Origin of the sequence: Neisseria lactamica (assembly GCF_901482445.1) — a bacterium.
GTDB lineage: Bacteria > Pseudomonadota > Gammaproteobacteria > Burkholderiales > Neisseriaceae > Neisseria > Neisseria lactamica.
Genome location: NZ_LR590477.1, coordinates 1,890,280 through 1,947,950, shown reverse-complemented (window position 1 = coordinate 1,947,950; position 57,671 = coordinate 1,890,280). Strand labels below are relative to the sequence as shown.

The following is a 57,671-nucleotide window of genomic DNA, read 5'->3' as shown; positions in this document are numbered from 1 at the left end:
GAATATGCTCAACCTGACCGAACAGTCGGTCAGTAACGCCAGCGACATCTTTACCGTCCTCACGCGCGACACGATGATTGTTACCGGCCTGACCATCGTCCTGCTTTACCTCAACTGGCAGCTCAGCCTCATCGTCGTCCTGATGTTCCCCCTGCTCTCCCTGCTCTCGCGCTACTACCGCGACCGTCTGAAACACGTCATTTCCGACTCGCAAAAAAGCATAGGCACGATGAACAACGTGATTGCCGAAACCCATCAGGGACACCGCGTCGTCAAGCTGTTCAACGGGCAGGCGCAGGCGGCAAACCGGTTCGACGCGGTCAACCGCACCATCGTCCGCCTCAGCAAAAAAATCACGCAGGCAACGGCGGCACATTCCCCGTTCAGCGAACTGATTGCCTCGATCGCCCTCGCCGTCGTCATCTTCATCGCCCTGTGGCAAAGCCAAAACGGCTACACCACCATCGGCGAATTTATGGCATTCATCGTCGCGATGCTGCAAATGTACGCACCCATCAAAAGCCTTGCCAACATCAGCATCCCGATGCAGACGATGTTCCTCGCCGCCGACGGCGTATGTGCATTTCTCGACACCCCGCCCGAACAGGACAAAGGCACGCTCGCGCCGCAGCGTGTCGAAGGGCGCATCAGCTTCCGCAACGTCGATGTCGAATACCGTTCAGACGGCATCAAAGCCCTCGACGGCTTCAACCTCGACATCAGACAAGGCGAACGCGTCGCCCTGGTCGGACGTTCCGGCAGCGGCAAATCCACCGTCGTCAACCTGCTGCCCCGCTTTGTCGAACCGTCTGCCGGCAACATCTGCATAGACGGTATCGACATCGCCGACATCAAACTCGACTGCCTGCGCGCCCAATTCGCCCTCGTCTCCCAAGACGTATTCCTGTTTGACGACACCCTGTTTGAAAACGTCCGCTACAGCCGTCCCGACGCGGGCGAATCCGAAGTCCTGTCCGCCCTCCAAGCCGCCAACCTGCAAAGCCTGATTGACAGTTCCCCGCTCGGACTGCACCAGCCCATCGGATCAAACGGCAGCAACTTATCCGGCGGACAGCGGCAACGCGTCGCCATCGCCCGCGCCATTTTGAAAGACGCGCCGATATTATTATTGGATGAAGCCACCAGCGCGTTGGACAACGAATCCGAACGCCTCGTCCAACAAGCGCTCGAACGCCTGATGGAAAACCGCACCGGCATCATCGTCGCCCACCGCCTGACCACCATCGAAGGAGCCGACCGCATCATCGTGATGGACGACGGCAAAATCATCGAACAAGGCACACACGAACAACTGATGTCCCAAAACGGCTACTACACGATGCTGCGCAACATTTCCAAAAAAGACGCAGCCGCCGTTCAGACGGCATAAACGCCCCCAATCTCCGCGAGGTTGGCTAAAATTGAAACCACCGAAAAAGGAACAATAATGAAACATACCCTATTGGCTGTTACAGGTGCGATTTTCCTGCTTGGCGCCTGCTCAAGCCGCACCTACATCAAAACCGGCAAGCCTGAAGACATTGCCCAAATCAAACATATCTGCATCATTCCAAACAGCAAAAGCACCCCACCCGCCTATCATCAAGAATTGGCAGCGTCCCTTAGTGCAAGAGGCATCAGCAGCGAAACCGTTACCTTGGGCGATCGCCGCCTATACTCGCCCGAATGCAAATACAATCTGCGCTACCACTCAACCGGCAACACCAAACAGATAAAGAAAATCTCCGTACTGATACGCACGCCCCAATACGAAGTCAAACGTATCAAATACACCGCCAAAAATTCCGACGACACCATCGGTCAACAGACCGATGCCGTCGTCAGCCTCCTCTTAGCCCACTGATTTTGTTCAGACGGCTTTTTTCAAACACCACCCGTTGAAAACACAATGATGACCCAAGACAAAATTCTCATCCTCGACTTCGGTTCGCAAGTTACCCAACTGATCGCCCGCCGCGTGCGCGAAGCCCACGTTTACTGCGAACTGCATTCCTTCGATATGCCTTTGGACGAAATCAAAGCCTTCAACCCCAAAGGCATCATCCTTTCCGGCGGCCCTAATTCCGTTTACGAATCCGACTACCAAGCCGATACCGGTATTTTTGATTTGGGCATTCCGGTTTTGGGCATCTGCTACGGAATGCAGTTTATGGCGCACCACTTGGGCGGCGAAGTGCAGCCCGGCAACCAGCGCGAATTCGGTTACGCGCAAGTCAAAACCATCGACAGTGAGCTGACACGCGGCATTCAAGACGACACGCCCAACACGCTCGACGTATGGATGAGCCACGGCGACAAAGTGTCCAAACTGCCCGACGGTTTCGCCGTCATCGGCGACACCCCGTCCTGCCCGATTGCCATGATGGAAAACGCCGAAAAACAATTCTACGGCATCCAGTTCCACCCCGAAGTTACCCACACCAAACAAGGCCGCGCCCTGTTGAACCGCTTTGTCTTGGACATCTGCGGCGCGCAACCGGGCTGGACGATGCCGAACTACATCGAAGAAGCCGTTGCCAAAATCCGCGAACAGGTCGGCAGCGACGAAGTGATTTTGGGTCTGTCCGGCGGCGTGGACTCTTCCGTAGCCGCCGCACTGATTCACCGTGCCATCGGCGACCAACTGACCTGCGTGTTCGTCGATCACGGTTTGTTGCGCCTGAACGAAGGCAAAATGGTGATGGATATGTTTGCCCGCAACTTGGGCGTGAAAGTGATTCACGTCGATGCCGAAGGGCAGTTTATGGCGAAACTCGCCGGCGTGACCGACCCTGAGAAAAAACGCAAAATCATCGGCGCGGAATTTATCGAAGTATTTGATGCCGAAGAGAAAAAACTTACCAACGCCAAATGGCTGGCGCAAGGTACGATTTACCCTGACGTAATCGAATCCGCAGGCGCGAAAACCAAAAAAGCCCACGCCATCAAATCGCACCACAACGTCGGCGGCCTGCCTGAAAACATGAAGCTCAAGCTGCTTGAGCCGTTGCGCGATTTGTTCAAAGACGAAGTGCGCGAACTGGGCGTTGCTTTGGGCTTGCCGCGCGAAATGGTGTACCGTCATCCGTTCCCGGGTCCAGGTTTGGGCGTGCGCATCTTGGGCGAAGTGAAAAAAGAATACGCCGACTTGCTCCGTCAAGCAGACGACATTTTCATTCAAGAATTACGCAACACTACCGACGAAAACGGCACGCCTTGGTATGACCTGACCAGCCAAGCCTTCGCCGTCTTCCTGCCCGTCAAATCCGTCGGCGTAATGGGCGACGGACGCACTTACGACTACGTCGTCGCGCTGCGTGCCGTCATCACCAGCGACTTTATGACCGCACACTGGGCAGAACTGCCATACTCACTGCTCGGCCGCGTGTCCAACCGCATCATCAACGAAGTCAAAGGCATCAACCGCGTGGTTTACGATGTGAGCGGCAAACCGCCTGCCACCATCGAGTGGGAATAAACAGCAAACAGGGCTGCACCGTCCGGCGCAGTCCTTCGATTATCGGAAAAAAGGAAAAAATATGAGCACACAAGATTTAAGCGGCAAAATCGCTTTGGTAACAGGCGCATCGCGCGGTATCGGCGCGGCGATTGCCGACACGCTGGCGGCAGCCGGTGCCAAAGTCATCGGTACGGCGACCAGTGAGAGCGGTGCGGCGGCGATTAGCGGGCGGTTGGCGCAATGGGGCGGCGAAGGTCGCGTATTAAATTCCGCCGAACCCGAAACCGTCGAAAGCCTGATTGCCGACATCGAAAAAGCATTCGGCAAACTCGACATTCTGGTCAACAACGCCGGCATCACCCGCGACAACCTCCTGATGCGTATGAAAGAAGAAGAGTGGGACGACATCATGCAGGTCAACCTAAAATCCGTGTTCCGCGCTTCTAAAGCCGTCTTGCGGGGTATGATGAAACAACGTTCCGGCCGCATCATCAACATCACATCCGTCGTCGGCGTGATGGGCAATGCCGGTCAAACCAACTATGCCGCCGCAAAAGCGGGCTTGATTGGTTTTGCCAAATCTATGGCGCGCGAAGTCGGCAGCCGGGGCATTACCGTCAACTGCGTCGCCCCCGGCTTTATCGATACCGACATGACCCGCGCCCTGCCAGAAGAAACCCGCCAAGCCTTTACCGCCCAAACCGCCTTGGGCAGATTCGGCGACGCGCAAGACATTGCCGATGCGGTTTTGTTCCTCGCTTCCGATCAGGCGAAATACATTACCGGTCAGACGCTGCACGTCAACGGCGGTATGCTGATGCCCTGACGGGCTGCCGTGCCGGCAATGCCGTCTGAAGCCTTCAGACGGCATTTGCATTCCCAAACAAAATGTTTCAACACACAGGGCGACACATAAAGCGTCGCCCTACGTGTTGCCCTGAATTGGAAGAGGTTACATCTCTCCCAATTTGATTATCCTCCCTAAAGGGAGGGGTTTCAACCGGTGAGGAAATTTTGATGAACACACACCACACCCCGCCCTGCCCCTGCGGTTCAGGCACAAGCTATGCCGGCTGCTGCCGACTGCTTCATCTGCGCCATATCCTGCCGGCGACAGCCGAAATGCTGATGCGCGCCCGATACAGCGCATACGTCCTGCATCTGATAGATTACATTGTCGCCACCACCGTTCCGGCGCAACAAACATTCCTCGATGCCGCCGAACTGATGCAGTGGAGCAGAGAAACCGAATGGCTGGGCTTGAATGTCATCGCACACCGCAACTTCGGCAAACAGCACGCCCAAGTCGAATTTGAAGCCTACTTCCGAGACGGACAACACCGATCCGCGCATCACGAACTGTCCGGCTTCGTCAACATCGGCGGACAATGGTATTTTATCGATCCCACCGTTCCGCATCCTGCGATGAAACAACCCTGCATTTGCGGATCGGGCAAAAAATTCAAAGCCTGCTGCGGCAAATATCTGCAACCTGTCGCATAAAAATGCCGTCTGAACGTTCAGACGGCATTTTCAACGTGCAAAAAAAACCATTCATACCAAGGGTAAGTATGAATGGTCAATACATTGCGGGAAAACGTCTTACTTGCTGCACTGCCGAAAAGGGAGAAACGGCAGCGGTAATCAGCGGAAAGGATTGTACCCGAATTAATGTTAAGGAACGTTAATCGTGAAAATATATTAACAAACCTGTTGAACCTATTGGTTTTCCCGTATCCACCCGACCCAGCGTTCAAACAGCTTCGGTTCGAGCGCGGCAACAACCGAGCGTTTGAACACGTGTTCACCACTCCAAAACCTGTCGCCTTCCAAAGTCGTCAGCCTGCCGCCCGCCTCCTCGAAAATCAACGCACCCGCAGCATAGTCCCACAGCTTCTGCCCGCCGTGGACATAAACATCATAGCGTCCGCAGGCCAGATAACACCAGTCCAGCGTACTGCTGCCCATACTCCGCACCGTCCCGAAAGGCGCGAGCGTACTCATACGGCTGGAAAGTTTGCCGGAACGCAGATATTTGATTTCCACGCCCGCGATTGCCTCATTGAGTTTTTTATCCACGAGGCGCAGGGGCAGGCGCGTCCCGTTTAAAAACGCCCCCTGCCCGCGTTCGGCATAAAAACATTCGCCGCTGACCGGGTTGTAGATTACGCCCAACTCGGCGCGCCCGTTGCGGACAAACGCCACCGATACCGCAAAATGCGGCAGCCCGTTGACAAAATTATTTGTCCCGTCTATCGGATCGACAATCCACAGCCCCTTTTCCCCCGAATATTGTTCCCACAAAGCCGACTGTTCCTGCCGCGACATTTCCTCGCCCAACATCGGGCAATCGATCAGAAGCGGCAACGCGGCGGCAAAAGCCGTCTGCGCGGCAATGTCCGCCTCGCTCAACATCGAACCGTCTTCCTTGCGGCAAGACGGCGTATTCAAAAAACGCGGCATAATTTCGGTTTGCGCGATATGGCGCACGACTTTCTGCAAACGGTGCAACACTTCCCACTGTCCTCATATTTTGAACTTGCGGCGCGCAAACGTATAATGTCCGTTTCCATCACGCCGCTGCGACGGATTATAACCGTCCGAACCGCCAAAAACTATGCCCCGATTCTACCTGCCCGAAAACCTTTCCGTCGGACAAACCGTCGCCCTGCCCGACAACATCGTCCGCCACCTCAACGTCCTGCGCGTCCGCCCCAACGAAAACATCACCCTCTTCGACGGCAAAGGCAAGGCACACGCCGCACGGCTGACCGTTTTGGAAAAACGCCGCGCCGAAGCCGAAATCCTGCACGAAGAAACCGCCGATACGGAATCCCCGCTGAACATCACACTGATACAATCCATCTCCTCCGGCGATCGCATGGATTTCACCCTGCAAAAAAGTGTCGAATTGGGTGTAACCGCCATACAGCCCGTCATCAGCGAACGCTGCATCGTCCGCCTCGACGGGGAACGCGCCGCCAAACGCCTCGCACGCTGGCAGGAAATCGTCATCTCCGCGTGCGAACAGAGCGGCAGAAACACCGTTCCCCCCGTACTGCCCATCATCGGCTACCGTGAAGCACTCGACAAAATGCCGTCTGAAAGCACCAGGCTGATTATGAGCATCAACCGCGCCCGCAAACTCGGCGACATCCGCCACCCGTCCGGCGCAATCGTCTTTATGGTCGGGCCCGAAGGCGGCTGGACGGAACAGGAAGAACAACAGGCATTTGATGCCGGCTTCCAAGCCGTAACATTGGGCAAACGCATCCTGCGCACCGAAACCGCCGCCCTCGCCGCCCTCGCCGCGATGCAGACGCTTTGGGGCGATTTTGTATAAACAGAAATGCCGTCTGAAACCCGTTCAGACGGCATTTTGCAGCCGATTAAGATAGTAGGTTCAAATAAGATTTCCCCCGCCGTCATTCCCGCAAAAGCGGGAATCTAGAAATTTAACGTTGCGGTGATTTATCGGAAATGACTGAAACTCAACGGACTGGATTCCCGCCTGCGCGGGAATGACGAATTTTAGGTTGCTGTTTTCAGGTTTCTGTTTTTGGTTTTCTGTCTTCGCAGAAATGATGAAATTTTAAGTTTTAGGAATTTGTCGGAAAAACAGAAATCCCCCCCACCGTCATTCCCGCGAAAGCGGGAATCTAGAAATGAAAAACTACAGGGATTTATCCGAAACAACAAACTCTCTCCGCCGTCATTCCCGCGAAGGCGGGAATCTAGAATTTTAATGCGGCAAGAATTTATCGGAAAAAACCGAAGTTTAAAGACCTAGATTCCCGCCTGCGCGGGAATGACGAGATTTCAGGTTTCTGTTTTTGGCTTTCTGTTTTCGTGGGAATCACGAATTAGGGCTTACCCGAAAACAAGTGAAACCGAACAAACCGGATTCCCCGACATAAATTTAGGGACAGCGCACACCCGCCAAATAAGGAAAGGCCAAAACCTATTCAAACGGGACGACGTGCCGCCCGAGGTGTTTTTCTAATTTTTTCTGACGCTTCCGTTCCCTCGCCCTTTCGATTTCCCGACCGATTTTTCCCAAAGCGCGTTTCAACAAAACCTTCGGGGAGCGGCGGTTGCGGTACGATTCCTGCCTGCCGTTTTTCAGTTGGCTGGGCAGGGTTTCGCTTTGGATGCACAAGGCGGGGGTCAGTTGGCAAACCGTCATCCCCCCTTTGTCGAGAAAACTGCTGAACAGCATCCAATCCACCGCCTTCAGGCGTTCGGACGGCAAAACGGCAAACCTGTCCAGGAAAAACCGCATCGCTTTTCGGGAAATGATATAGCCCGCCATACCAAAATGTTCGCTTTCCAACAGCGGGAAGGCGCGCCCGCAGTAGTCCGCCACGCCGGAGGGCGAGGTCAGGACGTGCATAAACATCGTTTCCAAACGGACGATAAAGGCGGAATCGGGGTCAAAGCGTTCTTGCAGCCAAGCGTCTTCGGCAAGGAACTGCTCCGCGCCTTCGCCGAGTAAAACGTCGTCCTCAAATACGGCGATATACGGCAGACCTTCGTCCAATGCCTGCTTCCACAATACGGCGTGGCTCATAAAGCAGGCTTTTTCCACTCCGCTCAAATAAGGGTGCGCCGACAAACCGGGGACGAGTTCCGCCATTGCCTGTTCCAGCCTTTCAGACGGCATCAGTGCGTCGAAAAACTGAAACGGGATGCCGTGCCTGCCGAAGGTATCGGCAATGTGCGCCCTGCGTTCTGCGGCGGTGCTTAGGCTGATAACGTGGTTTTGCATGATTTATCCTGTTCGGTTTCAATAGCTGCGGTATTTCCAAGGGCGTAACATTTTTTTCAGGATTTTCCTATATTGCGGTGCGGCAAACAGCTTCCTCATCACGCGGTCTGTCAAAAAATCCAGTAAATCGGTCAAAGAATACTTTTCCAACGACAAGAAATTTTCGTACAGGAACAGGCGGAGGTATCCGATATCTTGTCCGGACAAGGCTTTTTCGTGCAAGGCATATGCCGTTGATTTCAAAAGCCTGTAATTCGGGCAGTCCGACCCGACGGTTATGCCTGCCGCCTTCCAATACCCCGCCCTGATTTCTTCTTTGATTTTCCACGCCGTCTGACGCTGTTGCAGGTTGTGCTTGGAGGAAGTTTGGTCTTGATGGAACCGGTATTTGACCAAGGCTTCGGGATAATTCGCCAGCCTGCCCAATTTGCCGACTTCGTACCAAAATTTATAGTCTTCGGCGTGAATATAGGCGGGGTCGAACCGCAAACCGCCGTCAATGACGCTGCGCCGCATAATCATCGTGTTGTTGTGTATGGGATTGCGGAGGGGAAAGGCAGACGTAATTTCCTGATGGGTCAGGGGGTTCTTCCAAATTTCGCCGTTTCGGGCAATGGAGGCAAGCACGCTTTTATTGTTTTCTTCCGCCAAAATCTCCAAATAGGAACCCATTGCGACAATATCCGCGTCTTTTTCCATCTCGCCCACGATTTTTTCAATCCAGTCGGGGGCGGCAATATCGTCGGCATCGGTGCGCGCAATATATTCCCCCATTCCCGACTTTGCCAATGCGTCCAGCCCGATGTTTAAAGAGGCGATAAAGCCCAAATTGCGGGGATTGGAAATTATCCTGATCCTGCCGTCCTGTTCTTGGAAACGCCGGGCAATGGCGGGCGTGCCGTCTGTCGAGCCGTCATCGACAATCAAAATCTCCAGGTTGCGCCAAGTTTGATTCACGACGGCGGCTAATGATTGGGCGAAATATTTTTCTGCGTTGTAGGCGCAAATCAATACGCTGACTAAAGGTTGCAATCCGTTTCTCCTTTCCGATACATCCAATGCCGTCTGAAGGCTTCTTCCCCGTCAATAAATCTTGCGTAAGAATCTGGCAGACAGTTTTCTGCGCCATCTTTGAAACATACGCTTTGCAGGCGGGACGGCAAGTTTGCCGCGCCATTCTTCGGGAACGGCCGTCAGGCTGCCCGCCAACTCTGTGAAACGTTCCGCACCCCACGCTGTGCAGTCCCTGTGCCACGGCTTTGCCGGGCCGCAATAATGGCTGACGGCGACGGGCATTACCGTATAAGTCCGGTCGCGGTAAAGCGGGTCGGTATGGCGGGACGCAAACCTGTTCGCCATAAAGGCATAATTAGTCGGCATAAAGTTGAAACGGCTGTTCGCATAACACACCCCGCCTTTAAACAGCCCGTTCAAAATATCCTGATCCTGATATTGCATCACGTCCTTGTATTGTTCCACCCATTCGCAGGCCGTTTTGAAAATATCGTGCTGCCGCCATTTTTTCAGGTTGATCAGCAATACGCCGGCATTGAAATAATATTCGCCGTCCGCCATACCGATTTTTTGTTTGTAAGCATTCTGCCTTTCGACAAACAAATCGATGCACGCGCCAAGCCAGTTATCGCCCAAATCGGTATCCCATAAAGGCTTCAGGCTGTCCCTGACCAATACGTCTATATCCAGATACAGGACTTTATCGCAATCGGCAATGTATTCGCCCAATTTCAGGCGGGCATAAGTCGTAATGGAAATGTGCCTGATGTTTAAGGGGAAGCCGGCGAAATCTTCGGGGTTTACGTCTATAAAGCGGATATTACCCCCCCCCGCAAATTGGCGGCAACCGCCGCCCGGTTTGCCTCACTGATGCCTGCATCGAGGACGTGAAACCTGATTTCCGTATCGGGATGGGCCGCTTCCACGCTTTTTGCCGCAACGCACAGGTAGGCGGCATAGTTGTCGTCTGCCGCAAATACGATGTCCATCTTTTCTCCTTTTATTGGAAAGGCACAATAATCTTGCCGATTAACTGTTCGCGCCTTTGCCGGCGTTTTTCCCTTTCCCTGCTGATTTTGGTCAGGGCGCGGATCAGGCGGTGTTTGAATGTGTTGGCGGGGGAATCGCGCCTTTGCTGTTTGCGGTTCAGGCAGCGGTCGTGTTCGATCAGGCTGCCCAATGCGCTGTTTTGGTCGTGAAACTTGGCATAATGCAGCTCTTGGGCGCACAAGGCGGGATTGAGCTGGCAAACCGGCATCCTTTCCCTGTCGTCAGGGTTGCCGAACATCATCCAATCGACGGGGTGCAGCCCTTCGGGCGGCAGGGCGGCAAACCTGTCCAAGAAAAACCACATCGCCTTTCGGGAAATGATATAGCCCGCCGTCCCCCAGTGTTCGCTTTCCAACAGCGGAAAGGCACGCCCGCAGTAGTCCGCCACACCGGAGGGCGAGGTCAGGACGTGCATAAACATCGTTTCCAAGCGGACGATAAAGGCGGAATCGGGGTCAAAGCGTTCTTTTAGCCAAGCGTCTTCGGCAAGGAATTTCTCCGCGTCTTTGCCAAGCAGGACATCATCCTCAAATACGGCGATATACGGCAGACCTTCGTCCAATGCCTGTTTCCACAATACGACGTGGCTCATAAAGCAGGCTTTTTCCACTTCGCTCAACAGGTGCTGTTTTGCCAATCCCGGCACCAATTCCGCCATCACCCGATTCAGTTCTTCAGACGGCATCAGTGCGTCGAAAAACTGAAACGGAATGTCGTGCCTGCCGAAGGTATCGGCAATGTGCGCCCTGCGTTCTGCGGCGGAAGCTAAGCTGATAACGTGGTTTTGCATAATTTATCCTGTTTTTTGTCTGTTGGATAAAGCGGCGTTTTTCAACGGTTTTTCAGCAATCGGCGCAAAATGCCGAAGTATTGCCTCAAGGTAAACAGCCGCCGCATCCTGCCGTCTGCCGCAAAATCCAGCCACGCGCCGGCGGGCGGCGTGTCCGTCCGTTTGAAACATTGGTACAAAAACCGGCGAGCGCGTTCAAAATCTTCTTCCGGCAAATGTTTCTCCAGCAATTCATACGCTACTGCTTTTATTTGGCGGTATTCAAGGCTGTCGAACCGGGTTTTAAAACCCATAGACTGCAAAAAATCGTTTCTGGCGGTTTTTTGGATGCCTTGCGCGATTTCGTGTTGGCGGATGCTGTATTTGGATGAAACCTGATTGGCGTGAAGGCGGTATTTGACCAAGGCTTCGGGATAATAAGCCAGCCTGCCCAATTTGCTGACATCGTACCAAAATTGGTAATCTTCCGCCCAATCCCGCTCGGTGTTGTAACGCAATCCGCCGTCAATGACGCTGCGCCGCATAATCATCGTGTTGTTGTGTATGGGGTTGCCGAAAGGAAAAACGGCGGCAATGTCTTCGTGCCGGGTCGGTTTTTTCCAAATTTTGCCGTGTTCGTGGTGCCGCGCCAGCCGGTTGCCGTCCTTTTCTTCCGACAAAACTTCCAGCCACGCGCCCATCGCAATGATGCTGCGGTCTTTTTCCATCTCACCCACGATTTTCTCAATCCAGTCGGGGGCGGCAATATCGTCTGCATCGGTGCGCGCAATATATTCCCCCCCCCCGACTTTGCCAATTCATCCAGCCCGATGTTTAAAGAGGGAATCAGGCCGGAATTTTGAGCTTGTGCAAGGATTTTGATACGGCTGTCCCGCTTTTGAAAATCCTTAGCAATGGCAAGCGTACCGTCTGTCGAGCCGTCATCGACAATCAAAATATCCAAGTTGCGCCAAGTCTGATTCACGACGGCGGCTAATGATTGGGCGAAATATTTTTCTACGTTGTAGGCGCAAATCAATACGCTGACTAAAGGCTGCAATTTATTCTCCCGATAGGCACGATGCCGTCTGAAGGCTTCAGACGGCATTTGGACTGTACAACGGTTACTCGCCCAAAAGCGCGATGTCGGCTACCGCGTTCATTTGTTCTGCCAAACGGTTCAACAGGTTCAAACGGTTTTGTTTTACGGCGGCATCTTCCGCCATCACCATCACGCCGTCAAAGAAGGCATCGACTTGCGGCTTGACGGAAGCCAGTTCGGACAAGGCGGTTTGGAAATTGCCTTCGGCGACGGCGGCGGCGATTTTCGGCTGCAAGCCTTGCGCAGCGGCAAAGAGGGCTTTTTCTTCGTCCTGTTGCAGCAGGCTTTCATTGACTTCGCCCAGCGCGGCATCAGCTTTTTTCAGCAGGTTTTGCACGCGTTTGTTGGCGGCGGCGAGCGCGGCGGCTTCGGGCAGTTGTTTGAACGCGGCAACGGCCTGCAGTTTGGCGGTCAAATCGTCCAAACGGCGCGGCTGTTTGGCGAGTACGGCGGCAACGATGTCTTGCGGATAATCGTTTTGCAGCAACACGGCAAGGCGCGCCTGCATAAAATCGGCGGTTTCAGACGGCGTTTTCTCGTTGAGCAAACCTTTGGGAAAGCTGTCGAATGCCGTCTGAATCAGTTCGTTCACGTCCAAACCGTACTGCATCAGCATCCGCAAAATACCCAAGGCGGCGCGGCGCAGGGCGTAGGGGTCTTTGTCACCGGTCGGAATCAGACCGATGCCCCAAATTCCGACCAAGGTTTCCAGTTTGTCCGCCAGTGCCACGGCGGCGGCAATTTTGCTTTCGGGCAGCTTGTCGCCGGCAAAACGCGGCTGGTAGTGCTGCTCGACGGCTTCGGCGATTTCTTCGGTTTCGCCGTCCAAGCGGGCATAGTATTTACCCATCGTACCTTGCAGTTCGGGGAATTCGCCGACCATTTCGGTCACTAAGTCGGCTTTGGCCAACCGTGCGGCACGCTCGGCTGCGGCGGCATCCGCGCCCAATGCTTTAGCGATGTGGGCGGCGATGCTTTGCAGGCGTTCGATGCGCTCGGCTTGCGAACCGATTTTGTTGTGGTACACCACGTTCGCCAACTTGGGCAGGCGGCTTTCCAGAGTCGCTTTTTGGTCTTGTTTGTAGAAGAACTCGGCATCAGACAGGCGCGCGCGCAAGACGCGTTCGTTGCCTCGGATGATGTGCGACGGATCTTCGGTTTGCAGGTTGGAAACCAGCAGGAAGCGGTTCATCAGCTTGCCGTTTTGGTCGAGCAGCGGGAAGTATTTTTGGTTTTGCTGCATCGTCAGAATCAGGCATTCTTGCGGCACGGCGAGGAAGTGTTCCTCAAAACCGGCTTCCAAAACAACAGGCCATTCGACCAGCGCGGTTACTTCGTCCAACAATGCTTCATCGGCGGCAACAGTCGCGTTCAGACGGCGTGCCTGCCCTTCCAATGCCGTCTGAATCGCAGCTTTGCGCTCGGCAAACGAAGCGACGACTTTGCCTTGCTCGCGCATTTGTTCGGCGTAGCTGTCGGCGTTTTCAATGGTGATTTCGCCGCTGGAAAGGAAGCGGTGTCCCAAGGTTTGATTGCCGCTTTGCAAACCCAAAACGCTGACGTTTACGATGTCGCCGCCGTGCAGCACAATCAGCCCGTGGACGGGGCGCACGAAGGTAAACGTGCTGCTGCCCCAACGCATCACTTTCGGAATCGGCAGTTTTTTCACTGCGGCATTGATAATGTCTTCCAAAAGCTCGCCCAGCGGTTTGCCGGTTTGGACGTATTCGTAGGCGTACACGTCCTGCTTGCCGTCGTTGATGATGGTCAGGTCTTCGATTTTCGCCCCCGCACCGCGTGCGAAACCTTCCAAAGCCTTGGTCGGCACACCGTCTTTTACGGCATTCGCTACGGCAGGGCCTTTTTTCACGATTTTTTGATCTGCCTGAACGGCTTTGACGTTTTTGACTTGAACCGCCAAACGGCGAGGAGAAGCGTAGGCGGTAAATTCGACTGCACCGTCAACCAGTTGCGCTTTTTCCAAGCCTTCGGCAACGGCGGCGGCAAAATGGTTGCCCAGATTATTCAGGGCTTTTGGCGGGAGTTCTTCGGTAAGGAGTTCGATTAAAAGGGTTTGGGTTGTCATATGAGACTTTCTGTTTGTCCGTAGGCCCTGCTTATAAAGCCTGCATATGCCGTACGGCCTGTATTAATGGATACGCAATAAAGGCCGTCTGAAAGCCTGTTTCAGACGACGTATCGTTATTTTTTAATCAACGGGAATCCCAGTTTTTCGCGGCTTTCGACATATTTTTGCGCCACAGCGCGGCTCAATGCACGAATACGTCCAATATAAGTTGCCCGCTCGGTTACGGAAATCGCGCCGCGTGCGTCTAAAAGGTTGAACGTATGCCCCGCTTTGAGGACCAGCTCGTAGGCAGGCAGGGCGAGGCTTGCTCCTTCAACGGCGAGCAGGCGTTTGGCTTGCGCTTCGTAGTCGTTGAACTGGCGCAAGAGCCAGTCGGCATCGCTGTATTCGAAGTTGTAGGTGGATTGTTCGACTTCGTTTTGGTGGTACACGTCGCCGTAGCTTACGGTGTTGCCGTCCGGCGTTTTTGCCCAAACGAGGTCATAGACGTTTTCCACGCCTTGCAGGTACATCGCCAAGCGTTCGATGCCGTAGGTGATTTCGCCGAGTACGGGCGTGCAGTCGATGCCGCCGACTTGTTGGAAATAGGTAAACTGGGTTACTTCCATGCCGTTGAGCCAGACTTCCCAGCCTAAACCCCACGCGCCGAGGGTGGGGTTTTCCCAGTCGTCTTCGACAAAGCGGATATCGTGCACTTTGGGGTCGATGCCCAATTCGCGCAGAGAATCAAGATAGAGGTCTTGGATATTGGCGGGGGCGGGTTTGAGGGCGACTTGGAATTGATAATAGTGTTGCAGGCGGTTGGGGTTGTCGCCGTAGCGGCCGTCTTTAGGGCGTCGGCTGGGTTGGACGTAGGCGGCAAACCAAGGCTCGGGACCGAGCGCGCGCAAGCAGGTGGCGGGGTGGGAAGTGCCGGCGCCGACTTCCATATCGAAAGGTTGGATGACGGTGCAGCCTTTGTCTGCCCAGAATGTTTGCAGCTTGAAGATGATTTGTTGGAAGGTAAGCATGGCTTATTGTTCGATAAAATAAAGGTTTTATTTTACTGTTTCCATAGCCGCTTGAATAGATTTATCTCGAAGGCGGCTGATTTGAAACCCGGTCGGACGGATAATATAGTGGATTAACTTTAAACCGGTACGGCGTTGCCTCGCCTTGCCGTACTATTTGTACTGTCTGCGGCTTCGCCGCCTTGTCCTGATTTTTGTTAATCCACTATATGTTTCGGTTAGGCGGCAGACTGCCCTATTGAATACCTTGAAGCGGGCTATGCCTGCCAACGCCCTATTCAAACACAGTCTTTGATTTAAACCCGGAAAATAAAAAGCACGGTCAAAGAGCCGTGCTTTTCCAAACCACATAAGTTTTATTTTTTATGCGAACGGATATAGTCCAAAGTCTTAAGCTGTGCGATTGCGGCAGCCAATGCCTTGTGCGCCTCCGCCAAATCCTTGTTGTCTTTGGCTTGAGAGATGCCCGCTTCAGCAGCTTTTTTCGCCTCTTCCGCACGCGCCCAATCCATTTCCGCACTACGGACGGCAACGTCCGCCAAAACGGTAACTTTATCGGGCTGAACCTCCAAGACACCGCCGGAAACGGCAACCAAAACCTCTTTATCCTCACCGGGGACGGTCAAACGCAAAGCCCCCGGCCGCACCAAACTCATAATCGGCTCGTGTCGCGGGTAAATACCAAGCTCACCTTGAACGGTCGGAACCACCACAAAGCCGGCTTCGCCCGAATAGATGTTTTGCTCGCTACTGACCACCTCAACTTGCATGATGCTCATGCCGACCTCCTTAGTTTAAGGTTTTCGCTTTCTCAACCGCTTCTTCGATGCTGCCGACCATATAGAATGCCTGTTCGGGCAGATGGTCGTATTCGCCGTTCAAGATGGCTTTGAAGCCGGCAATGGTATCGCGCAGGGCGACATATTTGCCCGGAGAACCTGTAAACACTTCGGCAACGTGGAACGGTTGGGACAGGAAGCGTTGGATTTTACGGGCACGCATTACAGTCAGTTTGTCTTCGTCAGACAATTCGTCCATACCCAGAATGGCGATAATGTCGCGCAATTCTTTGTATTTTTGCAGGGTGGACTGCACACCGCGCGCCACGTCGTAGTGCTCTTGACCCAACACCATCGGATCCAATTGGCGTGAAGTAGAATCGAGCGGATCGACTGCCGGGTAAATACCCAAAGAGGCAATATCGCGGCTCAATACGACGGTTGCGTCCAAGTGGGCGAAGGTTGTCGCCGGAGACGGGTCGGTCAAGTCGTCCGCAGGTACATAAACGGCTTGGATGGAAGTAATGGAACCGGTTTGGGTAGAGGTAATACGCTCTTGCAAACGACCCATTTCTTCAGCCAATGTCGGTTGGTAACCCACTGCGGAAGGCATACGGCCCAACAGTGCGGATACTTCGGTACCGGCCAGGGTGTAACGGTAGATGTTGTCCACGAAGAACAATACGTCGCGGCCTTTGCCGTTTTCGTCTTTTTCGTCGCGGAAGTATTCGGCCATCGTCAAACCGGTCAAAGCAACGCGCAGACGGTTGCCCGGAGGTTCGTTCATCTGACCATACACCATGGCTACTTTATCCAATACGTTGGAATCTTTCATCTCGTGGTAGAAGTCGTTACCTTCGCGGGTACGCTCGCCCACGCCTGCAAACACGGACAGACCGCTGTGCGCTTTGGCGATGTTGTTGATCAATTCCATCATGTTCACGGTTTTGCCCACACCGGCACCACCGAACAGACCTACTTTACCGCCCTTAGCAAACGGACACAGCAAATCGATCACTTTAATGCCGGTTTCCAACAATTCGGTAGTTGAAGACAACTCGTCGAATTTCGGGGCGGTTTGGTGGATGGCGCGGCTCTTGTCGGTATCGATCGGACCTGCTTCGTCAACAGGTGTACCCAATACGTCGACAATACGGCCCAACGTACCTTTACCTACCGGCACAGTGATTGGCGCACCGGTATTGCTGACAGACATGCCGCGTTTCAGGCCGTCTGAACTACCCATTGCAATAGTACGGACAACGCCGTCACCCAAAAGCTGTTGGACTTCCAGGGTCAGACCGTTCTCGTCCAATTTCAGGGCATCGTAAACATGCGGAATCGCATCGCGTGGAAATTCCACGTCAACCACCGCACCAATAACTTGCACGATTTTGCCTTGGCTCATTATCGTATCCTAATTTCCTGTTCAGGCTTCAGACGGCATCAAACTGCCGCCGCACCTGCTACAATTTCTGACAATTCCGTGGTAATCGCGGCTTGGCGCGATTTGTTGTACACCAGGCGCAATTCTTTGATGGCATTGCCTGCGTTGTCGGTTGCGGCTTTCATCGCTACCATACGCGCGGCTTGTTCGGATGCCATGTTGTCGCTCAATGCCTGATAAACCACAGACTCCAAATAGCGGCGAACCAAATATTCCAATACGGCGACAGGGCTCGGCTCGTAGAGGTATTCCCAAGTAAATGAAGAATGGACTGCTTCGTCGTCAATAACGTTTTCGCCGATGGGCAGCAAAACCTCCATACGCGGCTCTTGGCGCATCGTATTGATGAAACACGAATAAACCATATGGATACGGTCTAATTCATGTTTCTCATAACGCCGGAAGATTTCGGTCAAAGGGCCGAGCAACGCTTCCATTTTCGGGGTATCGCCCAAATTGGCCGCACTGGCAATAACGTTCAAACCGATGCTTTGGCAAGCGGCCAAACCTTTACTGCCCAAGCACACGACTTCGACTTCGATGCCTTGTTCCTGATACTCTTGAACTTGCGCCAAAAACTTTTTCAGTACGTTTGCGTTCAAGCCGCCGCACAAACCTTTGTCCGATGTAATCAAGATGAAACCGGCACGGCGCACTTCGCTGCGCGGCTCCAACAGTTTGATACCGTGATCGGCATTGGTTTGTGCGAGATGGCTCATCACCGTACGCACTTTTTCGGCGTACGGACGCGCCAGGCGCATCCGGTCTTGAGTCTTCCGCATTTTAGAGGTCGACACCATTTGCATCGCTTTAGTGATCTTTTGGGTATTTTGAACACTGCGGATTTTGGTGAGAATCTCTTTTCCGACTGCCATTTCAGACTCCTTTCATCTCAATGCTTACGCTTGGTAAGCGTAAGAAGATTTGAAAGATTTCATGGCTTCGGCCAATGCTTTTTCGCTTTCGTCAGACATTGCGCCCGATGCATTAACCGCTTCCAGAACCTCAGGGTGCTGCGTACGGACGAAACTCAGGAATTCTGCTTCGAAAGCCAAGGCTTTGGATACAGGGACATCTGCGTAAGAACCGTTGTTGATCGCCCACAAAGTCAATGCCATTTCGGCAGTGTTCAATGTGCTGAATTGTTTTTGCTTCATCAATTCGGTAACCACTTCGCCGTGTTGCAGCTGTTTGCGTGTTGCTTCGTCCAAATCGGAAGCAAATTGCGAGAACGCCGCCAATTCACGGTACTGCGCCAACGCCAAACGGATACCGCCGCCCAGTTTTTTGATGACTTTGGTTTGTGCCGCACCGCCTACGCGCGATACGGAAATACCGGCATTGATTGCAGGACGGATACCGGCGTTGAACAAGTCGGTTTCCAAGAAGATTTGGCCGTCTGTAATCGAAATGACGTTTGTCGGTACGAATGCCGATACGTCGCCGGCTTGGGTTTCGATAATCGGCAACGCAGTCAGAGAACCGGTTTTGCCTTTTACTTCGCCATTGGTCAGTTTTTCAACTTCGTTTTCGCTGACGCGGGCCGCACGTTCCAACAGACGGGAGTGCAGATAGAATACGTCGCCGGGATAGGCTTCGCGGCCGGGCGGGCGGCGCAGCAGCAGGGAAATTTGACGGTATGCGACGGCCTGTTTGGACAAGTCATCATATACAATCAACGCATCTTCGCCGCGATCGCGGAAGAATTCGCCCATCGTGCAGCCGGAATAAGGGGCGATGTATTGCAGCGCAGCGGCTTCAGAAGCAGTCGCGGCAACTACGATGGTATGTTCCATCGCACCATGCTCTTCCAATTTGCGTACTACGTTGGCGATAGAAGATGCCTTTTGACCGATAGCCACATAGATACAGATAACGCCCGTACCTTTTTGGTTAACGATGGCATCCAGCGCTACGGCAGTTTTACCGGTTTGGCGGTCGCCGATAATCAGCTCGCGCTGCCCCCGGCCGACCGGAACCATAGAGTCGATGGCTTTCAGGCCGGTTTGCATCGGCTGGTCAACCGATTTACGCGCAATCACGCCCGGCGCGATTTTTTCGATTGGAGCAGTCAATGTTGTGTTAATCGGACCTTTGCCGTCAATCGGACGACCCAATGCATCAACTACGCGTCCGACCAATTCGCGACCGATCGGCACTTCCAAAATACGGCCGGTACAGGTAACCGTATCGCCTTCTTTAATGTGTTCGTACTCACCCAACACTACGGCGCCGACGGAATCACGCTCCAAGTTCATCGCCAAACCAAAAGTGTTACCCGGGAACTCGAGCATCTCGCCTTGCATCGCATCTGACAAACCATGGATACGAACAATGCCGTCAGTTACCGAAATTACCGTACCACGGGTACGCACTTCTGCATTGACGGACAGATTTTCGATTTTGGCTTTAATCAAATCGCTGATTTCAGCAGGATTAAGCTGCATGAAAACTCTCCTAATTCGTCATAGTCGCATACAAAGCATTCAGTTTGCCTTGTACAGACAAGTCCAAGACCTGATCACCCACTTCTACTTTGATGCCGCCGATTAATTCAGGGGCAACTTTAGCCACCACATCCAATTTGCTGTTGAAGCGTTTTATCAGGATATCGGTAACATCGGCCAGCTGCTGGGAACTGAGTTCATACGCGCTGTAAATTACTGCCGATTTCGTATTGTTGTGTATCAAGGTCAAATCTTGATATTGGGCATAAATTTCCGGCAATACCGGCAAACGCTTTTGCTCGGCCAAAACGGTAATAAAATTTGCCAATTCGACATTTTTGATACCGACAAGACCCTTGAGCGTTTCTGCCTTTTCAGAAGATCCCGTTTCCGGCTGCTCGATGAAAGCGATAACTTTCTCATCTTGAACAACCGCTGTGAGTTCTTTCAGTTCGCCCAACCAAGACTCGATTTGGTTTTTTTCCTGAGCCAGACCAAACAATGCTTTCGCATAAGGTCTGGCAATCGTTGCGAACTCTGCCATAAGATTACAGCTCCTGTTTTAAGGCACTGAGCAAATCTGCATGTTTGGAAGCATCGACTTCTTTACGCAGGATAGATTCCGCACCCTTAACAGCCAATGAAGCAACCTGTTCGCGCAACACTTCGCGTGCACGGTTAACTTCTTGCTCTACATCAGCTTTTGCTTGGGCTGCAATGCGTGCCGCTTCATGAGAAGCTTGCTCTTTGGCTTCTTCTACAATTTTTGCAGCACGTTTTTCGGCGTTGGCAACCATTTCGGTTACTTGGTTACGCCCTTCGGCCATAAGTTCTGCAACTTTTTTCTCTGCCTGCTCAAAATCGCTCTTACCGCGCTCGGCAGCAGCCAAGCCCTCGGCGATTTTTGCGGCACGCTCATCCAATGCTTTGGCAATCGGAGGCCACACGAATTTCATCGTAAACCAAACCAAGCCAAAGAAAACTAAGATTTGCGCAAATAAGGTTGCATTAATATTCACGTTACTTAACCTTCGTATCCGGGTTAATCAAACAGGACGCAAGCCTGTATCCGAACGGATTTCTCCGTTTTGATTACGCAGCACCAGTACCAAACGGGTTAACGAAAGCGAACAACAGGGCAATAGCCACACCGATCAAGAAGGCCGCATCAATCAAACCGGCAATCAAGAACAGCTTGGTTTGCAGGGGACCGATCAGTTCGGGCTGGCGGGCAGAAGACTCCAAATATTTAGAACCGACCATTGCGATACCGATAGAGGCACCCAGTGCGCCCAATGCAACGATCAAACCACATGCGATAGCAATCAAACCCATTTTAAACTCCTTAAAGAAACAAAGGTTAAACTACAAAAACAAACTACTTGGGAAAATCAGTGCGCATCATGTGCCTGTCCGATATAGACAAACGCCAACGCCATGAAAATAAACGCCTGCAGGGTAATTACCAGAATATGGAAAATCGCCCACGCCAATCCGGCAATAATATGGAAGACGAACAGAATCGGATCCATCGCTTCAACGCTGCCGGAAGCTGCCCAAGCACCGCCAAGCAAAGCTATCAGCAAGAATACCAATTCGCCCGCATACATATTGCCGAACAACCGCATACCGTGTGATACGGTTTTAGAAAGAAACTCAACCAAGTTCAGCAGGAAGTTCGCAGGTGCGAGTTTTGCACCGAACGGCGCGCTGAACAGCTCGTGAAACCAGCCGCCCAATCCTTTGATTTTGATGTTGTAATAAATACAAATCAGCAACACGCCGACAGCGAGTGCCAAAGTGGTGTTCAAATCGGCAGTCGGTACGACGCGCAGCAGGGCGTGATGGTTGCCGGTAATGCCCTGCCATACCATCGGCAGCAAATCGACCGGCAGCATATCCATCGCGTTCATCAGGAAAATCCAGACAAACAGCGTCAGACCCAACGGCGCGACGGCTTTTCTAGACTTTTCATTGTGAATGATGCTCTTACACATATCGTCCACAAACTCGAACAAGATTTCCACGGCGGCCTGAAAACGTCCGGGAACGCCTGCCGTCGCTTTTTTTGCACCGCGCCACAACAGAAAGCTGCCGATTACGCCCAACAGGACGGCAAAAAAGACGGCATCAAGGTTAATAAACGAAAAATCAGCAATGTTTTTCAGTCCCTGACCCTGAGTAACATCCGACAAACTGGTCAAGCTCTGCAAGTGGTGCTTGATGTAGTCGGCAGCGGTAATGGTTTCACCTGCCATAATCTTTCACTCTCAACAATACTAAAAAAACCAAATGGCTGACACCGAGCAGCCCCATTAGAAACGGGGCGAACACCAGCGATTGATGCCATATTGCAAATACGGCAAGCATAGACAACAGCGACAGCACTACTTTTAAAATCTCTCCGAAGACGAACATCCTGCTTTGCAGGAAAGGGTTTCCCCTGAAAAGTTTTAAAAGTAAAACTGCAACAAACGTGGGAAGCAGGTAGGACAAACCGCCCCCGACCGCCGAAAGGAATCCGGCAAAACCCCATACGGCAAAGGCAACTGCGGCGCATATGGACAATACGGCGGATTGTAGGATGATAATCTGCTTCATAAAGGGAATGTTTCCGCCTCGGATTTGAGGCGCGGCTAATATAATTTAGAAGCCTTATTACGTCAAGCGACAGTTAATCTTTGTGAAACAACGTATCCCAATCCGCCGCACCCGCCGCCTGAATAACGGCGGCAGGTGTCATTCTAACACACATTACATATAATTACAGATTATTGGAAAGTTTGTCCGAATTTCTTTACGTTTTATGTTTCAGACGGCATATCCTGCAAAATTAAGGCAGGTAATCTATTCCCAACTGCTTCAAGATGTGGTCGAAGGTTTCGGGCGTGTCGAAATGCAGGATGATTCTGCCTTTTTTATGGTTGGCGGTTTTGATTTCGGCGTTAACACCCAGTTTTTCAGTCAGCAAATCATTCAGGCGGCCGATGTCGGCGGCGGCAGTTTTTTTGGGCTCGGGGCGTTTGTTTTGAAGAGCGGCCTGGCTGCGGCGTTCGACTTCGCGCACCGACCAGCCGTTTTTGACGGCCTTTTGCGCCAACTCGAGCTGTTCGACGACGGGCAGGGTCAGCAGTGCGCGGGCGTGCCCCATTTCGAGGCGGCGTTGGTAAAGCATTTCCTGCACGGGTTCGGGCAGGCTTAAAAGGCGCAGGCTGTTGGAAATCGCGCTTCGGCTTTTGCCGACGGCTTGGGCGATGGTTTCGTGGGTCAGCCCGAACTCGTCGGCAAGGCGTTTCAAGCCTTGTGCTTCTTCGATGGGGTTGAGGTTTTCGCGCTGGAGGTTTTCGATCAAACCCATTGCCAACGCAGTTTCGTCGCTGATGGTTTTGATAACGGCAGGGATTTCGGACAGACCGGCAATCTGTGCGGCGCGCCAACGGCGTTCGCCTGCAATCAGTTCGTATCGGGACAGTCCGTGTTCGCGCACGATGACGGGCTGTATCACGCCTTGCGCCTTAATCGAATCTGCCAGTTCCTGCAAGGCTTCGTCATCGATTTGAACACGCGCCTGATAGCGGCCGGGACGGATATCTTTAACCGCAACCGTGGTCAATCGGTCGCCGCTGCTGTTGTCCGCGCCGTTGGCGAGCAGCGAATCCAAGCCGCGCCCCAATCCGCCTTTTACTTTTGCCATACCGCCCTCCCGTGCCTATTCAGATAGGATGTTAAATCGGGTATTTTATCGGATATTGGGTGTTGCCGACAATTTGTATCCGTGTTTATCGGATTTCTGTTTTTTCACTATAATAGCCGGTTTGCCGTTGCAGGCGGTTTTATGGGAAAGGCGGATGATGGTACGGCGTTTGATAATCGGCATCAGCGGGGCGAGCGGTTTCCAATACGGCGTGAAGGCTTTGGAACTTTTGCGCGCGCAAGATGTCGAAACGCACCTTGTGGTATCGAAAGGCGCGGAGATGGCGCGCGCTTCGGAAACGGATTATGCGAGAGACGAAGTATATGCCCTCGCGGACTTCGTGCATCCGATCGGCAATATCGGGGCGTGCATTGCCAGCGGTACGTTTAAAACGGACGGGATGCTGGTTGCCCCCTGTTCGATGCGGACGCTTGCCTCGGTCGCGCACGGCTTCGGCGACAACCTCTTGACGCGTGCGGCGGATGTGGTTTTGAAGGAAAGGCGGCGGCTGGTACTGATGGTGCGCGAAACGCCGCTGAACCTTGCCCATTTGGACAATATGAAGCGAGTAACGGAAATGGGCGGCGTGGTGTTTCCCCCTGTTCCTGCGATGTACCGCAAGCCGCAGACGGCGGACGACATAGTGGCGCACAGTGTCGCACACGCTTTGTCGCTGTTCGGAATCGATACACCGGATTCGACGGAATGGCAGGGAATGGCGGATTAAAGGACAAAAATGCCGTCTGAACACGGATACGGTTCAGACGGCATCATTTTATACGACTGCCTTATTTGGCTGCGCCTTCATTCCAGGCGGCAGGGTATTTGTAGCCCTCGAAGCGTTTGTGCGCGTAGGCTTTGAACGCGTCGGAGTTGTAGGCCTCGGTTACGTCTTTAAGCCATTGGCTGTCTTTGTCGGCGGTTTTGACGGCAGACCAGTTGACATAGGCAAAGCTCGGTTCTTGGAACAGGGCTTCGGTCAGCTTCATGCCGCTGCTTATGGCGTAGTTGCCGTTGACGACGGCAAAATCCACGTCGGCGCGGCTGCGCGGCAGTTGCGCGGCTTCAAGCTCGACGATTTTGATGTTTTTCAGGTTTTCGGCGATGTCCGCTTTGGATGCGGTCAGCGGATTGATGCCGTCTTTGAGTTTGATCCAACCCAGTTCGTTCAGCATCACCAAGGCGCGTGCGAAGTTGGACGGGTCGTTGGGCGCGGATACGGTGCTGCCGTCTTTGACTTCTTCCAGCGATTTCAGCTTGCCCGGATACAGTCCCAAAGGCGCGGTCGGCACTTGGAAGGCTTCGGTGATGTCCAGATTATGTTCTTTTTTGAAATCGTCAAGATAGGGTTTGTGTTGGAAGATGTTGATGTCCAACTCGCCCTCCGCCAATGCCAGATTCGGGCGCACATAGTCGGTAAACTCGACCAGTTTGACGGTGTAGCCTTTTTTCTCCAACTCGGGTTGGATTTGTTCTTTGACCATATCGCCGAAGTCGCCGACGGTCGTGCCGAAGACGATTTCTTTTTTCGCCGCGCCGTTGTCGGCAGAAGGAGCGGCGGCAGAGGCTGCGGGCGTGCTGTCTTTTTGACCGCCGCAGGCGGCGAGGATGAGCGCGAGTGCGGCGGCGGAAAGGGTTTTGAAGAAGGGTTTCATATTTTCTCCTGATGTTGTGGCGGTTTCAAACAAAAATGACGGGCAGGAAGTCCTGCCGTCCGGATTCGGCGTTCAGACGGCATTTGCCGCGAACAGGGGGATTTTATAGCATTTTTAACGGTGCGGCGGATATTTCACCCTACCGTATCGTTCTCAAGCCTGAAGGCCGGCTTCATCCGGGCTTCAGACGGCATTTTGGGTTTAACGTTTGTCCAATTTCCGCGCCAACGCGTTGCCGGTGCTTTGAATCAGGATGACCAGCAGCACGAGGAGGGCGACGATGAAGACGATGACTTCGGTTTGGTAGCGGTAGTAGCCGTAGCGGATGGCGAGGTCGCCCAAGCCGCCGCCGCCTATCATTCCTGCCGCCGCGCTGTATGACAAAAGCCCGATGGCAAGCACGGTAATGCTGGAAACCATACCCGCGCGCGCTTCGTTTAAGAGGACTTTGCGGACGATGGCAAGCGGCGGCGCACCCATCGCGGCGGCGGCTTCAATCACGCCTTTGGGGACTTCGCGCAGGTTTTGTTCCACCAGTCGGGCAAAATAAAACAATCCCGACACGCTCAACACCAGCGAGGCGGCAACCGGGCCGATGGTGCTGCCGACGATGGCGCGTGTGGCGGGTATCATCGCAATCATCAGGATGACGAAGGGAAAGGCGCGCATGAGGTTGACGAGGTTGTCGAGCAGGAAGTTCACCGGCTTGTTGTAATGCAGTTGGCGGCTGGAGGTTACGAAGAGCAGCACGCCCAGCAGCGTGCCGAAGATGACGGCGAATGTGGTGGACAGCCCGACCATCACAAAGGTTTCGCCCAAGGCGCGGACGATTTCGCCTTTCATACTGATGATGTTGGAAACGGCTTGTTGGAATGTTAAGTCTGCCATATCAGTCCTCCCGAATCAGTTCGCGCCCGATGTCGGATCGGGCGTGGATTTGGTTGCCGCGTACTTCGACGATTTCGACGACTTTGCCTTTGTCCAAGAGGGCGGCGCGGTCGCACAGTCGTCTGATGACGCTCATTTCGTGGGTTACGATGACGATGGTTACGTTGAATCGTTTGTTGATGTCTTCCAAACATTCCAAGACGCTGCGCGTGGTGGCGGGATCGAGGGCGGAAGTGGGTTCGTCGGCGAGGATGACTTGCGGCTTGGGCGCGAGCGCGCGGGCGATGCCGACACGCTGTTTTTGTCCGCCGGAAAGCTGGGCGGGATAGTGGCCGGCGCGTTCGGTCAAGCCGACGATTTCGAGGCATTCGGCAACGCGCGCTTTGATTTTTTCAGACGGCCATCCGGCGATTTCCAATGGGAAGGCGACGTTACCGGCGACGGTGCGGTTGCTCAAAAGGTTGAACTGCTGGAACACCATACCGATATTCTGCCGCGCTCGGCGCAATGCGGCGGCATTCAGCTTGGTTAAATCTTGTCCGCACACGCCGACCGTGCCGCTGTCGGGACGTTCCAACAGGTTAATCAGCCGCAACAGGGTGGATTTGCCCGCGCCGGAATAGCCCATCAGCCCGAAGATTTCGCCGTCGCGGATTTCGAGGCTGGTCGGCTCGACGGCGGCAAAACGAGTCTTGTCGCGCGTTTGGTAATGCTTGGAAACCTTGTCCAAAATAATCATTGTCTTTCCCATAAAACAAAGCCCGATGTCGGACACAACGGGCGCGGAAGATAAAGCTGAAATTGTCGGAACGCTTTAGCTGTTATGCCCGCAAGCTGTGTCAAATCGGCAGGTTAATTTTCGTAGGATATTATCGGCAAAGCGTTTTTTTGTCAATAAGGCAGGAAGCGGGCAACCATTTCGGACAATATAGTGGATTAACAAAAACCAGTACGGCGTTGCCTCGCCTTAGCTCAAAGAGAACGATTCTCTAAGGTGCTCAAGCACCAAGTGAATCGGTTCCGTACTATTTGTACTGCCTGCGGCTTCGTCGCCTTGTCCTGATTTTTGTTAATCCACTATACCGTCTGAAACGGGCAAAGGCAGCGGTTCGCACCCAAACGGCAAATGATTGAAAAATATAAATTATGTCGGAAACATTCCAAAGGCGGTGCAGTTTCGGCATATAATTCGGGCAAACGCCTGTTCAGACGGCATTTTGTCTTTTCCAACCCTGACCGTTCAGGGTTCCGATTCTTAAGGAAATCCGATGTACCTACCCTCTATGAAGCATTCCCTGCCGCTGCTGGCGGCCCTGGTGCTTGCCGCGTGTTCTTCGACAAACACACTGCCAGCCGGCAAGACCCCGGCAGACAATATAGAAACTGCCGACCTTTCGGCAAGCGTTCCCACCCGCCCTGTCGAACCCGAAGGAAAAACGCTGGCAGATTACGGCGGCTACCCGTCCGCACTGGATGCAGTGAAACAGAAAAACGATGCCGCCGTCGCCGCCTATTTGGAAAACGCCGGCGACAGTGCGATGGCGGAAAATGTCCGCAACGAGTGGCTGAAGTCTTTGGGCGCACGCAAACAGTGGACGCTGTTTGCACAGGAATATGCCAAACTCGAACCGGCAGGGCGCGCCCAAGAAGTCGAATGCTACGCCGATTCGAGCCGCAACGACTATACGCGTGCCGCCGAACTGGTTAAAAATACGGGCAAACTGCCTTCGGGCTGCACCAAACTGTTGGAACAGGCAGCCGCATCCGGCTTGTTGGACGGCAACGATGCCTGGAGGCGCGTGCGCGGACTGCTGGCCGGCCGCCAAACCACAGACGCACGCAACCTTGCCGCCGCATTGGGCAGCCCGTTTGACGGCGGTACACAAGGTTCGCGCGAATATGCCCTGTTGAACGTCATCGGCAAAGAGGCGCGCAAATCGCCAAATGCCGCCGCCCTGCTGTCCGAAATGGAAAGCGGTTTAAGCCCCGAACAGAGCAGTTTCGCGTGGGGCGTATTGGGGCATTATCAGTCGCAAAGCCTCAATGTGCCTGCCGCCTTGGACTATTACGGCAAGGTTGCCGACCGCCGCCAACTGACCGACGACCAAATCGAGTGGTACGCCCGTGCCGCCTTGCGCGCCCGACGTTGGGACGAGCTGGCCTCCGTTATCTCGCATATGCCCGAAAAACTGCAAAAAAGCCCGACCTGGCTCTACTGGCTGGCACGCAGCCGCGCCGCAACGGGCAACACGCAAGAGGCGGAAAAACTCTACAAACAGGCGGCAGCGACGGGCAGGAATTTTTATGCCGTACTGGCAGGGGAAGAGTTGGGGCGCAAAATCGATACGCGCAACAATGTTCCCGATGCCGACACAAACAGCGTCCTCCGTATGGCGGAAGACGGCGCGATTAAGCGTGCGCTGGTACTGTTCCAAAACAGCCGAACCGCCGGCGATGCGAAAATGCGCCGTCAGGCTCAGGCGGAATGGCGTTTCGCCACACGCGGCTTCGACGAAGACAAGCTGCTGACCGCCGCGCAAACCGCGTTCGACCACGGTTTTTACGATATGGCGGTCAACAGCGCGGAACGCACCGACCGCAAACTCAACTACACCTTGCGCTATATTTCGCCGTTTAAAGACACGGTAATCCGCCACGCGCAAAATGTTAATGTCGATCCGGCGTGGGTTTACGGGCTGATTCGTCAGGAAAGCCGCTTCGTTATGGGCGCGCAATCCGGCGTAGGCGCGCAGGGGCTGATGCAGGTTATGCCCGCCACCGCGCGCGAAATCGCCGGCAAAATCGGTATGGATACCGCACAACTTTACACCGCCGACGGCAATATCCGTATGGGGACGTGGTATATGGCGGACACCAAACGCCGCCTGCAAAACAACGAAGTCCTCGCTACCGCAGGCTATAACGCCGGCCCCGGCAGGGCGCGCCGATGGCAGGCGGACACGCCCCTCGAAGGCGCGGTATATGCCGAAACCATCCCGTTTTCCGAAACGCGAGACTATGTCAAAAAAGTGATGACCAATGCCGCCTACTACGCCTCCCTCTTCGGCGCGCCGCACATCCCGCTCAAACAGCGTATGGGCATTGTTCCTGCACGCTGACGTACCGATGCCGTCTGAAACCCGCCCTGTCTTTCAGACGGCATTTTTATCCCGAACGGCATTGACGGCGAACCATAAATATAAGACAATCCGAAAATTGTTTTTCCTGCTTTTTCAAGCAGCTTGACACGGCACAAGCCGACCCGTTAGGAGGTGATGTTTCCGTCACGGCGCGTATCCCGCCGCCGCAAGGCACAGCGATACGGTAAACCTTCAACACCGTCCGCCCTACCCTTTCCACCGATATGATGGGCAGATGAAACAACCGAATTTATTAAAGGAAATAAAATGCCTGCAATCCGCGTAAAAGAGAATGAACCATTTGAAGTCGCTATGCGCCGTTTCAAACGCGCCGTAGAAAAAACCGGCCTGCTGACCGAGCTGCGCGCCCGCGAAGCCTACGAAAAACCGACTACCGAACGCAAACGCAAAAAAGCGGCAGCCGTAAAACGCCTGCAAAAACGCCTGCGCAGCCAACAACTGCCGCCCAAAATGTACTAAACGTTCAAGTACAGATTACAGGTCAGCCCTGTGATATGAAGACACACCGCAAGACCTGCTCTGCGGTGTGTTTTGCTTTTCAGACGGCATCGAAACCCGCCGTTTCCATCCGACATTCCAGCGAGGACATTATGAGCCTGAAAATCCGCCTTACCGAAGACATGAAAACCGCGATGCGCGCCAAAGACCAAGTTTCCCTCGGCACCATCCGCCTCATCAACGCCGCCGTCAAACAGTTTGAAGTGGACGAACGCACCGAAGCCGACGATGCCAAAATCACCGCCATCCTGACCAAAATGGTCAAACAGCGCAAAGACAGCGCGAAAATCTACACTGAAGCCGGCCGTCAGGATTTGGCAGACAAAGAAAACGCCGAAATCGACGTACTGCACCGCTACCTTCCCCAAATGCTCTCTGCCGGAGAAATCCGTACTGCGGTCGATGCCGCCGTTGCCGAAACCGGCGCGGCAGGTATGGCGGATATGGGCAAAGTGATGGGCGTATTGAAAACCCGCCTCGCCGGCAAAGCCGATATGGGCGAAGTCAACAAAATCCTGAAAGCCGTGCTGACCGCCTGATTGCCCGAATATCGGACAAAATGCCGTCTGAAGCCCGTATCGCAGGTTCAGACGGCATTTTCATGGTTTGATGATATTTATAAAAATTTTGCAACACGCTCATGCACAGCAACTGCCGCTGCTCGTTGGCGTTGCCGCTCTATCGCTTGGTTAGCTGCACCATAATTGCACTCTAATGCTGATGCAATAACGTCCCAATATCGAATTGGCAGGGGCAACACGGTTTCGATACACCGAAACGGGTTTTGCCGATAAACGGATTCCGTTTGCGCCCCATCGGACAAAATGCCGTCTGAAACACGATTCCGTTCAGACGGCATAGATTTATTTGACCAATTTCAAGCCTTTTTTGACGGGTCGGGGCGCGGTTTCGGCAGAGGTGTTTTCAGGCGGCGTGTCGGGGCGGTACTCCTCCAATTCAAACCCCATACCTTCTCCGGTCTCCCGTGCAAAAATGCTGAGGACGTGTCCGACAGGTATCCATATATCGTGCGCCTGTCCGCCGAAGCGGGCGGAAAAACTGATCCAATCGTTGTCGATTTGAAGGTTTTGCGTGGCGGTCGCGCCGATGTTGAGCATAATTTCGTTGTCGCGGACGTACTGCATGGGGACACGCGTGTGTTCGTTGACACGGACAAGGATGTGCGGTGTGAGACTGTTGTCGCTGCACCATTCGCAAAGTGCGCGGAGGATATAGGGTTTGGTGGAAGTAGTCATAATGCTCCCCATAATGTGCCTGAATATAGAAATGCCTGAAACCGTCAGGTTTTACAGGCATTTCAAACTTATTTGCGCATCGCCTTTTCCGCAGGTGTCAGCGCGTCGATAAAGGCTTCGCGTTGGAAGATGCGCTCGGCGTATTTGAGCAGCGGCGCGGCACTTTTGCCCAGTTTGACATCGTAGTGGTCGAGCCGCCACAGCAGCGGGGCCAGGGCGACATCAATCATAGAAAAATCTTCGCCGAGAATGTATTTGCTTTTGCTGAACGAAGGGGCGAGCATGGTCAGACCGTTGCCGATGGCTTCGCGCGCTTTTGCCTGTTCCTTGTTGGTGGCGGCGGGGTTTTCCAACACTTGGACGTGGTTGAACAATTCTTTTTCCATACGGTACAGCACCAGCCGGCCCCGGCCGCGCATAACGGGATCGCCGGGCATAAGCTGCGGATGAGGGAAGCGTTCGTCGATGTATTCGTTGATGATGTTGGACTCGTGCAGCACCAAATCGCGCTCGACCAGCACAGGGACTTGGTTGTACGGGTTCATGACGGCGAGGTCTTCGGGCTTGTTGTAAATATCGACATCTTTGATTTCAAAATCCATACCTTTTTCGTACAAAACGAAGCGGCAGCGGTGGCTGAAGGGGCAGGTAATGCCGGAATAGAGGGTCATCATAATAATTGTCGCTCCTGTGTGATGCCTGCAAAACAGCTGATTTATAGTGGATTAACAAAAACCAGTACAGCGTTGCCTCGCCTTAGCTCAAAGAGAACGATTCTCTAAGGTGCTCAAGCACCAAGTGAATCGGTTCCGTACTATCTGTACTGCCTGCGGCTTCGTCGCCTTGTCCTGATTTTTGTTAATCCACTATATAAAGATTTAATCGCGCAATTATACGCAATTTCCGGCACTTAATCCAGAAACTCGGTTCAATCTGTTGTTTTTAATATATTTTCCCCGGTTTTCCGTATCAGTGCGAACTTACTGTCTTTGTTGCGCGGGCGCGCACCCTGCCAGACCGTCTGCCAGCCTTGCGGCGCATCCGCGTTTTGGGGCAGGCGGACGATGCGGTAGCGGCATTGTACATCGCCGACGCGGTGCGGCAATGTGCCATACTGCGTCCAAACAATCCGCGTGTGCAGGTCGCCGCCGCCTATGCCGATACACTCGATGCCGTCTGAAAGCTCCCGTTTCAATTCCGGGGAAAGCGATGCCTCCATACTCCGGACGACGGGCGCGTGGCTTTTCGCCGCGTCCAGCCACGGCAGGAACAGCGTCATCAGCAAAGCCCAGGTCAGGGTAACGCCTGCCGCCCAGTTGGTAACCGCCTGCCTGCCGCGTATGTTTTTCCGGGTAATCGCCCACAGCCACAAGGGTGTGAACAGTACGGCAACCGCCATCGGAATGGGATCGGTGTCAGGAACGTAATACGGGCTGAAGTAGGCGGCGCGTTCGGCAAGCTTGGCGGGCCAGCCGTAATTCATCGCAAAGAAGCCCGTCCACAGGAACACGGCAAACAGTCCGAACGCCATAATGCCGAACCAGTTGACAAACGCCGCCGCGCCGCGCCTCAGGCTGTCCAGTTGCGCCGCGCCGAACAGGGCAAGCGGCGGCAGCAACCAAACGAGGTTGTCCTGAAAACGCTGCGGATTGGCGGCAAGCAGTACCAAAACGGCAGCCATCCAGACAACGCCCAAAATCCCCCAATCGGTTGAAAACAGGCGCGTGCGGCATACCGTCCAAACCGCCAGCGGCAGCGCAGGCAATGCAAACCAAAGCAGATTTTTCAGATAGTAAAACAAACTGAATGCCGTCTGAATGTGCCGCACGCCGCCGAACGTACCGAAAACGTGATAGTCGAGCCATTGCGCGAACAGCGCGGGCTGCGTTTTTGCCAAGAGCAGGGGATAGACGGTCATCAGCGGCAGGGCAAAGGCAAGCGAGGCGACTGCCGTCAACATCAAACGCCTGCTTTGCCACGGACGGAAAAACATCAGCACGGGCAGGGGCAGCATCAGCGCAAATGCCGCCGGATAAGCTGCCGCCAGCGACATCAGCGTCCAACCCGTACCGAGCAGGAAAGAGGCGGCAATCACGCGCCGGCGTGCCAGCGAGTAGCCGTGCAGCACCAGCCCTGCGGCGGCAAAGGCGGCGGCGGCGGGGTTGAGGAAATGGGCAACCGGAATCAGCCCGATACAGCCGATAAGGATTAAAACAACGCTGCGCCCGTGGTGTCTGCCCAAAAAGTTGAAACCGGCAAAGCCGCAGGAAGTCAGCCCGACAACGGCGAAAAACACGCCGGCAAAGCGTGCGGCATCATACGGGTCGGCAGCCCACGGTGACAGCAAATGTTTGAACGCGGCGGCAACCCAAAGATACACGGGCGGTATGCCGAAATCGGCATTCCCGAACAGATGGGCAACCAAGGGGGTGGGGCTGCCTGCCAGTGCTTCGACGGCGGTATAGACGGCAGGTTCGTCAGGATTCCACAAATCGTGGGAAAACACGCCGGGCCACAACCAGGCAAACGCCATCAACAGCAGCAGCCACGGCTTTTCGTGGGTTTTGGCGGGCGGGCGGGCATCGGGCGGGGTATAGGTCAGCATAAGCGTGAGAAGAAATGGATGGATTGCCAAGTGTAGCAAATATTCGCACAAAGGTCGTGCAGAGACTGCTTCAGACGGCATCAGACACAAAAAGACCGGCAACAAAAAAGACTGCACAGGGCAGTCTTTGCAGATACTATCTTTTTCATAATATTTTTTCCCGGCCCGACACAGTCCATAGCATATCAAAACTGTTGTTTCCAATCAGGATATATATCCCCAATCCTAAATAAACAACGGCAACAAACCATCTGCTATATTTTTCCAAAGTTTCTCCGACAGAAGAGACTTGTGCCAATTTTTGGGCAGAAAAAACCAAGAGATAAATCATGACTAGAAAGGTAAGTAAAGCCACTATCAAATTCGCTGAATTTAAGGTAGTAAAATATGGGACAAAGACACCAATATTGTCAGCGCCACAACTTGCAAAAGTAATCATAGCGACTAGAAAAATCAGGTTTTTATTATCTTTGCGCAAACCCTCTTTGGCAATAGCCTCTCCATCGGAATCTCCTAAAAGCAAAACTTTGAGGCCTAGGAAAATCGGAATCAAGCCGAGCAAACCTAAAATCTCTTTACTAGGAATATAATCTAAGACAAATGCAAAAAGCAAACTTAGCAATATCAGGCTAACAGAGCCTAGAAATTGTCCTAAATAGATGTTAATGATGTCTTTTCTGCTTTTCCTTTTGGCAAAAAATAACATTAGGATAATAAGTAAGTCTACGGCTGTCCCAGAATACAGGATTATTGAAGTAACGACATTTTGAATCATAAAACATCTCATTCAAATATATTTTTGAATGTATTCAAACATTAAACCTTGTAGATGTCAACTTCAACCCCGTCAAAATATAGTGGATTAACAAAAACCGGTACGGCGTTGCCTCGCCTTCGCTCAAAGAGAACGATTCTCTAAGGTGCTCAAGCACCAAGTGAATCGGTTCCGTACTATCTGTACTGTCTGCGGCTTCGTCGCCTTGTCCTGATTTTTGTTAATCCACTATATAGATAAGAAGTCAGTGTGCCAAATATTAAAAAGCCCTGCCATCGAAATGATGGCAGGGCTTAATTCTTGCAAAGCGGCAATCAGCGTTTGAACAGGTTGCCGAATTTGTTGTTGAATTTGTCCACGCGACCGGTGGTATCGACGATTTTTTGGGTGCCGGTATAGAACGGGTGGCACAGGGAGCAAACCTCGATATTGAAGTTTTCTTTTTCCATCGCGGATTTGGTTACGAATTTGTTGCCGCAGGAGCAGGTAACGTTGACTTCGTGGTAGTTCGGGTGAATACCTTGTTTCATTTGATTTCCTTTCAAAAAAGCGGGCATAGGGGATGTACCTATGCTTCAGACAAGCTCGGCATTCTCGCTATTTTCTGTTGTTTCGTCAAGAGGATATTCGATAAAATGTAAAAAGTCCGTGCCGGAGGGGGCTTTATGGGGCGTTTCGGCACAAGACGGCGCATAAAGTGCCGCCCCGGACGGAATGCGCCCGAAGCCGGCTGCCGGGAAAGATAACGGCGGAAGGAATATTTTTTATTCGAGCAATGGCAAGTTTGACAGCCAAACGCTTTAAAGGCGGTACGGAATCCGCCGTTTTGCCGGAAGGCAGTCTAGTGACGGAGGGGCATCGTACCGGCACGCGGTTCGGGTGCGCCTGCAAAAGGCATCCCCCGCCCTTTGGCTTCGGGCAGTCCGGCAACGGTAAAAAACCGCCGGAAGATGAAATGCCGTCTGAAGCCGAACATGCAAAAAGCAGGAACGCGCCCGCATCCCTTCCTTTGCGTTCGGACGGCAGGGCAAATGTGTTTATTGCGCCAGCGCGGTATCGATTTCTTGGTAGAGTTTGCCAAAATCGGGTTCGCCGACGTAGGTTTTGAGGATTTCGCCTTTTTTGCCGATAAGGACGGAAGTCGGATAAACCTGTGTGCCGAACGCCTGTCCGACGGCTTTGTCCGCATCATACATGACGGCAAAGGGCAAGCCGTAGTCTTTGACATATTGGCGGACGCTTTCTATCGGATCGATAGGCTGGGCGACGGCGAGGACTTGGAAATCTTTATTTTTGTAGTCGTTTGCCGTTTTGATGACTTTGGGCATTTCGCTCACACAACCGGGACAGGAGGGAAACCAAAAATTAATCAGGGTTACTTTGCCTTGCAGGTCGGCGTTGGAAACGGTTTTTCCGTGCAGGTCGGGCAGCGAAAATGCGGGGGCGGTTTTGCTGTCGGGAATCAGGACGGCGGCAAGAAGGATGCCGACCAAGACGACGGCGGCGGCGGTGAGTATTTTTTTCATTCGGACAAGGCTTCCAGTGCGCGGGCAAGGGTGGCGGGCAGGCTGACGGTGCGTTGTGTGGCGGCGTGGACGGGCATCAGGGTGATGTCGGCTTCTGCGGCGGTTTTGCCGTTTGGCAGTGTAATCGTCTGGGTCAGCACAATGCGGCGCGTGCCGGGGGTTTTCAGACGGCATGAAAACTGCAATACGTCGCCTTCGACGGCGGGACGGCTGTATCGGATGTCGATGCGGGCGACAATCAGTATGAGGCCTGCCAACTCGTGCAGCAGTCCGCGTTCTTCAAAAAACGCCCAGCGCGCTTCTTCGAGAAATTCGAGGTAGCGCGCATTGTTGACATGGCCGTAGCCGTCGAGATGGTAATTGCGGACGGTCAGCTTCATCAGTTCAGGTTGATGGGTTGGAAGGCTTCGCGGGCAAGCGGTTCGTGTTCGAGGTCGGTGATGACGGTAGAAAGCTGGATGTCGAACCATTCGTTGAAAATGTCGGCATCGAGTTCGGGCCACTCGCGTTCGTCTTCGCACCAGTCGGCAAGTTCGGCGGCGAAAATGTCTTCAAAACGGGTTTCGATTTCGTCCCATACTTCGTCGGCGGTTTCGCACGGGCGGACAAGGTAGGAATTGGCATCGGCTTGGATGTCTTCGAGGGTCAGTCCGTCGAGGTGGTTGCCCGGCAGGGTTTGCAGCCAGTTCCAGAAGGGTTCGAGCGGAATGAGGACGAATACGCTGCGGTTGACTTCGTACATGGTTTTTCCTTTGCTGTCGCGCGGTATGCGCAAAAAAGGGATTATAGCCCAATCTGTAGTGTCGGACTGTCCGTTCCGACAGAAGGGAATGCCGTCCGAACACGGATTTTCAGACGGCATGGCTTTAGGGTTGTGTTCCGGGTTGCGTTTCGGCTTCCCCTGCTGCTTCTGCCTGTGTTTCGGATACGGAATCTTCTTGAACGGCAGTTTCCGCCGCCCCGGTTTCGGCACTTTCGACCAATTCGTCGATGTCGATGTTATCTTCCGTACCTTCGGCAGGTGTTGCACCGGTCTGCCGCGCGCGGACCTTCATATAGAAATCGCGCATATAACTGTATTTGTCGATGGCGGCATCATCAAGGCTGTCGGTCAAATCGAGCAGGCCTTCGCGGGTGCTGACGGCGGAGGCGGCAGCCGTACCCCAACGTCCGGCGGGGGTGCGGAAGACGATATTCTTGGGCGGGTAAACGGAGGTAATGCCCGTGCCGAGCGCGTCGCGGACGGTGGACGGCCCTAAGACGGGCAGCACGAAATAATTGCTGTTTTTCCATCCCCACGAGGCAAACGTGTCGCCCAAGGTGTTTTTATTGTCGGGAACGCCGCCCGCGCCGGCGATGTCGATCAGTCCGCCCAAACCGAAAGTGGTATTGATGCCGACACGGACAAGGTCTTCGCTTGCGCGTTTGATGTCCAAGCGCAAGATATTGCTGCCGAAGCTGACTACGTCGCGCAGGTTGTTAAAAAAATTGGACACGCCGGCGCGGACGGGTTTCGGCGTGACTTTGCGGTAGCCGCGTGCGGCAGGGGCGAAAATGTAGCGGTCGGCTTGGTCGTTGAATTTGGAAACGGCGCGGTTGTAGCCTTCATAAGGGTCGGCAGGGCGGGTTTCTGCAAATGCAGGGACGGAAGCGAACCCGATCAGCAGGAGGACGGCGTAGGCGGTTTTTTTCATGATTTCAACCAGTCTTTGATTTCGTACAGTTCGGACAGCGCGCGCACGGATTCGGGAATGCCGGTCAGACCGATGCTGTCTTTGCGTCGGCGCAATATTTCGAGCAGCAGCGACACGCAGGCGGAATCGGCACGCTTTACACCGCCGAAATCGACGGCAATGGTTTCTTTCAAACGGCATTGCTGCCGGAAACGCTCAAAAGCCTCCCCGGTCAGGGTTTTGACGGTGATGTCGCCGCCGATGTGCAATATTCCGTTTTTGAGTTCTGTATGCATAGCGTTTGCTCGGAAAACCCATACCGCCCTCGGACGGTATGGTTTGTCGGTTATTTGCCGCCGTTTTTGGCTTTCAACTCGGCAATCAGCCCGTCGATGCCTTTCGCTTTGATGATTTCGCCGAATTGGTTGCGGTACACGGTAACCAGGCTCGCTCCTTCGATGGCGACGTTGTAGGCACGGTATTTGCCGCCGTTTTGGTAGGTGGTGAAGTCCATATTGACGGCTTGCTGCCCGGAAAGCCTGATTTCGGCGCGGACGATGATTTCTTTGCCGCCCTTATTGACGATAGGGTTGTCTTTGATATTGACGTTGGCGTTTTTGAATTTCAGCATCGTGCCGGAATAGGTGCGGATCAGCAGGGTTTGAAATTCTTTGGCCAATGCTTGTTTTTGCGCGTCGGACGCGGTGCGCCAAGGGTTGCCGACCGCCAGTGCGGTCATGCGTTGAAAATCGAAATAAGGGGTCGCGTAGGCTTCGGCTTTTTGGCGGGCGGTGACAGCATCGCCGCTTTTTAAGATGCCCAATACCTGAGTGGCGTTTTGACGGATTTGGTTTACCGCGTCGGCAGGGGCGGCAACCGCCATACCGATGCTCAAGATACCGATGCACAGTGCGCCGATAAGGGAGGTTTTTTTCATGATTCAGTGTCCTATAAATATGGTGTTGTACGTTTATTCGGCGGTTTTTGCCGCATCATTGCCGTCTGCCGCGTTTTTCTCGGCGAAGCCGGTCATGAATTTGCCGATCAGGTTTTCCAAAACAATGGCGGAGCTGGTAACGGAAATGGTATCGCCTGCGACAAGATTCTCGATGTCGCCGCCTTGTTGCAGACCGATATATTGTTCGCCCAACAGGCCGGAAGTCAGGATTTGTGCGGAAACGTCGCTGCTGAACTGATATTTGCCGTCCAAATCGAGGCGGACTTTCGCCTGATAGGATTTCGGATCAAGCCCGATAGCGCCGACGCGTCCGACCAATACGCCTGCGGATTTGACGGGGGCATTGACCTTCAAACCGCCGATGTCGCCGAAATCGGCATAAACGGCGTAGGTTTTGTCCGAACCGCCGAACGCCGCGCCGCCCGCCACGCGGAAAGCGAGAAAGGCAACCGCCGCCGCGCCGAGCAGGACGAACAGTCCGACCCAAAATTCCAATACGTTCTTTTTCATTAAAGTTCCTTGAATATCCGATGTTCCGCGTTTCGTCTTCAGACGGTCTGTCAATCTGTAAACATCCACGCGGTCAATATAAAATCGACCGCCAAAATCGTCAGGGCGGACGAAACCACCGTGCGCGTGCTGGCGCGCAAAATGCCTTCCGAGGTCGGGACGCAGTGGAAGCCCTGATGCACGGCAATCAGCGTTACCGCCACGCCGAACGCGACGGATTTAATCAGACCGTTGATTACGTCGTAGTGTATCGTAATGTTGTTCTGCATTTGCGACCAGAAAATACCGCTGTCCAAGCCCAGCCAAGTTACACCGACCAAATACGCGCCGAAGATGCCCGCCACGTTGAAAATCGAAGCCAAAAGCGGCATGGAAAACACGCCCGCCCAAAAGCGCGGGGCAACCACGCGGGCAACAGGGTTTACCGCCATCACGTTCATCGCTTCGAGCTGTTCGGTCGTTTTCATCAAACCGATTTCGCTGGTCATCGCACCGCCCGCGCTGCTGGCAAACAGAATCGCCGCCAACACGGGACCCAGTTCGCGCAACAGCGAAGCCGCGACCATATAGCCCAAAATATCGGCGGATTTGAATTTCGACAACTGCGTATAGCCCTGCAAACCCAAGACCATGCCGACAAACAGCCCCGAAACGGCAACAATCAGCACCGACAGCACGCCGGCGAAATACACTTGGCGCACGCTCAGGCGCGGACGGACGAAAGCCGTACCGGATTTCGCCAGAATATTCAGCAGAAACAGCGTGATACTGCCGAGAGATTGAATAAGGCCGAGGGTTTTCGCCCCGACGGAACGGATAAAATTCATAAATTTCTATATGTAAGGTTCAACGGTTTCAGACGGCACCTGCTCATTTACCCGAGCAAATCCTGCTGCAACGACGTTTGCGCCGGATAACGGTATGCTACGGGGCCGTCTGCCAGCCCGCCGACAAACTGGCGCACCCAAGGCGAATCCAGTTCGCGCATTTCCTGCGGCGAGCCGGAGAACATAATTTCGCCGTGCGCCAAGAAAATCACCTGATCGACGATTTCCAAAGATTTTTCAATGTCGTGCGTTACCATAACGCTGGTCGAACGCAAAGCCTTGTTGACGCGGCTGATCAAGTGGGCAATCACGCCCAAGGAAATCGGATCGAGGCCGGTAAACGGTTCGTCGTACAACATAATTTCGGGGTCGAGCGCAATCGTGCGGGCAAGCGCGACGCGGCGCGACATCCCGCCGGACAACTCGGACGGCATCAGGTTTTCCACGCCGCGCAGACCGACCGCGTTCAGTTTCAACAAAACCAAATCTCGAATCACCGCTTCCGGCAGTTGCGTCAGTTCGCGCATCGGAAAAGCAATATTGTCAAATACAGACAAATCGGTAAACAGTGCGCCGTGTTGGAACAACACACCCATACGGCGGCGGTGTTCGTACAATTCGTCAGCCGAAAAGCCCGACAAATCACGTCCTTCAATCAAAACCTGCCCGGACTGCGGACGAATCTGTCCTGTAATCAGCCTCATCAGCGTGGTTTTGCCGCTGCCCGAACCGCCCATCACGGCGGCAAAATTGCCTTGCGGAATGCTGAAATTGATGTCGTTCAGAATCGGGCGGTCGCCATACGCAAAGGCGACGTCTTTCATTTCGATAAAGGGGGATGGGCTCATGTACGGGCGGACGGTAGGTTTGACGGCGTGCATTTTAAGGCTTATCGGGAAGATGGGCAATTTTCAGACGGCATACGGGCGGCAGGTGTTGTGAAAATGCCGTTGTCGGCGGCGGATTGTTTGCTGTGGCGAAAAATGTTATCTTTCAAATGATAACCTTTATCAGAAAACTATGGAAAAAGCAGAACATTTGAACAGCAGCCGGTTCGTCAGCCTGGCGAACGACGGGGGCGGAGATTATGTGGAAGGCGGCTACCGTTTCGATACTTTGTCCAACGGCATTTCCATCCACGGCGGTACGGTAACGGCACGGTGCGATTTTTGCAGCAGCCGCCTTGCCGAACCTTATGTGTCGTTCGTGCTGTTGCTGGAAGGCTCTTTGAACTTCGGCATCAACCGGAGCCGATTCCAAATCGATGCGGACGGCGGCAAGATCGTCCTGATTGCTGTCGGGGAAGAAGTCCTGTTCAGCCGCTATCTTTACCGAGGCGGCAAAACGGTCAAAATGACCATTAAAGGTATGGAACAATGGCTGCTGCGTCCGGAATACGCGCGTTTCGCACCCCTGCTTTACCGCGAACCGGTCAGGATATGGGATTTGTCCCCAAACCTGCGCGGCTTGGCGGCATCCTGCCTGCAAGCCGTCCCAAAGGGGCATTTGGGCGAAACATTGCGCCGCGAGGCGGACGTTTTGCGGCTGCTGTCGGATTTGTGGGACACGGTTTCAGACGGCATCGGGCCGGCGGCAGGAGAAACGGCGGAAGCAGACGCTATGCCGTCTGAAGACTTCAGCCGCACCCTGAATGCCGCGTTTGCCGACGGCGCACACCAAGTCAACCGGCTGACAGACGCGCTGAACATCAGCGAAAGGACGCTGCAACGCCGTATGCGCGACCATTTCGGCATTACCGCAAGCGAGTGGCTGCACCACAAACAAATGCAGCACGCGCTCTATCTGTTGCAAAACGGGGATAAAAGCATAGGCGAAACCGCATATTTATGCGGCTACCGCCACGTTTCCAGCTTTACTCAGGCATTCAGGCAATATTTCGGCAGCACGCCTGCGGAAACCAAAAAAGAAAACCGGTAAGCCGCATTTGATTTCAAACCCGAAATCCGTATGTAAAGAAACTTGTACGGCAATTTATTTGGGAATAAACTAAAACTACATCTGACTACAAAACCGGAGAACCCGAAATGAAACAATTGGCCATGTACATCAACGGACGCTTTGAAAACGATTTCAACGGCGAATGGCGCGACGTATTGAACCCTTCCACCGAAGAGGCCATCGCCCGCGAACCCAAAGGCGGCAAAGCAGACGTTGACCGCGCCGTAGCGGCGGCGCGTGCGGCGCAACCGGCTTGGGAGCGTCTGCCTGCGGTCGAACGCGGCGCGTATTTGCGCAAAATCGCCCAAGGCATACGCGAACGCGCCGACGAGCTGACCGACACCATCGTTGCCGAAGGTGGCAAAACCAAAGACTTGGCGCGCGTGGAAGTGATGTTCACCGCCGACTATCTCGATTATCAAGCCGAATGGGCGCGCCGTTACGAAGGCGAAATCATCCAAAGCGACCGCCCGCGCGAAAACATTTTATTGTTCAAACGTCCGCTGGGCGTGATTGCCGGCATTTTGCCGTGGAACTTCCCCTTCTTCCTGATTGCCCGCAAAATGGGCCCCGCTTTGGTAACGGGCAACACCATCGTCGTCAAACCCAGCAGCGTAACCCCGATCAACTGCCACATCTTCGCCAAAATCGTCGATGCGGTCGGATTGCCCGCAGGCGTGTTCAACGTAGTGAACGGCCCTGGCGCGGAAATCGGCAATGCCTTGTCCGCCCATCCGCAAGTCGATATGGTCAGCCTGACCGGCTCCGTCGAAGCAGGCCGCCAAGTGATGGAAGCCGCTTCCGCCAACATCACCAAAGTCTCGCTAGAACTCGGCGGTAAAGCGCCTGCCATCGTTTTGAAAGACGCGGATTTAGACTTGGCGGTAAAATCCATCTTGGCTTCGCGCGTCGGCAACACCGGTCAAATCTGCAACTGCGCCGAGCGCGTCTATGTCCACAGCAGCCTGAAAGACGCGTTTATCGAAAAAATGACCGCCGCGATGAAAGGCGTGCGCTACGGCAACCCTGCCGAAGCCGAAGCCGGCGCGCTGGAAATGGGCCCGCTGATTGAAGAGCGCGCCGTCAAAGCCGTTGCCGAAAAAGTGGAACGGGCAGTCAAACAAGGTGCGAAACTGGTTTGCGGCGGCAAACGCGCCGAAGGACGCGGCTATTTCTTCGAGCCGACCCTGCTGACCGACACCGACAACAGTATGGACATTATGAAAGAAGAAACCTTCGGCCCCGTTCTGCCTGTTTCCGCTTTCGACACGCTCGACCAAGTCATCGCACTGGCTAACGATTGCGAGTTTGGTCTGACCAGTTCTGTTTATACGACTAATTTAAACGAAGCCTTCTACGTTACCCGCCGCCTGCAATTCGGCGAAACCTACATCAACCGCGAAAACTTTGAAGCCATGCAAGGCTTCCACGCAGGCTGGAAAAAATCCGGTATCGGCGGCGCGGACGGCAAACACGGTTTGGAAGAATATCTGCAAACCCAAGTCGTTTATCTGGAAACCGACATTTAACGCCGCTTTGAAACCCCGATAGAAAATGCCGTCTGAACCCGTTTTCAGGTTCAGACGGCATTTTTATTGCTTCACCGGCAATCAGTCATGACCGAGGTCGATGTTTTTGTCTTTGTAGCGCGTATCGGGGACGAGGACGATTTTTTCATCCACTTTGCCGATGGCTTTCACGTCTTTGCCCGGGTAGTCCAACTGGTGCAGGAAGTAGCGGATACAGTTCAAACGGGCGCGTTTTTTGTCGTCGGAACGGATGATGACCCAAGGCGCGTCGCCGGTGTGGGTGTGGAAGAACATGGCGTTTTTGGCTTCGGTGTAGTCGTCCCAGCGGTCGAGCGACTGGATGTCCACGGGGGACAGTTTCCAGTGTTTCAGGGGGTCGTCGCGGCGGGAGATGAAGCGGCGCAGTTGTTCTTCGCGGGATACGGAGAACCAGAATTTGAACAGATGGATGCCGCTGGCGACGAGCATACGTTCCAATTCGGGTGTTTGGCGCATAAAGAGCATATATTCGTTGGGTTCGCAAAAGCCCATCACGCGCTCCACGCCGGCGCGGTTGTACCACGAGCGGTCGAAGAATACCATTTCGCCCGCAGTCGGCAGGTTTTGGATGTAGCGTTGGAAATACCATTGTCCGCGTTCGGTGGTGGTCGGTTTTTCCAGTGCGACCACGCGCGCACCGCGCGGGTTTAAATGTTCCATAAAGCGTTTGATCGTGCCGCCCTTGCCTGCCGCGTCGCGGCCTTCAAACAGGCTGACGATGCGCTGGCCGGAGTCTTTGACCCAGCTTTGCACTTTCAGCAATTCGATTTGCAGTTTGGCTTTTTCGGCTTCGTAGGCGGCGCGGCGCATACGTTTGCGGTAGGGGTAGTTTTCGGGCAGCGGGGCAGTGCCGGAATCTTCGGCAGAACCTTTGCCTTCGTGTTCCAAAACAGCTTTTTCAAATACTTGGAGCTGGTCTTGCTTTTCGCCCAATTCTACGTTTTCAAACGGTTGCAACTGGTGGTCTGCCATAAAGGCCTCCTTGGTTGTGTTCAGGTTGGAAATGAAAATCCGTTTTCACAATTTTACACCTTCTCCCCCGCTTTCTCTACATAAAATTACATTTTGCCGATATTTGCCGAATTATCTGAAAATATGTGTAAAAAGAGCGTATAATCAAAACATTTGCCCCGGATTGCTATGTCCTATTTCACCCTGTTTGACGATGCCGTAAGCGGCCGCGCAAAACTCTGTCAAAATCATGTGGAAAGCCGTTTTTTCCATTATAAGGAACTGGATTTGCTGGACGATGCGCTGCAAAAGGGCTGGCAAAAAGGGCTGCATGCCGTGTTGTTTGCAGACTACGGATTCGGTTTGCCGCTGATGGGGGTTGAGTCCGAACGCGGCGGCAATCTTGCCCTGCACTGGTTTGCCGACTGCGCCGACACCGATGCCGAAAGCTGGCTTGCCCAAAATTCAGACGGCATCCCCGCCGGCATTTCCACGCCGCAATCCTCCGTATCCGAAGCCGATTACCTCGACCGCATCCGCCAAATCCACGAAGCCATCCGGCGCGGCGACACCTATCAAATCAACTACACCACCCGCCTGCACCTGCAAGCCTACGGCAATCCCGTCACCCTCTACCGCCGCCTGCGCCAACCCGTCCCCTATGCCGTCTTGTCCCACCTGCCCGATGCACAAGGGCAATCCGCGTGGACGCTGTGTTTTTCGCCCGAACTCTTCCTCAAAATCGCTTCAGACGGCATCGTCGCCACCGAGCCGATGAAAGGCACCGCGCCGATTTTGGACGACGGGCAAGACGAACGCCGCGCCGCCGAGTTGCAAAACGACCCGAAAAACCGCGCCGAAAACGTGATGATTGTCGATTTGCTGCGTAACGACCTCGGCAAAATCGCCCGAACCGGCAAAGTATGCGTGCCAGAGCCGTTTAAAGTATCGCGTTTCGGCAGCGTTTGGCAGATGACCAGCACCATCCGGGCGCAAGCCCTGCCGCACACCTCGTTCGCCGACATCCTCCGCGCCGCCTTCCCCTGCGGCAGCATCACCGGCGCGCCCAAAAAAATGAGTATGCAGATTATCGAATCGCTCGAAGCCGAACCGCGCGGACTTTATACGGGCAGCATCGGCTATTTGAACCCGTGTTCCGGCGGCTTGGGGTTTGAAGGCATATTCAACGTCGTTATCCGCACCTTATCGCTCAAACCCGTTTCGGCTTCAGACGGCATTGTTTCAGGCATCGGCGGCTCGGATTCAAACGCGCAAGCCCGAACGGCAGGGCAAGGCGGGGCAACGCCACATCCGTTTGAAGCCAATCCGCCGTATCGGGGCGTGTACGGTGTCGGTTCCGGCATCGTCATCGACAGCGACCCCGCCGCCGAATATCGGGAATGCGGCTGGAAAGCCCGTTTCCTCAACGAATTGCGCCCCGATTTCGGCATTTTTGAAACCCTGCGCGTCGAAAACGGACGCTGCGCCCTGCTCGACCGCCACCTATGCCGTCTGAACACCGCCGCACGCGCCCTCAACCTGCCCCTGCCCGACGGCTGCGAAAATCAAATCAAACAATACATTGCCGACTTGCCCGACGGCGCGTTCCGCGTCAAAGCCCTGCTCGCTTCAGACGGCATCAGCCTGTCCCACGCCGTTTTAAACCATTTGGCTGACAAACAACGCGTCATCATTTCGCCCGCCGTCCTGCCCGCACAAAACTACCTGCGCCGCTTCAAAACCACTCACCGCGCCCTCTTCGACCAAGCGTGGCAAACCGCCGAAACACAAGGCGCGTTCGACAGCCTGTTTTTCAATTCGGACGGCATCCTGCTCGAAGGCGGCAGAAGCAACGTCTTCATCAAACATCGCGGACAATGGCTTACGCCCTCTTTAGATTTAGACATTTTAAACGGCATAATGCGCCAAGCCGTGTTGGACGAACCGCAAAAATATTTGCAAACAAATCAAGTAATCGAAACACACATCACACAAAAAACACTGCAAGAAGCCGAAGAAATCCGCCTCTCCAACGCCCTGCGCGGCGTATTTGCCGCCGCCCTTGCCTGAACGCGCAAAAATGCCGTCCGAACCTGCTGCCGCAAAGTTCGGACGGCATTATCCCACCATTCAAAACCGCCAATCCGCCGACACAAACACCTCGCTGTTGCGGCGTTTCGCATACGGCACATTACTTTCCGTCCTGCCGAAACGATAATTCAACGCCGGTACGATACCTTTGTACGACAACTTGTCGTGGCTCAAAGCCAGCGAGACATTCCATTCGCGGTTGCGTTGCGCCTCTGTCGAGAAAGCCGCAATGCCCTTATAGTTGCGGCGGGCATAAGACGCGGAAACCCGACTGTTCAAACCGCCCAACTGCCGCCACTCCTGCGCCCAGCCGGCATAAACACCGTTGCGCCGGTAGGCGGCATTATTGACCGCGCCGCCCACCGTTTCGCGTTTCGGCACAAACCGCACAAACTGCCAGCCGCCGAACACAGTTGCCGATTCGCCCAAACGTTTTGCCGACGAAACATAAAACCCGTCCTGCCTGCCGTTATTGTATTCCGCCCTATCCTGTTCGCGGTAGCGTTGGCGGTAATGTTCCAGCGCGACCGAAAATTGCCATCCCGGGTTTGGGCGGTAAGTATGGGACAGCTGCACGCCGACTCCGTGCGCCAGCATATACGGCGACAGGCGGCGGTTGTTTACCCGTTTTGTTTTCGCATCAAAGCCGTCGCTGCCCGACAACTGCACCTGATAAAACGGCAAAATCCCCACCGTCTGCCGCGCATTTTTATACTGCCAACCCAAATACGCCCTGCCGAACCCGTCATCATAAGCTGATTTTTTACTGAAATAATAGCTCGTGCCGCCGATATTGGAACGGAACAACAAATAATGATTATCTGCCAACGCCGTCAGTTTTTCCGCCTCGATTTCATAATTCAACCCTGCCGCCCGCTCCGCCCGGCTGACACTGCATATCTGCCGGCCTCCGTTTTGCCGGCAATACTGCGGCGCGGCATTATTGGCATTTCTATTGACCGCCGGACTGATGCCGCCCGAAAAACGCCAGCCCGTCAGCCCCTCCGTTTTTTTCCGAAAACGCCCCACATTTTCCAAAACCGGCGCCGGCAAATCCAATTTTGCCGCCTCCGCAAAATGCCTTTCTGCCGACTTCAGTCGGAAATCGTCAAACTCCGCCGCCGCCAAATCCAGCAAAATCCGCTCGTCTGCCGCATTTTCCCCGTGCAGTTCCCGATACCGCGCCACCGCCTCCGCCGGCCTTCCCGCCAATTTCGCCAGCAAAGCCCGCGCCCTGCCGTACAAAACCGCGTCATAATCCGGCAGCTTGGCATACAAATCCGCCAACGAAGCGATTAAATCCGCCTGATTGCCGTTGAGCGCGTCGCGCAAACTATGTTCCAACATTTTCGGATGTGCCAACAAAAAATCCCCGTCAACCACACGCGGGGCATCATTTTCAACTTTCCAATCCGATTCCGCCCACTTATCCGACACCGACCGCTGCACCTGCAACAATGCCTTGTCATCCAAAATCGCGGGCGCATCCGCCCCATAGGCGGCAGAAACACCTGCCGCACACCAAACAACCAAAAAGCCGTATCTGAAATACAACATACCCTGTCATTTACCTTTCCGGCAAACACGCCGCCGAAGCACGTCAAACTATCCGAAAAACAGGCAGAAACCCGTAAAAACCGGCTTTGCCGTCTGAAAGCGGGCAGGCAAAAAACCGCCGCCCGATTTTCAAAGGGCGGATTTCACATTTACCGGCTTTTACATCAGCCCACAAAACAGTTGACATCATATATCATTAAACTGATAATCAAAACTATTATTAACACATCATCAAGATTGAGTATGCGATGAAATACAAAGCCCTGTCCTTACTGCCGCTTGCCGCCGCCCTTGCCGCCTGTGCCGGGGGGGGTAGCCGAACCGCACGTCCCCTTCTCCATTCCCACCGCCACGCCGTTGCCCGCCGCCGAGGTAACGCTATCAAGCGATAGCAGCAACATCGAAAACATCAACACCGCCGGCACAGGAAGCACATCCGGTATTTCCATTCAGCAGCGGGAAGTAGAAAAAGAACCTTTCCCCGGCTACAAAACCAAAGAAACATCATTCATCTTCCAAACACCCGGCGGCGCGCAATACACCCTTTCATCCTACTCCGACCCCATTGTCCCCAGCTATTCCTCCCCCGACTACAAAATTCCCGACCGCTACGCCGGACAGCGGCTTGCCGACGGCAGCCGTATCTTTATCTGTTGCAGCGACTCAGGGGCTACTTCGTATGCGGAAATCACCAAACAAGATTATATGAAATTCGGGGCGTGGATAGGCCCCAACGGCGAAATCGACCTCTTCGCCGGCGGCTTCCCCGTCGGCAAAACGCCGAAACCGGCATACTCCTGGGGCGACGACACGCCCGAAACCACCGGCAAGGGCAAAATCACTTATCAGGTTTGGGGCATCCGCGTCAAAGACGGGCAATTTGTTACCTCCTCTTATACGCCGCCCAAAGGCAGCTCTTTTACCGGTTACACCAACACCCCCGTCCTTTCCTTTATCACCGCCAATTTCAACAGCAACAAACTGGCAGGCGAAATCCTCGGCAACAGCGATTACGGGCCGAGTGTGAAAATTGAAAACGCAACGATTACCGGTCTGACCTTTTCCGGCGATGCCACGTCCGGCGGCAAAAACGGCAAATTGGAAGGCAAGTTTTTTGGCAAGTTCAACAGTAGTTACGACAGCGACACCAGCATAGGCGGCAAAATCACCTTTGACGGCGCCCGCTCCCTCGATACCGTATTCGGCGGCGTGAGTTATAAAAAAGAACTTGAAAACACCACCGATCGAGAGACCACCCATCTCACAAAATAATAATTAATCCGCTTTTAAAAAGGTTTTCTTATGCACATCCCCTTCAAGCCCGTATTGGCTGCCGCCGCCATCGCCCAAGCGTTTCCCGCCTTTGCGGCAGACCCTGCGCCACAGTCCACCCAAACGCTGAACGAAATCACCGTTACCGGCACGCACAAAACCCAAAAACTCGGCGAAGAAAAAATCCGCCGCAAAACCTTAGACAAGCTCTTGGTCAACGACGAACACGACCTGGTGCGCTACGACCCCGGCATTTCCGTCGTCGAAGGCGGCAGGGCGGGTTCTAACGGCTTTACCATACGCGGCGTGGACAAAGACCGCGTCGCCATCAACGTTGACGGGCTGGCGCAGGCGGAAAGCCGCTCTTCCGAAGCCTTCCAAGAATTGTTCGGCGCATACGGCAACTTCAATGCCAACCGCAATACTTCCGAACCCGAAAACTTCTCGGAAGTAACCATCACCAAAGGCGCGGACTCGCTCAAATCCGGCAGCGGCGCATTGGGCGGCGCAGTCAATTACCAAACCAAATCCGCAAGCGATTATGTTTCCGAAGGCAAGCCCTACCATTTGGGGATAAAGGGCGGCAGCGTCGGCAAAAACAGCCAAAAGTTCAGCAGCATCACCGCCGCCGGCAGGCTCTATGGTTTGGATGCCTTATTGGTTTATACCCGCCGCTTCGGCAAAGAAACCAAAAACCGCTCGACCGAGGGCGATGTTGAAATTAGAAACCCCGGATATATCTATAACCCGACCGACACATCCGGACCCAGCAAATGGCTGGAGTACGTCGCCACAGGGGTTGCGCGCTCCCGCCCCGACCCGCAAGAATGGGTAAACAAAAGCACCCTGTTCAAGCTGGGCTACAATTTCAACGACCGCAACCGCATCGGCTGGATTTTTGAAGACTCGCGCACCGACCGTTTTACCAACGAACTGTCTAATTTGTGGACGGGTACGACCACATCTCTCGCAACGGGCGACTACCGCCACCGCCAAGACGTGAGCTACCGCCGCCGCTCCGGCGTCGAATACAAAAACGAATTGGAACACGGCCCGTGGGACAGCCTCAAGCTGCGCTACGACAAGCAGCGCATCGATATGAACACCTGGACTTGGGACATCCCGAAAAATTACGATACAAACGGCATCAACGGCGAGGTTTACCATTCGTTCCGGCATATCCGCCAAAACACCGCGCAATGGACTGCCGATTTTGAAAAACAACTCGACTTTTCCAAAGCCGTTTGGGCGGCGCAATACGGCTTGGGCGGCGGCAGAGGGGACAATGCCAACTCGGATTACAGCTATTTCGCAAAACTGTACGACCCCAAAATCCTCACTACCAACCAAGGTAAAATCACGATGCTGATCGAAAACCGGTCGAAATATAAATTTGCCTATTGGAACAATGCGTTTCACTTGGGCGGCAACGACCGCTTCCGCCTGAATGCGGGCATACGCTACGACAAAAACAGCAGCAGCGCGAAAGACGATCCGAAATACACCACCGCCATCCGGGGGCAGATTCCCCATTTGGGTTCGGAACGCGCGCACGCGGGCTTCAGCTACGGCACGGGGTTCGACTGGCGGTTTACCAAGCATCTGCACTTGTTGGTAAAATACAGCACCGGCTTCCGCGCACCGACTTCAGACGAAACCTGGCTATTGTTCCCGCACCCCGATTTCTACCTGAAAGCCAACCCAAACCTGAAAGCGGAAAAAGCCAAAAACTGGGAATTAGGTCTGGCGGGCAGCGGCAAAGCGGGCAACTTCAAGCTCTCGGGCTTCAAAACCAAATACCGCGACTTTATCGAATTGACGTATATGGGTGTTTCGTCAGACGATCCGAACAAACCCACCTACGCCCCGATTTCAGACAAAACGGCATTGGTCAGCTCGCCCGTTTGGCAAAACCAAAACCGCACCGCCGCCTGGGTGAAAGGCATAGAGTTTAACGGCACTTGGAACCTCGACAGCATCGGGCTGCCCAAAGGTTTGCATACCGGCCTCAACGTCAGCTACATCAAAGGCAAGGCAACGCAAAACAACGGCAAAGAAACGCCCATCAACGCGCTTTCGCCGTGGACGGCGGTTTACAGCCTGGGCTATGACGCGCCTTCCAAACGCTGGGGCATCAACGCCTACGCCACGCGCACCGCCGCCAAAAAGCCGTCCGACACCGTACACAGCAACGACGACTTGAACAACCCGTGGCCTTATGCCAAACACAGCAAGGCCTATACGCTGTTCGACCTTTCCGCCTACCTCAACATCGGCAAACAGGTTACGCTCCGCGCCGCCGCGTACAACATTACCAACAAGCAGTACTACACTTGGGAATCTTTACGCAGCATCCGCGAGTTCGGCACGGTCAACCGCGTTGACAACAATACCCACGCCGGCATCCAACGCTTTACCTCGCCGGGCAGGAGCTACAATTTCACCATCGAAGCGAAGTTCTAAGCTCCTGATGTGCCAATGCCGTCTGAAACCCGATGATTTGGGTTTCAGACGGCATTTTTTACAATCGCACCGCCGCCCCCTTTCAGGCTTGTACCAAGCCCAATCCCGCAACTCTCCGTCATTCCCGCAACTCTCCGTCATTCCCACGGAAGTGGGAATCTAGAAACGCAAAGCTGCAAGAATTTATCGGAAATGACTGAAACTCAACGAACCTGGATTCCCGCCTGCGCGGGAATGACGAAGCCATCCGCACGGAAACCTGCACCACGTCATTCCTACGAACCTACATCCCGTCATTCCCACGAAAGTGGGAATCTAGTTCGTTGAGTTCCAGTTATTTAAAATAAATTTTGAAACTTTAATCCTGTCATTCCAGCGAAAGCGGGAATCTAGGACGTAAAATCTGAAGAAACCGTTTTCCCGATAAGTTTCCGTGCCGACAAGTCTGGATTCCCGCCTGCGCGGGAATGACGGCGGAGCGGTTTCTGTTTTTTCCGATAAATTCCTAAAACTTAAAATTTCATCATTCCCACAAGAACAGAAAACCAAAAACAGAAACCCAAAATTCGTCATTCCCACGAAAGTGGGAATCTAGTTCGCTGAGTTTCAGTTATTTAGAATAAATTTTGAAACTTTAATCCTGTCATTCTAGCGCAAGCGGGAATCTAGGACGTAACATCTAAAGAAACCGTTTTCCCGATAAGTTTCCATGCCGACGGGGCTGGATTCCCACCTGCGCGGGAATAACGATATTTCAGTTTTCTGTTTTTGATTTTTTGTTTTTACAGAAATGACGGTCTTTTCATATCGAAAAAAGTTGCCGTACCGCGCCGATAATTTCCGCCTGCGCGGAATGAAGATTTAAGCGTTGCCCGAAATTCAAAAAAAACAAAACCGAACGGATCGGATTCCCGTTTTTATGGGATAACGGAATGTTCAGCCGGACACCACCACGATGCTTTCGATCCGTTTATTTTCCGATACAAAACCTCGAAAAAATCACGCCGAGCAGGTCGTCCGCCGTAAACTCGCCCGTGATTTCGCCGCACGCGACCTGCGCCAGCCGCAAGTGTTCCGCAAGCAGCTCGATTTGATGGTTGCCGCACAATGCCGCCAGCGACAATTCTTCCTGCGCTGCTTTGAGTGCGTTGACGTGCCGCGTCCGCGCCAAAAACAGCCCTTCGCTTTCGCCCTGCCAACCGGCCTCACGCAACAACGTCCGTTTCAGCGCGTCCAAGCCGTCGCCGGTTTTCGCCGACAGCGCGATGACGGTTTCCGCGCCCGTACCGAACCCGCCTGCCGCGTGTGCGTGCAAATCGGATTTGCTGTGGATTTCGATGCGTTTCAACTCCGGCGGCAACGCGTCCAAAATCGCCCGTGTCTTTTCATTCAAACCCTCGCGCGGATCGACCAACACCAGCGCGACATCCGCCTCCGATACCGCCTTGCGGCTGCGTTCGATGCCGATACGCTCGACCACGTCGTCCGTCTCGCGCAAACCTGCCGTATCGACAATATGCACCGGCACGCCGTCAATCAGGATACGTTCCCTGACCGCGTCGCGCGTCGTTCCGGCAATATCGGTAACAATCGCCACTTCGTCGCCCGCCAGCGCGTTCAACAGGCTGGATTTGCCGACATTCGGCGCGCCGACCAATACGACATTCAGACCTTCGCGCAAAATCGCGCCCTGCTGCGCGTTGGCAAGCACATCATCCACGGCGCGGCGCAAGCCGTCCAGTTTGCCGCGTGCGTCTGCCGCTTCGAGAAAATCAATGTCTTCCTCGGGAAAATCTAACGTCGCTTCGACCAGCATCCGCAAGGTAATCAAGTCTTCGACCAGACCGTGTATCCGCCGCGAAAAATCGCCCTTGAGCGAGCGCAACGCCAGACGCGCCGCCGAACGGCTGGATGCGTCAATCAAATCCGCCACGCCTTCCGCCTGTGCCAAGTCCAGTTTGTCGTTTAAAAACGCACGTTTGGTAAACTCGCCCGGCTCGGCAAGGCGCGCGCCCAGTTCCAAACAGCGGTTCAGCAGCATATCCATCACCACCGGCCCGCCGTGTCCCTGAAGCTCGATGACATCTTCGCCCGTAAAACTTGCCGGTGCGGCAAAAAACAGCAAAAGCCCGCTGTCGATTGCCTGTCCGTCCGCGTCCGTAAAATCAGCATAGGTTGCCACGCGCGGCTTGGGCGTTTTACCGCACAAAGCCTCTGCCATCGGCAGCAGGTTTTTCCCCGATATGCGTATCACGCCCACGCCGCCGCGTCCGGGCGCGGTAGCAACTGCCGCAATCGTTGGAACGTTATCCGACATAAAACCCCCCGAAAAACAATCAAAAACAGCCGCGATTATAGCAAATGCCGTCTGAAGTCCGACGGTTCGGCTTTCAGACGGCATAAAACCGCAAAAACGCTTGATAAACCCGTCCGCCTGACCTAATATAACCATATGAAAAAACGAAACGCATACGCCCTCCTGCTCGGTATAGGCTCGCTGTTGGGTCTGTTCCATCCCGCAAAAACCGCCATCCGCCCCAATCCCGCCGACGATTTCAAAAATATCGGCGGCGATTTTCAACGCGCCATAGAGAAAGCGCGAAAATGACCGAAAACGCACAGGACAAGGCGCGGCAGGCTGTCGAAACCGTCGTCAAATCCCCAGAGCTTGTCGAGCAAATCCTGTCCGACGAGTACGTGCAAATAATGATAGCCCGGCGTTTCCATTCGGGACCGTTGCCGCCGCCGTCCGACTTGGCGCAATACAACGACATTATCAGCAACGGGGCAGACCGCATTATGGCAATGGCGGAAAAAGAACAAGCCGTCCGGCACGAAACCATACGGCAAGACCAAACCTTCAACAGGCGCGGGCAACTGTACGGCTTCATCAGCGTCATCCTGATACTGCTTTTTGCCGTTTTTCTCGTATGGAGCGGCTACCCTGCAACCGCCGCCTCCCTTGCCGGCGGCACAGTGGTTGCCTTGGCGGGTGCTTTCGTGATTGGAAGAAGCCGAGACCAAGGCAAAAATTAATTGCAAATCCTAGGGCGTGCTTCATATCCGCCCGACACGCCGAACCGCACATATAGGCACATCCCGCGCGCCGCCCGGAAGCGGAAGCCGCGCCCTCCCAAACAAACCCAAATCCCACCGTCAAGTAAGGAAAAATAATGAAAATAACCGACAAACGGACAACCGAAACACACCGCAAAGCCCCGAAAACCGGCCGCATCCGCTTCTCGCCTGCTTACTTAGCCATATGCCTGTCGTTCGGCATTCTGCCCCAAGCTCGGGCGGGACACACTTATTTCGGCATCAACTACCAATACTATCGCGACTTTGCCGAAAATAAAGGCAAGTTTGCAGTCGGGGCGAAAGATATTGAGGTTTACAACAAAAAAGGGGAGTTGGTCGGCAAATCAATGACAAAAGCCCCGATGATTGATTTTTCTGTGGTATCGCGTAACGGCGTGGCGGCATTGGTGGGCGATCAATATATTGTGAGCGTGGCACATAACGGCGGCTATAACAATGTTGATTTTGGTGCGGAAGGAAGAAATCCCGATCAGCACCGTTTTTCTTACCAAATTGTGAAAAGAAATAATTATAAGCCTGACAATTCACACCCTTACAACGGCGATTACCATATGCCGCGTTTGCATAAATTTGTAACCGATGCAGAACCTGTCGAAATGACGGGTGACATGAGGGGGAATACCTATTCCGATAAAGAAAAATATCCCGAGCGTGTCCGCATCGGCTCAGGACACCACTATTGGCGTTATGATGATGACAAACACGGCGATTTATCCTACTCCGGCACATGGTTAATTGGCGGCAATACACATATGCAGGGTTGGGGAAATAATGGTGTAGTTAGTTTGAGCGGCGATGTGCGCCATGCCAACGACTATGGACCTATGCCGATTGCAGGTGCGGCCGGCGACAGCGGTTCGCCAATGTTTATTTATGACAAAACAAACAATAAATGGCTGCTCAACGGAGTTTTACAAACGGGCTACCCTTATTCCGGCAGGGAAAACGGTTTCCAGCTGATACGCAAAGATTGGTTCTACGATGACATTTACAGAGGCGATACACATACCGTCTTTTTCGAACCGCGCAGTAACGGACATTTTTCCTTTACATCCAACAACAACGGTACGGGTACGGTAACAGAAACCAACGAAAAGGTTTCCAATCCAAAGCTTAAAGTACAGACAGTCCGACTGTTTGACGAATCTTTGAATGAAACTGATACAGAACCAGTTTACGCGGCAGGGGGTGTTAATCAGTACCGTCCAAGGTTAAACAACGGTGAAAACCTTTCTTTTATCGATTACGGCAACGGCAAACTCATCTTATCAAACAACATCAACCAAGGCGCGGGCGGTTTGTATTTTGAAGGAAACTTTACCGTTGCACCCGAATCCAATCAGACTTGGCAAGGCGCGGGCGTTCATATCAGTGATGGCAGTACCGTTACTTGGAAAGTAAACGGCGTGGCAAACGACCGCCTGTCCAAAATCGGCAAAGGCACGCTGCACGTTCAAGCCAAAGGGGAAAACCAAGGCTCGATCAGCGTGGGCGACGGTAAAGTTATTTTAGATCAACAAGCAGATGAAAATAATAAAAAACAAGCCTTTAGTGAAATCGGCTTGGTCAGCGGCAGGGGGACGGTGCAACTGAATGCCGATAATCAGTTCAACCCCGACAAACTCTATTTCGGCTTTCGCGGCGGTCGTTTGGATTTGAACGGGCATTCGCTTTCGTTCCACCGCATTCAAAATACCGATGAAGGGGCGATGATTGTCAACCACAATCAAGGCAAAGAATCTACCGTTACCATTACAGGCAATAAAGATATTAATACAACCAACAATAACAACAGCTTGGATAACAAAAAAGAAATTGCCTACAACGGTTGGTTTGGCGAGAAAGACTCAACCAAAACGAACGGTCGGCTCAATCTGAATTACCAACCGGCAGAAGCGGATCGCACTTTACTGCTTTCCGGCGGAACAAATTTAAACGGCAACATCACACAAACAAACGGCAAACTGTTTTTCAGCGGCAGACCGACACCGCACGCCTACAATCATTTAGGAAACGGGTGGTCAAAAATGGAAGGTATCCCGCAAGGAGAAATCGTGTGGGACAACGACTGGATTAACCGCACGTTTAAAGCGGAAAATTTCCATATTCAGGGCGGACAGGCGGTGGTTTCCCGCAATGTTGCCAAAGTGGAAGGCGATTGGCATTTGAGCAATCACGCCCAAGCAGTTTTCGGTGTCGCACCGCATCAAAGCCACACAATCTGTACACGTTCGGACTGGACGGGTCTGACAAATTGTGTCGAAAAAACCATTACCGACGATAAAGTGATTGCTTCATTGACCAATACCGACATCAGCGGCAATGTCGATCTTGCCGATCACGCTCATTTAAATCTCACAGGGCTTGCCACGCTCAACGGCAATCTTAGTGCAGGCGGAGACACGCACTATACGGTTACGCACAACACCGTACAAAATGGTACTGTTACCCTTTCAGGAAACGCCGATACGGAGATTGACAATGCCACCATAAATGGCAACGCGTTACTCTCTGGCAACGCCTCGTTTGCCCTACGCAACAACGCCGTACAAAACGGCAGTCTGACGCTTTCCGACAACGCTAAGGCAAACGTAAGCCATTCCGCACTCAACGGCAATGTCTCCCTAGCCGATAAGGCAGTATTCCATTTTGAAAACAGCCGCTTTACCGGACAAATCAGCGGCGGCAAGGATACGGCATTACACTTAAAAGACAGCGAATGGACGCTGCCGTCGGGCACGGAATTAGGC

Annotated in this window: 53 protein-coding genes and 3 pseudogenes (2 of these 56 only partly in view); 18 read left to right on the top strand and 38 right to left on the bottom strand. The window is 53.7% G+C overall.

Going from position 1 to position 57,671, the window contains the following annotated elements:
* The 5 genes from msbA to FGL10_RS10520 form a co-directional block, all read left to right on the top strand.
* Positions 1 to 1,390, top strand: the 3' portion of a protein-coding gene (gene msbA / locus FGL10_RS10545; protein ID WP_036469482.1) for a lipid A export permease/ATP-binding protein MsbA. Its footprint begins 479 nt before the window's first position; only the last 1,390 of its 1,869 coding nucleotides appear in the window; its start codon lies off the left edge, out of view; its stop codon occupies positions 1,388 to 1,390.
* A 57-nt stretch (positions 1,391 to 1,447) separates the two neighbouring features.
* On the top strand, positions 1,448 to 1,864 hold the full coding sequence (locus tag FGL10_RS10540; RefSeq protein WP_003708407.1) for a hypothetical protein: 417 nt from the start codon (positions 1,448 to 1,450) through the stop codon (positions 1,862 to 1,864).
* Positions 1,865 to 1,912: 48 nt separating this feature from the next.
* Positions 1,913 to 3,478 (top strand): glutamine-hydrolyzing GMP synthase, encoded by a 1,566-nt coding sequence (gene guaA / locus FGL10_RS10535; protein ID WP_036469512.1) that lies wholly within the window; start codon positions 1,913 to 1,915, stop codon positions 3,476 to 3,478.
* Between the two features lie 61 nt (positions 3,479 to 3,539).
* On the top strand, positions 3,540 to 4,286 hold the full coding sequence (gene fabG / locus FGL10_RS10530; protein WP_003708412.1) for a 3-oxoacyl-ACP reductase FabG: 747 nt from the start codon (positions 3,540 to 3,542) through the stop codon (positions 4,284 to 4,286).
* Positions 4,287 to 4,477: 191 nt separating this feature from the next.
* Positions 4,478 to 4,963 carry a YchJ family protein gene (locus FGL10_RS10520; protein ID WP_003708414.1) on the top strand — a complete coding sequence of 162 codons (486 nt, stop codon included), beginning with the start codon at positions 4,478 to 4,480 and terminating at the stop codon, positions 4,961 to 4,963.
* A gap of 216 nt (positions 4,964 to 5,179) precedes the next feature.
* Here FGL10_RS10520 and FGL10_RS10510 read toward each other — a convergent pair whose 3' ends face one another.
* Positions 5,180 to 5,974 (bottom strand): inositol monophosphatase family protein, encoded by a 795-nt coding sequence (locus FGL10_RS10510; protein ID WP_036469484.1) that lies wholly within the window; start codon positions 5,972 to 5,974, stop codon positions 5,180 to 5,182.
* 103 nt (positions 5,975 to 6,077) lie between these two features.
* Between FGL10_RS10510 and FGL10_RS10505 the strand changes: the two genes are divergently transcribed.
* Positions 6,078 to 6,803, top strand: coding sequence for a 16S rRNA (uracil(1498)-N(3))-methyltransferase (locus FGL10_RS10505; protein WP_036469487.1), 726 nt, complete (start codon positions 6,078 to 6,080; stop codon positions 6,801 to 6,803).
* 618 nt (positions 6,804 to 7,421) lie between these two features.
* Here the strand turns inward: FGL10_RS10505 and FGL10_RS10495 are convergent.
* The 17 genes and pseudogenes from FGL10_RS10495 to FGL10_RS10410 form a co-directional block, all read right to left on the bottom strand.
* Positions 7,422 to 8,228 carry a glycosyltransferase family 25 protein gene (locus FGL10_RS10495; protein WP_003708426.1) on the bottom strand — a complete coding sequence of 269 codons (807 nt, stop codon included), beginning with the start codon at positions 8,226 to 8,228 and terminating at the stop codon, positions 7,422 to 7,424.
* 18 nt (positions 8,229 to 8,246) lie between these two features.
* The gene (locus tag FGL10_RS10490) at positions 8,247 to 9,260 is read right to left on the bottom strand and encodes a glycosyltransferase family 2 protein (RefSeq protein WP_036469490.1); all 1,014 of its coding nucleotides are present in this window, start codon (positions 9,258 to 9,260) and stop codon (positions 8,247 to 8,249) included.
* Positions 9,261 to 9,311: 51 nt separating this feature from the next.
* A pseudogene (locus FGL10_RS10485) lies at positions 9,312 to 10,231 on the bottom strand (glycosyltransferase family 8 protein).
* An 11-nt stretch (positions 10,232 to 10,242) separates the two neighbouring features.
* The gene (locus FGL10_RS10480; protein WP_003708430.1) at positions 10,243 to 11,082 is read right to left on the bottom strand and encodes a glycosyltransferase family 25 protein; all 840 of its coding nucleotides are present in this window, start codon (positions 11,080 to 11,082) and stop codon (positions 10,243 to 10,245) included.
* A 41-nt stretch (positions 11,083 to 11,123) separates the two neighbouring features.
* Positions 11,124 to 12,169 (bottom strand): annotated as a pseudogene (locus tag FGL10_RS10475) (glycosyltransferase family 2 protein).
* A 16-nt stretch (positions 12,170 to 12,185) separates the two neighbouring features.
* Positions 12,186 to 14,249, bottom strand: a complete 2,064-nt coding sequence (glyS, locus tag FGL10_RS10470; protein ID WP_003708432.1) for a glycine--tRNA ligase subunit beta — start codon at positions 14,247 to 14,249, stop codon at positions 12,186 to 12,188.
* A gap of 116 nt (positions 14,250 to 14,365) precedes the next feature.
* The gene (gene glyQ, locus FGL10_RS10465) at positions 14,366 to 15,262 is read right to left on the bottom strand and encodes a glycine--tRNA ligase subunit alpha (RefSeq protein WP_036469494.1); all 897 of its coding nucleotides are present in this window, start codon (positions 15,260 to 15,262) and stop codon (positions 14,366 to 14,368) included.
* A 356-nt stretch (positions 15,263 to 15,618) separates the two neighbouring features.
* Entirely contained in the window at positions 15,619 to 16,041 is a 423-nt protein-coding gene (locus tag FGL10_RS10455; protein WP_003708438.1) for a F0F1 ATP synthase subunit epsilon, read from the bottom strand.
* A 10-nt stretch (positions 16,042 to 16,051) separates the two neighbouring features.
* Entirely contained in the window at positions 16,052 to 17,449 is a 1,398-nt protein-coding gene (gene atpD / locus FGL10_RS10450) for a F0F1 ATP synthase subunit beta (protein WP_003708440.1), read from the bottom strand.
* Positions 17,450 to 17,487: 38 nt separating this feature from the next.
* Entirely contained in the window at positions 17,488 to 18,363 is an 876-nt protein-coding gene (gene atpG, locus FGL10_RS10445; protein ID WP_003708442.1) for a F0F1 ATP synthase subunit gamma, read from the bottom strand.
* Between the two features lie 24 nt (positions 18,364 to 18,387).
* Entirely contained in the window at positions 18,388 to 19,935 is a 1,548-nt protein-coding gene (gene atpA / locus FGL10_RS10440; protein WP_003708443.1) for a F0F1 ATP synthase subunit alpha, read from the bottom strand.
* 10 nt (positions 19,936 to 19,945) lie between these two features.
* Positions 19,946 to 20,479, bottom strand: coding sequence for a F0F1 ATP synthase subunit delta (locus tag FGL10_RS10435; RefSeq protein ID WP_036475254.1), 534 nt, complete (start codon positions 20,477 to 20,479; stop codon positions 19,946 to 19,948).
* A 4-nt stretch (positions 20,480 to 20,483) separates the two neighbouring features.
* Entirely contained in the window at positions 20,484 to 20,954 is a 471-nt protein-coding gene (locus tag FGL10_RS10430) for a F0F1 ATP synthase subunit B (RefSeq protein WP_003708446.1), read from the bottom strand.
* Positions 20,955 to 21,027: 73 nt separating this feature from the next.
* Positions 21,028 to 21,270, bottom strand: coding sequence for a F0F1 ATP synthase subunit C (atpE, locus tag FGL10_RS10425; RefSeq protein WP_003708448.1), 243 nt, complete (start codon positions 21,268 to 21,270; stop codon positions 21,028 to 21,030).
* Between the two features lie 56 nt (positions 21,271 to 21,326).
* Entirely contained in the window at positions 21,327 to 22,193 is an 867-nt protein-coding gene (gene atpB / locus FGL10_RS10420; protein WP_003708450.1) for a F0F1 ATP synthase subunit A, read from the bottom strand.
* The gene (locus FGL10_RS10415) at positions 22,183 to 22,536 is read right to left on the bottom strand and encodes an ATP synthase subunit I (protein WP_002214803.1); all 354 of its coding nucleotides are present in this window, start codon (positions 22,534 to 22,536) and stop codon (positions 22,183 to 22,185) included. The genes atpB and FGL10_RS10415 overlap by 11 nt, the downstream gene beginning before the upstream one ends.
* A 232-nt stretch (positions 22,537 to 22,768) precedes the next feature.
* Positions 22,769 to 23,629, bottom strand: a complete 861-nt coding sequence (locus FGL10_RS10410) for a ParB/RepB/Spo0J family partition protein (RefSeq protein WP_003708453.1) — start codon at positions 23,627 to 23,629, stop codon at positions 22,769 to 22,771.
* Positions 23,630 to 23,786: 157 nt separating this feature from the next.
* On the opposite strand from FGL10_RS10410, the gene FGL10_RS10400 reads away from it, so the two are divergent.
* On the top strand, positions 23,787 to 24,356 hold the full coding sequence (locus tag FGL10_RS10400) for a UbiX family flavin prenyltransferase (protein ID WP_170314403.1): 570 nt from the start codon (positions 23,787 to 23,789) through the stop codon (positions 24,354 to 24,356).
* Positions 24,357 to 24,417: 61 nt separating this feature from the next.
* Here FGL10_RS10400 and FGL10_RS10395 read toward each other — a convergent pair whose 3' ends face one another.
* The 3 genes from FGL10_RS10395 to FGL10_RS10385 form a co-directional block, all read right to left on the bottom strand.
* A complete protein-coding gene (locus FGL10_RS10395; protein WP_003708460.1) occupies positions 24,418 to 25,284 on the bottom strand; it encodes a MetQ/NlpA family ABC transporter substrate-binding protein in 867 nt (288 codons plus the stop codon).
* Between the two features lie 201 nt (positions 25,285 to 25,485).
* Entirely contained in the window at positions 25,486 to 26,172 is a 687-nt protein-coding gene (locus FGL10_RS10390; protein WP_002259433.1) for a methionine ABC transporter permease, read from the bottom strand.
* Position 26,173: 1 nt separating this feature from the next.
* Positions 26,174 to 26,911, bottom strand: a complete 738-nt coding sequence (locus tag FGL10_RS10385; RefSeq protein ID WP_118811055.1) for a methionine ABC transporter ATP-binding protein — start codon at positions 26,909 to 26,911, stop codon at positions 26,174 to 26,176.
* Between the two features lie 529 nt (positions 26,912 to 27,440).
* On the opposite strand from FGL10_RS10385, the gene ltgA reads away from it, so the two are divergent.
* From ltgA to FGL10_RS10360, 3 genes are all read left to right on the top strand, one after another.
* On the top strand, positions 27,441 to 29,291 hold the full coding sequence (gene ltgA, locus FGL10_RS10370; protein ID WP_036470380.1) for a lytic transglycosylase LtgA: 1,851 nt from the start codon (positions 27,441 to 27,443) through the stop codon (positions 29,289 to 29,291).
* A gap of 288 nt (positions 29,292 to 29,579) precedes the next feature.
* Positions 29,580 to 29,792 (top strand): 30S ribosomal protein S21, encoded by a 213-nt coding sequence (gene rpsU / locus FGL10_RS10365; protein WP_002214819.1) that lies wholly within the window; start codon positions 29,580 to 29,582, stop codon positions 29,790 to 29,792.
* 131 nt (positions 29,793 to 29,923) lie between these two features.
* Positions 29,924 to 30,370 (top strand): GatB/YqeY domain-containing protein, encoded by a 447-nt coding sequence (locus FGL10_RS10360; protein WP_036470386.1) that lies wholly within the window; start codon positions 29,924 to 29,926, stop codon positions 30,368 to 30,370.
* Between the two features lie 324 nt (positions 30,371 to 30,694).
* Here the strand turns inward: FGL10_RS10360 and FGL10_RS10350 are convergent, their stop codons facing one another.
* The 14 genes from FGL10_RS10350 to FGL10_RS10285 form a co-directional block, all read right to left on the bottom strand.
* Positions 30,695 to 31,087, bottom strand: a complete 393-nt coding sequence (locus FGL10_RS10350) for a ClpXP protease specificity-enhancing factor (RefSeq protein WP_036470384.1) — start codon at positions 31,085 to 31,087, stop codon at positions 30,695 to 30,697.
* Between the two features lie 68 nt (positions 31,088 to 31,155).
* Positions 31,156 to 31,761 (bottom strand): glutathione S-transferase N-terminal domain-containing protein, encoded by a 606-nt coding sequence (locus FGL10_RS10345; RefSeq protein ID WP_003711050.1) that lies wholly within the window; start codon positions 31,759 to 31,761, stop codon positions 31,156 to 31,158.
* Between the two features lie 254 nt (positions 31,762 to 32,015).
* Positions 32,016 to 33,692 (bottom strand): ArnT family glycosyltransferase, encoded by a 1,677-nt coding sequence (locus FGL10_RS10340; protein ID WP_003711049.1) that lies wholly within the window; start codon positions 33,690 to 33,692, stop codon positions 32,016 to 32,018.
* 145 nt (positions 33,693 to 33,837) lie between these two features.
* Entirely contained in the window at positions 33,838 to 34,467 is a 630-nt protein-coding gene (locus tag FGL10_RS10335) for a CadD family cadmium resistance transporter (protein WP_003711048.1), read from the bottom strand.
* Between the two features lie 314 nt (positions 34,468 to 34,781).
* Positions 34,782 to 34,997, bottom strand: coding sequence for a 50S ribosomal protein L31 (rpmE, locus tag FGL10_RS10330; protein WP_003713538.1), 216 nt, complete (start codon positions 34,995 to 34,997; stop codon positions 34,782 to 34,784).
* A 507-nt stretch (positions 34,998 to 35,504) separates the two neighbouring features.
* On the bottom strand, positions 35,505 to 35,993 hold the full coding sequence (locus tag FGL10_RS10325; protein WP_003711041.1) for a peroxiredoxin family protein: 489 nt from the start codon (positions 35,991 to 35,993) through the stop codon (positions 35,505 to 35,507).
* Positions 35,990 to 36,373, bottom strand: coding sequence for an acyl-CoA thioesterase (locus FGL10_RS10320; protein ID WP_003711040.1), 384 nt, complete (start codon positions 36,371 to 36,373; stop codon positions 35,990 to 35,992). The genes FGL10_RS10325 and FGL10_RS10320 overlap by 4 nt, the downstream gene beginning before the upstream one ends.
* Positions 36,373 to 36,735, bottom strand: coding sequence for a hypothetical protein (locus FGL10_RS10315; protein WP_036470376.1), 363 nt, complete (start codon positions 36,733 to 36,735; stop codon positions 36,373 to 36,375). The genes FGL10_RS10320 and FGL10_RS10315 overlap by 1 nt, the downstream gene beginning before the upstream one ends.
* A gap of 124 nt (positions 36,736 to 36,859) precedes the next feature.
* Entirely contained in the window at positions 36,860 to 37,687 is an 828-nt protein-coding gene (locus tag FGL10_RS10310; protein ID WP_003711038.1) for an MlaA family lipoprotein, read from the bottom strand.
* Positions 37,684 to 37,962: an STAS domain-containing protein gene (locus FGL10_RS10305; RefSeq protein ID WP_003711037.1), complete on the bottom strand. Its 279-nt coding sequence runs from the start codon at positions 37,960 to 37,962 to the stop codon at positions 37,684 to 37,686. The genes FGL10_RS10310 and FGL10_RS10305 overlap by 4 nt, the downstream gene beginning before the upstream one ends.
* A 50-nt stretch (positions 37,963 to 38,012) precedes the next feature.
* The gene (locus FGL10_RS10300) at positions 38,013 to 38,603 is read right to left on the bottom strand and encodes an MlaC/ttg2D family ABC transporter substrate-binding protein (RefSeq protein WP_003711036.1); all 591 of its coding nucleotides are present in this window, start codon (positions 38,601 to 38,603) and stop codon (positions 38,013 to 38,015) included.
* Between the two features lie 33 nt (positions 38,604 to 38,636).
* A complete protein-coding gene (gene mlaD / locus FGL10_RS10295; protein ID WP_003711035.1) occupies positions 38,637 to 39,134 on the bottom strand; it encodes an outer membrane lipid asymmetry maintenance protein MlaD in 498 nt (165 codons plus the stop codon).
* Positions 39,135 to 39,184: 50 nt separating this feature from the next.
* The gene (gene mlaE, locus FGL10_RS10290; RefSeq protein ID WP_003711034.1) at positions 39,185 to 39,961 is read right to left on the bottom strand and encodes a lipid asymmetry maintenance ABC transporter permease subunit MlaE; all 777 of its coding nucleotides are present in this window, start codon (positions 39,959 to 39,961) and stop codon (positions 39,185 to 39,187) included.
* A gap of 47 nt (positions 39,962 to 40,008) precedes the next feature.
* Positions 40,009 to 40,809: an ABC transporter ATP-binding protein gene (locus FGL10_RS10285; RefSeq protein WP_036470382.1), complete on the bottom strand. Its 801-nt coding sequence runs from the start codon at positions 40,807 to 40,809 to the stop codon at positions 40,009 to 40,011.
* A 172-nt stretch (positions 40,810 to 40,981) separates the two neighbouring features.
* On the opposite strand from FGL10_RS10285, the gene FGL10_RS10280 reads away from it, so the two are divergent.
* Entirely contained in the window at positions 40,982 to 41,899 is a 918-nt protein-coding gene (locus FGL10_RS10280; RefSeq protein ID WP_036470374.1) for a helix-turn-helix transcriptional regulator, read from the top strand.
* A gap of 107 nt (positions 41,900 to 42,006) precedes the next feature.
* Entirely contained in the window at positions 42,007 to 43,449 is a 1,443-nt protein-coding gene (gene aldA, locus FGL10_RS10270; protein ID WP_003711029.1) for an aldehyde dehydrogenase, read from the top strand.
* 81 nt (positions 43,450 to 43,530) lie between these two features.
* On the opposite strand, the gene ppk2 is transcribed toward aldA, so the two are convergent.
* The gene (gene ppk2, locus FGL10_RS10265) at positions 43,531 to 44,460 is read right to left on the bottom strand and encodes a polyphosphate kinase 2 (protein WP_003711028.1); all 930 of its coding nucleotides are present in this window, start codon (positions 44,458 to 44,460) and stop codon (positions 43,531 to 43,533) included.
* 168 nt (positions 44,461 to 44,628) lie between these two features.
* On the opposite strand from ppk2, the gene FGL10_RS10260 reads away from it, so the two are divergent.
* Positions 44,629 to 46,509: a bifunctional chorismate-binding protein/class IV aminotransferase gene (locus FGL10_RS10260; RefSeq protein ID WP_003711026.1), complete on the top strand. Its 1,881-nt coding sequence runs from the start codon at positions 44,629 to 44,631 to the stop codon at positions 46,507 to 46,509.
* Between the two features lie 60 nt (positions 46,510 to 46,569).
* Here FGL10_RS10260 and FGL10_RS10255 read toward each other — a convergent pair whose 3' ends face one another.
* Positions 46,570 to 48,087, bottom strand: a complete 1,518-nt coding sequence (locus FGL10_RS10255; protein WP_003711025.1) for a surface lipoprotein assembly modifier — start codon at positions 48,085 to 48,087, stop codon at positions 46,570 to 46,572.
* 248 nt (positions 48,088 to 48,335) lie between these two features.
* Between FGL10_RS10255 and FGL10_RS10245 the strand changes: the two are divergent.
* Both FGL10_RS10245 and hupB read left to right on the top strand, forming a co-directional pair.
* Positions 48,336 to 49,359, top strand: a pseudogene (locus tag FGL10_RS10245) (transferrin-binding protein-like solute binding protein).
* Positions 49,360 to 49,389: 30 nt separating this feature from the next.
* Positions 49,390 to 51,822 (top strand): hemoglobin-haptoglobin-utilization protein HupB, encoded by a 2,433-nt coding sequence (hupB, locus tag FGL10_RS10240; protein ID WP_003711022.1) that lies wholly within the window; start codon positions 49,390 to 49,392, stop codon positions 51,820 to 51,822.
* A 970-nt stretch (positions 51,823 to 52,792) separates the two neighbouring features.
* On the opposite strand, the gene mnmE is transcribed toward hupB, so the two are convergent.
* A complete protein-coding gene (mnmE, locus tag FGL10_RS10235) occupies positions 52,793 to 54,139 on the bottom strand; it encodes a tRNA uridine-5-carboxymethylaminomethyl(34) synthesis GTPase MnmE (protein WP_036470491.1) in 1,347 nt (448 codons plus the stop codon).
* Between the two features lie 135 nt (positions 54,140 to 54,274).
* Between mnmE and FGL10_RS12165 the strand changes: the two genes are divergently transcribed.
* From FGL10_RS12165 to app, 3 genes are all read left to right on the top strand, one after another.
* Positions 54,275 to 54,430: a hypothetical protein gene (locus FGL10_RS12165; protein ID WP_169740415.1), complete on the top strand. Its 156-nt coding sequence runs from the start codon at positions 54,275 to 54,277 to the stop codon at positions 54,428 to 54,430.
* Complete coding sequence (locus tag FGL10_RS10225; protein WP_002219904.1) at positions 54,427 to 54,858, top strand: DUF2335 domain-containing protein; 432 nt, start codon at positions 54,427 to 54,429, stop codon at positions 54,856 to 54,858. Before FGL10_RS12165 ends, FGL10_RS10225 begins: the two co-directional genes overlap by 4 nt.
* A 137-nt stretch (positions 54,859 to 54,995) precedes the next feature.
* Positions 54,996 to 57,671: the 5' portion of an adhesion and penetration autotransporter App gene (app, locus tag FGL10_RS10220; RefSeq protein ID WP_003711153.1), read on the top strand. Its footprint extends 2,349 nt past the window's final position; the window shows 2,676 of its 5,025 coding nt (coding positions 1-2,676); it begins with the start codon at positions 54,996 to 54,998; its stop codon lies beyond the right edge, outside the window.

Excerpts from the sequence above, each read along its gene's own strand:
- FGL10_RS10340 (WP_003711049.1), bottom strand. The coding sequence starts at position 33,692 with ATGCTGACCTATACCCCGCCCGATGCCCGCCCGCCCGCCAAAACCCAC.
- FGL10_RS10225 (WP_002219904.1), top strand. The coding sequence starts at position 54,427 with ATGACCGAAAACGCACAGGACAAGGCGCGGCAGGCTGTCGAAACCGTC.
- FGL10_RS10395 (WP_003708460.1), bottom strand. The coding sequence starts at position 25,284 with ATGAAACCCTTCTTCAAAACCCTTTCCGCCGCCGCACTCGCGCTCATC.
- FGL10_RS10385 (WP_118811055.1), bottom strand. The coding sequence starts at position 26,911 with ATGATTATTTTGGACAAGGTTTCCAAGCATTACCAAACGCGCGACAAG.
- FGL10_RS10285 (WP_036470382.1), bottom strand. The coding sequence starts at position 40,809 with ATGAGCCCATCCCCCTTTATCGAAATGAAAGACGTCGCCTTTGCGTAT.
- rpsU (WP_002214819.1), top strand. The coding sequence starts at position 29,580 with ATGCCTGCAATCCGCGTAAAAGAGAATGAACCATTTGAAGTCGCTATG.
- FGL10_RS10260 (WP_003711026.1), top strand. The coding sequence starts at position 44,629 with ATGTCCTATTTCACCCTGTTTGACGATGCCGTAAGCGGCCGCGCAAAA.
- FGL10_RS10400 (WP_170314403.1), top strand. The coding sequence starts at position 23,787 with ATGGTACGGCGTTTGATAATCGGCATCAGCGGGGCGAGCGGTTTCCAA.
- FGL10_RS10455 (WP_003708438.1), bottom strand. The coding sequence starts at position 16,041 with ATGAGCATCATGCAAGTTGAGGTGGTCAGTAGCGAGCAAAACATCTAT.
- FGL10_RS10520 (WP_003708414.1), top strand. The coding sequence starts at position 4,478 with ATGAACACACACCACACCCCGCCCTGCCCCTGCGGTTCAGGCACAAGC.
- atpA (WP_003708443.1), bottom strand. The coding sequence starts at position 19,935 with ATGCAGCTTAATCCTGCTGAAATCAGCGATTTGATTAAAGCCAAAATC.
- hupB (WP_003711022.1), top strand. The coding sequence starts at position 49,390 with ATGCACATCCCCTTCAAGCCCGTATTGGCTGCCGCCGCCATCGCCCAA.
- FGL10_RS10315 (WP_036470376.1), bottom strand. The coding sequence starts at position 36,735 with ATGTACGAAGTCAACCGCAGCGTATTCGTCCTCATTCCGCTCGAACCC.
- FGL10_RS10335 (WP_003711048.1), bottom strand. The coding sequence starts at position 34,467 with ATGATTCAAAATGTCGTTACTTCAATAATCCTGTATTCTGGGACAGCC.
- atpD (WP_003708440.1), bottom strand. The coding sequence starts at position 17,449 with ATGAGCCAAGGCAAAATCGTGCAAGTTATTGGTGCGGTGGTTGACGTG.
- FGL10_RS10435 (WP_036475254.1), bottom strand. The coding sequence starts at position 20,479 with ATGGCAGAGTTCGCAACGATTGCCAGACCTTATGCGAAAGCATTGTTT.
- FGL10_RS10345 (WP_003711050.1), bottom strand. The coding sequence starts at position 31,761 with ATGATGACCCTCTATTCCGGCATTACCTGCCCCTTCAGCCACCGCTGC.
- ppk2 (WP_003711028.1), bottom strand. The coding sequence starts at position 44,460 with ATGGCAGACCACCAGTTGCAACCGTTTGAAAACGTAGAATTGGGCGAA.
- FGL10_RS12165 (WP_169740415.1), top strand. The coding sequence starts at position 54,275 with ATGAAAAAACGAAACGCATACGCCCTCCTGCTCGGTATAGGCTCGCTG.
- FGL10_RS10255 (WP_003711025.1), bottom strand. The coding sequence starts at position 48,087 with ATGTTGTATTTCAGATACGGCTTTTTGGTTGTTTGGTGTGCGGCAGGT.
- FGL10_RS10300 (WP_003711036.1), bottom strand. The coding sequence starts at position 38,603 with ATGAAAAAAACCTCCCTTATCGGCGCACTGTGCATCGGTATCTTGAGC.
- FGL10_RS10280 (WP_036470374.1), top strand. The coding sequence starts at position 40,982 with ATGGAAAAAGCAGAACATTTGAACAGCAGCCGGTTCGTCAGCCTGGCG.
- ltgA (WP_036470380.1), top strand. The coding sequence starts at position 27,441 with ATGTACCTACCCTCTATGAAGCATTCCCTGCCGCTGCTGGCGGCCCTG.
- fabG (WP_003708412.1), top strand. The coding sequence starts at position 3,540 with ATGAGCACACAAGATTTAAGCGGCAAAATCGCTTTGGTAACAGGCGCA.
- FGL10_RS10325 (WP_003711041.1), bottom strand. The coding sequence starts at position 35,993 with ATGAAAAAAATACTCACCGCCGCCGCCGTCGTCTTGGTCGGCATCCTT.
- FGL10_RS10505 (WP_036469487.1), top strand. The coding sequence starts at position 6,078 with ATGCCCCGATTCTACCTGCCCGAAAACCTTTCCGTCGGACAAACCGTC.
- FGL10_RS10320 (WP_003711040.1), bottom strand. The coding sequence starts at position 36,373 with ATGAAGCTGACCGTCCGCAATTACCATCTCGACGGCTACGGCCATGTC.
- FGL10_RS10495 (WP_003708426.1), bottom strand. The coding sequence starts at position 8,228 with ATGCAAAACCACGTTATCAGCCTAAGCACCGCCGCAGAACGCAGGGCG.
- glyQ (WP_036469494.1), bottom strand. The coding sequence starts at position 15,262 with ATGCTTACCTTCCAACAAATCATCTTCAAGCTGCAAACATTCTGGGCA.
- atpE (WP_003708448.1), bottom strand. The coding sequence starts at position 21,270 with ATGGGTTTGATTGCTATCGCATGTGGTTTGATCGTTGCATTGGGCGCA.
- FGL10_RS10310 (WP_003711038.1), bottom strand. The coding sequence starts at position 37,687 with ATGAAAAAAACCGCCTACGCCGTCCTCCTGCTGATCGGGTTCGCTTCC.
- FGL10_RS10305 (WP_003711037.1), bottom strand. The coding sequence starts at position 37,962 with ATGCATACAGAACTCAAAAACGGAATATTGCACATCGGCGGCGACATC.
- FGL10_RS10540 (WP_003708407.1), top strand. The coding sequence starts at position 1,448 with ATGAAACATACCCTATTGGCTGTTACAGGTGCGATTTTCCTGCTTGGC.
- FGL10_RS10350 (WP_036470384.1), bottom strand. The coding sequence starts at position 31,087 with ATGACTACTTCCACCAAACCCTATATCCTCCGCGCACTTTGCGAATGG.
- rpmE (WP_003713538.1), bottom strand. The coding sequence starts at position 34,997 with ATGAAACAAGGTATTCACCCGAACTACCACGAAGTCAACGTTACCTGC.
- guaA (WP_036469512.1), top strand. The coding sequence starts at position 1,913 with ATGACCCAAGACAAAATTCTCATCCTCGACTTCGGTTCGCAAGTTACC.
- atpB (WP_003708450.1), bottom strand. The coding sequence starts at position 22,193 with ATGGCAGGTGAAACCATTACCGCTGCCGACTACATCAAGCACCACTTG.
- glyS (WP_003708432.1), bottom strand. The coding sequence starts at position 14,249 with ATGACAACCCAAACCCTTTTAATCGAACTCCTTACCGAAGAACTCCCG.
- FGL10_RS10480 (WP_003708430.1), bottom strand. The coding sequence starts at position 11,082 with ATGCAAAACCACGTTATCAGCTTAGCTTCCGCCGCAGAACGCAGGGCG.
- mlaD (WP_003711035.1), bottom strand. The coding sequence starts at position 39,134 with ATGAAAAAGAACGTATTGGAATTTTGGGTCGGACTGTTCGTCCTGCTC.
- mnmE (WP_036470491.1), bottom strand. The coding sequence starts at position 54,139 with ATGTCGGATAACGTTCCAACGATTGCGGCAGTTGCTACCGCGCCCGGA.
- FGL10_RS10390 (WP_002259433.1), bottom strand. The coding sequence starts at position 26,172 with ATGGCAGACTTAACATTCCAACAAGCCGTTTCCAACATCATCAGTATG.
- atpG (WP_003708442.1), bottom strand. The coding sequence starts at position 18,363 with ATGGCAGTCGGAAAAGAGATTCTCACCAAAATCCGCAGTGTTCAAAAT.
- FGL10_RS10415 (WP_002214803.1), bottom strand. The coding sequence starts at position 22,536 with ATGAAGCAGATTATCATCCTACAATCCGCCGTATTGTCCATATGCGCC.
- FGL10_RS10410 (WP_003708453.1), bottom strand. The coding sequence starts at position 23,629 with ATGGCAAAAGTAAAAGGCGGATTGGGGCGCGGCTTGGATTCGCTGCTC.
- FGL10_RS10360 (WP_036470386.1), top strand. The coding sequence starts at position 29,924 with ATGAGCCTGAAAATCCGCCTTACCGAAGACATGAAAACCGCGATGCGC.
- aldA (WP_003711029.1), top strand. The coding sequence starts at position 42,007 with ATGAAACAATTGGCCATGTACATCAACGGACGCTTTGAAAACGATTTC.
- mlaE (WP_003711034.1), bottom strand. The coding sequence starts at position 39,961 with ATGAATTTTATCCGTTCCGTCGGGGCGAAAACCCTCGGCCTTATTCAA.